Genomic DNA, 57,671 nt, shown 5'->3' with positions numbered 1-57,671 from the left:
AGGAGCGACCACACGTAGTAGCCGCGTACGTCGACACCGTCGGCGAGGGCGGCGGCCACGGCGCGCAGGTGGCCGTCGAGGTACGAGATCCGGTCGGTGTCGTGCACCGTTCCGTCGGGGGACGGCTCGTCGCGCTCGGCCGATCCGTTCTCCGTGACGACGATCGGCGGGAGCGCGTCACCGTAGCGGTCGCGCAGGGAGACCAGCAGCTCGTGCAGGGTGTGCGGGGCGACCGGCCAGCCCATCGCGGTGTGGCGGAGCTCCGGCCGGGGGACGGCGGCGTACCGGTTGTCGTCGGCGGTCCGCAGCTGCGGGTCCGGCTGCCGGTACGGGGCGTCCCGGATGGTGGAGGGCGTGTAGTAGTTCACGCCGAGGAAGTCCAGGGGCTGGGAGATCAGCGCGAGGTCGCCGGGGCGACGGAACGTCTGCCGGGTGATCAGCTCGCCCCAGGTGTCCTCCTCCGACCCGGGGTAGCGGCCCGCCAGCAACGGCTCGGTCCACATGAGGTTGCGCTGGGTCTCCGCGCGCAGGGCGGCGGCGGTGTCGTCCGGGCCGGGGGTCGCGGGGGTCACGTGGTCGGGGTTGAGGGTGATCCCTGCCTCGCGGACGCCGGCGCCGCGCAGGGCGCGCAGGGCGTGACCGTGGCCGATCAGGAGGTGGTGGGCCGCGGCCAGGGCGGGCGTGCCCTCGCGCGTGCCGGGGGCGTGCAGGCCGTTGGCGTGGCCGAGGAAGGCGCTGCACCAGGGTTCGTTGAGCGTGATCCACCGCGGGACGCGGTCGGCGAGGGCCTCGGCGACGTGTGCCGCGTACTCGGCGAAACGCAGGGCGGTGTCGCGGTTCCGCCAGCCCCCGTGGTCCTCCAGGGCCTGCGGCAGGTCCCAGTGGTAGAGGGTCACGGCCGGTTCGACACCGGCCTCCAGCAGCCGGTCGACGAGGCGCGCGTAGAAGTCGAGGCCCGCGCGGTTGACGGGGCCCGTGCCGGAGGGCTGGACGCGCGGCCAGCTGACGGAGAAGCGGTACGAGTCGACCCCCAGCTCCTTGAGCAGGGCGATGTCCTCGGGGTGGCGGTGGTAGTGGTCGCAGGCCACGTCACCGGTGTCGCCGTCGCGGACGCGGCCGGGGAGCCGCGTGAAGGTGTCCCAGACGGAGGTGCCGCGCCCGTCCTCGTGGACGGCGCCCTCGATCTGGTAGGCGGCGGTGGCGGCGCCGAAGACGAAGTGGCGGGGGAACGCGGGGAAGTCGGACAGGTCCGGTGGGGCAGGCGTGTCGGACGTGGCGGACGGGCCGCAGGAGGTGGGGAGGGAGGGGGAAGCGCTCATCGGGGGGTCTCGTCTCGGGGCGGCGGGCGACGGGGCGGAGGCGGTGGGCGGTGGGGCAGCCGGGCGGCGGGGTCGGCCTGACGGGGCACGGCGACGCGACGGCGAGGCGCGCGACCTGATACTTAACCGATTAAGGCCGCCGGTAAAGGGCCTATGCGCGACTGTCGTCGAGTTTTACTAAACGATCACTCAACACCACAGCCCGGCTAGACAACGTTGTCAGCTACCGTGCACAGTGATCCCTCGCGGGACGCCCGGTCCCGCGCTACCCGCGACGAAAGGCTGACGCGATGGTGTACGGGGCTCTGGACATCGGCGGTACGAAGATCGCCGGGGCGCTCGTCGACCCGGACGGCCGCCTGGTGGCCCGCGCGCAGCGGCCGACGCCCGCCCGCGGGTCGACGGAGGCACTGATGGGGGCCGTCACCGCCGTCCTGGACGAGCTGTCCGCGCACCCCGCGTGGACGGCGCTGGACCGTTTCGGGATCGCCAGCGCCGGGCCGGTCGACACGGCCGCCGGGACGGTCAGCCCCGTCAACATCCCCGCCTGGCGCGGATTTCCGCTGGTCGAGCGGGTGCGCGCCCATCCGCGGATGCCGGCGGGCACCGCCGCGCCGGTCCTCGTCGGCGACGCGGTCGCCATGACCGCCGCCGAACACTGGCTGGGGGCCGCGCGGGGCGTCGACAACGCGCTGTGCATGGTGGTGTCGACGGGCGTCGGCGGCGGCATGGTCCTCGGCGGACGGCTGCACACGGGCCCCTCCGGCAACGCCGGGCACATCGGTCACATCTCGGTGGACCTGGACGGCGAACCCTGCCCGTGCGGGGCGCGCGGATGCGTGGAGGGCCTGGCGAGCGGTACGGCCATCGCCGCCCGCGCGCTGGCCGCCGGGTGGACGCCGCCGCCCGGCACCCCGGCCACCGCCGCCGCCGTGGCGGAGGCCGCCCGTGCCGGGCACGGTACGGCGCGGGCCGCGTACGACCGGGCCGCCCAGGCCCTCGCGGCCGGCATCGCGGCGACCATCACCCTCGTCGAGCTGGACGTGGTGGTCGTCGGCGGCGGCGTGGCGCAGGCCGGTGACACGTTGTTCGCGCCGCTGCGGCGGTGGCTGGACGCGTACGCGGTGCTGGGGTTCGCCCGCGGTGTACCGGTCGTGCCCGCGAGGCTGGCCCTCGACGCCGGGCTGATCGGCGCCGCGGCCGCCGCGGGCGCCCACACCGGCGCCGCACCCGCCCCGCCCCGCCGGTCCGCCTCACCCGTGCCGAACGCCCCCTTTACCCCGTCCGCGCCGTCCGCACTTCCCGTGTCGCGCACCCCGTCCACCCAGCCCGACCCGGCCGCCCCCTCCGCCCCACCCGTGCCGGACACCCCGCCCACCCGGCCGACCCCGGACACCGCACCCACCCGGCCCGCCCCGGACACCACGTCCACCCCGCCGGTACCCACGGCCTGACCGGCGTTACGTCCCGCGTACATCCCCCGGCATACGGCCCGCTCCCCCGCACCCCGCCCCTTCCCACCCCGCCGCCCCGGGTGGCACGTCCCTCGGCCGGCCGGCCGAAAGGAACCCGCCCGTGGACCGCCTCGGCACCACCGTCCGCCCCTACGACTGGGGCTCCCCCACCGCGCTGCCCGAGCTGATGGGCACCGTCCCCGACGGCACGCCGCAGGCGGAGCTGTGGATGGGCGCCCACCCCGCGGCCCCCTCCCTCGTGGAGCGCGGGGGACGCCTCCGGCCGCTCGACGAGATCATCGCCGCCGACCCCGCAGGGGAGTTGGGGGAGGCCACCGCGCGCCGGTTCGGGCCGCGGCTGCCGTTCCTGCTCAAGCTCCTCGCGGCCGAGTCGCCGCTCTCCCTCCAGGTCCACCCCGACGCCGCGCAGGCGGCCGCCGGGTACGCGCGCGAGAACGCCGCCGGCATCCCCGTCGACGCGCCCCACCGGACCTACCGGGACGCCCACCACAAGCCCGAGATGCTCGTGGCGCTGAGCCCGTTCGAGGGCCTGTGCGGCTTCCGCCCCGCCCGCGAGTGCGCCCGGCTCCTCGACGCCCTGGAGGTGGACGGCCTCGCCCCGCACGCGGAGGTCCTGCGCTCCCGGCCGGAGGAGGACGCCCTGCGCGAGGTGTTCTCCGCCTTCCTCACCTCCCCCGCGCCGGACCTCGTCGCCGAGGTCACCCGGGCGCTGGCCCGCGTGGCGCGGAGCGGCGGCGCGTGGGGACGCGACTGCGCGGTGTACGCGGGGGTGGCGCGCGTACACCCCGGCGATCCGGGGCTGCTCGCCGCCCTGATGGTGCGACAGGTGCGACTCGCACCGGGTGAGGCGCTGTTCCTCGGGGCGGGGGTCCCACACGCGTACCTGCGGGGGCTCGGCGTGGAGGTGATGGCCGGTTCGGACAACGTGCTGCGCTGCGGGCTGACGACCAAGCACGTGGACGCGGCGGAGCTGCTGCGGGTCGTGCGGTTCGCCGCCGGTCCGGCCGGTGCCGTACGCCCCGAGGTCCTGGCGGGCGGCGAGGAGCTGTACCCGGCGCCGGTCGGCGACTTCCGGCTGTCCCGGCTGCGGCCGGGAGCGGTCCGTGCCGCCTACCGCCTCGACGGGTCCGGTCCGCAGGTCCTGGTGTGCACGGGCGGGCGCGCCCGGCTGGCCGGCCCGAGGGGCGAACTGGGCCTGCGACCCGGCCAGTCTGCGTACGTCCCGGCGGGCGAAGAGGTCGCCGTCACCGGAAGCGGGACGGTCTTCCGGGCCACCGTCGGGCGGGAAGAAGCGCACCGAACGGACATCGCGCACACCGGCACCCGATGAACTCCCACTAAACTTAACCGGTTTCGTCCGAACGGTTGTCTCGTTGGTGGTCTCGTTCTAGCCTCTCCTCAAGTCGCCGGACGGAATGTCGAACACCGCCGTACACGCGCTCCCCCACCAGGGAATGCGCGGTGCCGTCCCCCGGCGCCCGATCTCCCGCCGCCCGGTCCCGGAGCCGCAATCTCGGACCTGACAGCGGGAAAGCACCTCGGCACTGCCGGCGCGCCCGTCGATGAACGGCGCGGACCGGCGGAGAAAGCACACCCGGAGAAATCCCCCGGGAATTCTCCGCCGCACCGGGGCCGAGGGAACGACCCACGACACACACGGCACAGCCGTACCCCGGGACGCGCACACCCCGGCGTACGAGCGACCACGTTGGGAGCAGGAGATGCGAAAGAGACTGGCCACCGCTGCGGGAGCGCTGCTGGCCATGGCGGCCTCGACACTGGCCGCCCCGCACGCCGCCGCCCGGGAGGCCGACTCCGGAGCGACGGCGGCGCCATCGGCATCGGCGGCGACCGGGTTCCACGTCAGGGACGGCCGGCTGCTGGACGCGAACGGCGGGGACTTCGTCATGCGCGGCGTGAACCACGCCCACGCCTGGTACACGAGCACGACGCCGAAGGCGCTGAAGGACGTCAAGGCGCTCGGCGCGAACACGGTCCGCGTCGTGCTCGCCACCGGCGACCGCTGGACCAGGAACGACACCGCCGACGTGGCGGCCGTCGTCGACCAGTGCAAGCAGAACCGGCTCGTCTGCGTGCTGGAGGCGCACGACACCACCGGATACGGCGAGCAGGACGGCGCCGTGACCCTGGACCGCGCCGTCGACTACTGGATCGACGTGCAGAGCGCCCTCAAGGGCCAGGAGAAGTACGTCGTCCTCAACATCGGCAACGAGCCGCACGGGAACACCGGGTACCAGGCGTGGACCGCCGACACGTCCGCGGCGATCAACCGGCTCCGCACCGCCGGATTCACCCACACGCTGATGGCGGACGCCCCCAACTGGGGCCAGGACTGGTCCTTCACCATGCGGGACAACGCGCAGCGCGTGTTCTCCGCCGACCCGGCGCGCAACACGGTGTTCTCCATCCACATGTACGGCGTCTTCGACACGGCGGCCGAGGTACGGGACTACCTGAACCGGTTCGCCTCTGCCCGACTCCCGATCGTGGTCGGCGAATTCGGCCACGACCACTCCGACGGCAACCCCGACGAGGACGCCATCATGGCGACCGCCGAACAGCTCGGCCTCGGTTACCTGGGCTGGTCGTGGAGCGGCAACGGCGGCGGCGTCGAATACCTCGACATGGCCGTCGGCTTCGACCCGTCCCGGCTCTCCCCGTGGGGTGAGCGGATCTTCGACGGCGCGCACGGCATCAAGGCGACCTCCCGTGAGGCGAGCGTCTACTCCGGCGGCGGGGGCGACACCAGGCCCCCCACGGCACCGGGCACGCCGACCGCGTCCGACGTCCGGTCCGACCGCGTGACGCTCGGCTGGGCGGCCTCCACGGACGACACGGCGGTCACCGCCTACGACGTGGTGCGCCTCGACGGCACCACCGAGACCCGCGCCGCCACGTCGGCGACGAGCCGCGCGACCGTCACGGGCCTGACGCCGTCCACCGCGTACACCTTCGCCGTGTACGCCCGTGACGCCGCCGGCAACCGCTCGGCGCGCTCCGCCCCGGTCACCGTCACCACGGCACCGGCGCAGTCCACGGGCGCCTGCGCGGTCACCTACCGCGTCCACGAGTGGAACGGCGGCTTCAACGCCGACGTGACCGTCCGCAACACCGGCGCGGCGGCGGTGAGCGACTGGCGGCTGGACTTCGCGTTCCCCGGCGACCAGCGGGTGCACTCCGCCTGGAACGCCAAGGTGGTCCAGCAGGGTTCCCAGGTGCGGGCCACCCCCGAGCCGTGGACCCGGACCATCCCGGCGGGCGGCAGTGTGAGCTTCGGCCTCAGCGCCTCCTTCACCGGCACGAACGGCACCCCGTCCGCCTTCAGCCTCGACGGCGCCCCCTGCACCACGCTCTGACGGGCCGCCGCGGCTGCCGGGAGGCGCCAGGACCGACGCTCCGCGGCTCGCTTCCCCGCAGCGGACGGCGGAGCTGACGGCAGGCGGCCGGCCGGACCGGGCCCGGTCGGCCGCCTGCCGCAGCCCCCGGGCCCCCGGGCCCCCGGGCCCCGGGCCTCTCGGCGCCTCCCGGCCACTCCCGGCCTCTCCGGCGCCTCCCGGCCTCTCCCGGAGCCTCGTACGCCGAGGGGCCGCACCCCCGAGCGGGGCGCGGCCCTCCGGTGTGCCGGGTCAGCCCCGCGGGCCGTACACGGGTGCCGGGGCGGTGGAGCCGCGGGGGGTCAGCGTCGGGGTCGGCGCCTGGTACGGGCCGGTGTGCGTGCCGTCGATGACCTCGAACAGGATCCGCGCCACCTCCGCGCCGAAGTGGTGCACGTCGTGGCTCATCGCGGAGAGCGTCGGATGTGTGATCCGGCAGAGCTGCGAGTCGTCCCACGCCAGCAGCGACAGGTCGTCGGGGACGACGAGGCCCATCTCGGCGGCGACGCCCGCGCCCGCGACGGCCATGATGTCGTTGTCGTACACGATCGCCGTGGGGCGGTCGGCGGAGAGCAGCAGGGAGCGCGTGGCGCGGGCGCCCTCCTCCTCGTCGAAGCCCGTCGCGATCTGCCGGCCCTCGTCCAGGCCCAGCCCGCGGACCGTCGACCGGAACGCCTCCGCGCGGATCGCGCTGTGGCCGAGCTCCGCCGGGCCGCCGACGCGGGCGATCCGGCGGTGCCCGAGGGCCGCCAGGTAGCGCACGGCCTCGCCGACCGCGGTGGCGTCGTCCGTCCACACGGCCGGGAAGGCCCCGGTCAGCGACGGGTGGCCGACGGCGACGGCGGGCAGCCCGATGGCCTGGAGGGCCGGGACGCGCGGGTCGTCCCGGCGGAAGTCGACGAGCACCGCGCCGGCGACCATGCGGCCGCGCCACCAGTCGCGGTGGACGGCGATCTCCTCGTCGACGTCGCGCACCAGCCGCAGCAGCAGCGAGCAGGAACGCTCCACGAGGACGCTCTCGATGCCGGAGACGAAGTCCATGTAGAACGGCTCGATGCCCAGCAGCCGCGCGGGCCGGCACAGGGCCAGCCCGACGACGTCGACCCGCTGGTTGGAGAGGCTGCGCGCCGTCGCGCTGGGCGCCCAGCCCAGCTGCTGGGCGGCTTCGAAGATCCGCTCCCGGGTGGCCTCCGACACGCCCGGCTTGTGGTTGAAGGCGAGCGACACGGCGCCCTTGGACACGCCCGCCCTGGCGGCGACGTCCTTGATGGTGACGCGTGCGGGCGAGCCGCTCACACCACGTCCACGCAGAACAGGGCGGCCCGGACGTCCGCGGCGTCCGGGGTGCCGCAGCCGGTCAGCCGGATGCGCGTCACCTCGCCGGGCAGCAGGGTCTGCGGGCCGCGGTCGGCGGCGGCCGCCGCCCCGAGCCGGTCGGCCTGGAGCAGGAGGTCTCGGACAGGAGTGTGCGCGCTCACCACGACGTCGACTCTATCCCCCCGGCCCGGTACCGGCTCCACCGCGACGTCGAACCGGGGCGGCACGTACGCGAAGTCCTTGTCCGGCACCGGGAAGTGGACGGCGCGCAGGCCGTCCGCGTCGGCGACGAGGAACTCCTTCACGGTCCCCTCGGCCGGCGCGGCCGCCTCGGGGACGGGTACGCGGACGACGGAGCGCGGTTCCACGGCCACGTCCAGGGTGGTGCGGTGCAGGACGGTGCCGTCCGCGGCGAGACGGCGCAGGGTCACCGCGGCGTGCCACGGGTCGGCCGACTGGTTGATCACGGCCAGCGTCGGCCCCTCGCCGCCGCAGCCGGCGTCCGTGTCGTCGCCACCTGGGCCGGCGCCCGTGTCCGGGCCGGCCCCGGTGCCCGCCCCCTCCCCTGTGCCGGTACCCGCGTCCGCTCGCGCGCCGCCCGGCAGCAGGGTGAGGAGCCGGTCGGCGTAGACGCGGCGCAGCTCGTGGTGGAGCGGCTTCGGTCGGCCGTCGCCGTCGATCGCGGACCACGAACTGACCGGCCAGCAGTCGTTGAGCTGCCAGACGACGGTGCCGGCGCAGACCGGCCAGTGGGCCCGCCAGTGTTCGATGCCGGCGGCGACGGCGCGTGCCTGGACGAGCTGGGTGAGGTAGTGCCAGCGGTCGAAGTCGCCGTCGGGGAGCGGGAAGTGGCGGGCGACGCCCCGGTTCAGCTTGCCGTTGCCGTCCTCGGCCTTCTGGTGGTGCAGCATGCCGGGCGAGTCGGGCGCGAGCCGTTCGCCGGGCAGGGCCCGCCGGAGCGTGGCCAGCGCGGGCGGCGCCTGCCAGCCGAACTCGGCGACGAACCGGGGGACGCTCGCGCGGTACTCGGCGTAGTCCCGGCGGTTCCACACCTCCCACGAGTGGTGGGTGCCGTGCGCCGGGTCGTTGGGGTGGTGGTCCCACGAGCCGGACCAGGGGCTGCCGGCGGCGTACGGGCGGGTGGGGTCCAGCTCGGCGACGACGCGGGGCAGCAGGCCCAGGTAGTAGCCCTCGCCCCAGGAGTCGCCGGCCAGGTCGGGTTCCCAGCCCCAGTCGCGGAAGCCCCAGAGGTTCTCGTTGTTGCCGTTCCACAGGACGAGGCTGGGGTGCGGCATGAGCCGGACGACGTTGTCCCGCGCCTCGGCCTCGACCTCGCCGCGCAGGGGCTGCTCCTCCGGGTAGGCGGAGCAGGCGAAGAGGAAGTCCTGCCAGACCATGAGGCCCAGTTCGTCGCAGGCGTCGTAGAACGCCTCGTCCTCGTAGATGCCGCCGCCCCAGACCCGGACGAGGTCGACGTTGGCGTCGGCGGCCTGGGCGAGGCGGGTGCGGTACCGCTCGGGGGTGACGCGGGAGGGCAGTACGTCGTCGGGGATCCAGTTGACGCCCCGGGCGAAGACGCGGACGCCGTTGACGACGAGGGTGAAGCCGGTGCCGTGCGCGTCGGCGGAGCGGTCCAGCTCGACGGTGCGGAAGCCGATCCGGCGGTGCCAGGCGTCGAGCGGCCCGTCGTCGTCCGCGAGGGTGACCTCCAGGTCGTACAGGGGCTGGTCCCCGTAGCCGCGGGGCCACCACAGGCGCACGTCCGGCACCTCCAGCCGCAGGACCGCCTCGTCACCGGTGACGACGGCCTCCGCGAACGCCCCGCCACCCCCGCTGGCGGCCTCCGCCGCCACGGCCTTCGCCGCCACGGCCTTCGCGGCCACGCCGGCGCCGCCACCGCCACCGCCGACCCGGGCGCGGACGCGCAGGGGCCGTCCCTCGCCCCGCGCGGTCCGTTCCACGTCGATGCGCACCTCCACCCGGCCCGTGGTCCCCTCCACGGTGACCAGGGGACGGACCTCGGCGACGCGCGCGGTCGACCAGTGCTCCAGCCGGACCCCGCGCCAGATCCCGGCGGTCACCACGGTCGGGCCCCAGTCCCAGCCGAAGCTGCACGCCATCTTGCGCACGTACTGCGAGGGCTCCGGGTAGACGTTGGGCCGCTCGCCGGTCACGGCCCGGACGGCCGCCGCCTCGTCGTAGGCGGAGGCGAAGCGGACCTCCAGCTCGCCGGTGCGGCCGGTGACGTCGAAGCGGTAGCGGCGGTGCATGTTGCGGGTGGCGCCGACCGGTTCGCCGGCCAGGGTGACGCGGGCGGCGGTGTCGAGTCCGTCGAAGACGAGGTGGGTGCGCTCGTGGGCGCTGTCGTGGGCCAGGTGCGTCGTGTACGTCCACTCCCGCCGGCCGACCCAGGCGACCTCCTTCTCGTTGAGGCCGATGAAGGGGTCGGGGATGGCACCGGCGGCCAGCAGGTCGCTGTGGACGCAGCCGGGGACGCGGGCGTCGAGCAACGCGTCGCCGTGACGCAGGTGCCAGCCCTCCGTGAGCTGCGTGATGTCCTTCATGGGTGCGGCTCCAATCGCCTGGTTCAGGCCGGGGCGGATGTACGACGGCGCACAACGTAACCCGCCGATCAAGACGTGTCCATAAACCGGTCTAGTAGAAATTCCGGCCCACAGACCGGCGGCAGCGAGCAGTCAGCACCTGGCGCGACGCACACGGTCCGGTAACGATTGGGCATCACGCTGGAAATCGGAGCTTTACCGGTTCACCACCGACTGACATAGTGCCGACATCCCACCCGCAGAGCTGAGCCGCGATCCTGAAGGAGCTGGGCACATGGGGAAGAAGAAGACGCTCACGGGGGCGCTCCTCGCCACCGCGATGCTGACCGTCGCGGGGTGCGGCGGCGGTGGCACCGCCTCCGGCGAACCGGCGACCGCCCCCTCCGACCCGGGCGACGCCACCGGCGAGATCAAGGTCCTCACGCACCGGACCGACCTCGTCCAGGACGGGACGATGGCCCGGTACGCCGCCGAGTTCAACAAGACCCACCCGAAGGTCAAGGTGACCTTCGAGGCCCTGACCGACTACGAGGGCGAGGTGAGGATCCGGATGAACACCGACGACTACGGCGACGTCCTCATGATCCCGGCCGCCGTCGCCAAGAACGACTACCCGAAGTTCTTCGCCCCTCTGGGCAGCTCCGAGGAACTGGGCTCCAGGTACCGCTTCAGCGACAAGACGGACGTCGGCGGCAAGGTCTACGGCATCGCCCAGTTCGGCACCGCCAACGGCTTCCTCTACAACAAGGCCGTCTGGAAGAAGGCCGGCATCACCGACTGGCCCACCACCCCGCAGGAGTTCCTCGCCGACCTCCGGGCGATCGAGGCGAAGACGGACGCCGTCCCGTACTACACGAACTTCAAGGACGGCTGGCCGCTGACGGCCTGGAGCAACGACATCGGCTCCGTCAGCTGCGACGCGAAGGCCAACGACAAGCTGGCCGGCCCCGTCTCCCCCTGGAAGGAGGGGGGCGAGCTGCGTGTCATCGACTCACTGCTGCACGACATCGTGAAGGCCGGCCTGTCGGAGAAGGACCCCAACACCACCAACTGGGAAGCCTCCAAGGGCATGATCGCCGAGGGCCGGATCGCCACCATGCACCTCGGCTCGTGGGCGATCACGCAGATGCGGGACGCGGCGAAGAAGGCCGGTACCGACCCGGCGGACATCGGCTTCATGCCGTTCCCCGCCCAGAAGGACGGCACCTTCTGCGCGACCGCCACCACGGACTACCAGCAGGCGGTCAGCGCCCACTCGGAGCACAAGGCGGCGGCGCGCGCCTGGATCGACTGGTTCACCGAGAAGTCGGGATACGCGGCGAAGGAGGGCGCCATCTCCACGGTGAAGGCCGCCGCGATGCCCGACACCCTCGCCGACTACGGTGACAACGATGTCAAGCTCGTGGAGCGGTCGGAGGCCGAGACGGGCGAGGTCAACGCCATCGACAACGCCGCCGAGATCGGCCTCGACAAGCCCGACTACCGGCGGCAGCTGGTCGACATCGCCCGCGGGGCGCAGAAGGGCGACGCCCGGAGCTTCTTCGCCGACCTCGACAAGCGGTGGAACGAGGCGGCGAAGACCGCCGGATCCTGACCCCGGCGGAACGGGACCGCCGGCCCCTGATCCGGCGGCACAGGACCGCCGGCCGCTGCCCGGCGGAGCTGGACCGCCGGCCCCTGATCCGGCGGAACGGGGCCCCGGCCGTACGACAGCGGCCGGGGCCCTCCCTCCCGTCTCCCCGCCGCAGACGCGGACACGAAAGGCTGAGATGACCGACACGACCGACACCGCCTCCGGCCGCGCCGCCGCCACCGGACGGCCCGCCGCCTCCGCACGCCCCGCCCCCACCGCCTCCGCACGGCCCGCACGGCCCGCACGGCCCGCACCAGGGGAGACGGGTACGCCGGGTCGGGGGGCCCGTACCGGCGAGGCACCCGCGGACCGTCCCGTGGAGCGCTTCCCCAAGCGCCCCGGCCGGCGCTTGCGGCGCAGCGACGGCTCCGGCCCGCCCTCGGGTCCCCCCTCCGGCCCGCCTTCCGGGCGGCGGTCCTGGCGCGACAGCCCCGTGCGGCGGCTCACCCCGTGGCTCTTCCTGCTGCTGCCGCTCGCCCTGCTGATCACGTTCACGTACGTCCCCGTGGTCAACATGGTCTACTACGGCTTCACCGACTGGGACGGCATCAGCCCGGACCGGAACTTCACGGGCGTCGACAACTACGTGCAGATCTTCACCCGCCCCGAGCTCTTCCGCGTCTTCTTCGTCAGCGGCTACTACCTCGCGGCGTCCGCCGTCCAGATCGCCGTGGCGCTGTACTTCGCCACCGTCCTCAGCTTCGACCTGCGGTTCCGCAACCTGTTCAAGGGGATCCTCTTCTTCCCCTACCTGATCAACGGCGTCGCGATCGGCTTCGTCTTCCTCTACTTCTTCCAGGACGGCGGCACGCTCGACTCCGTCCTGTCCTGGCTGGGCGTCACCACCGACCACCCGTGGCTCGGTGACCCCACCTCCGCCAACGCCTCCCTCGCGGGCGTCTCCATGTGGCGCTTCACCGGGCTGAACTTCGTCCTCTTCCTCGGCGCGATCCAGTCCATCCCCGGCGAGCTGTACGAGGCCGCCCAGCTGGACGGCGCGAGCCGGTGGCAGCAGTTCCGGCACATCATCGCCCCCAGCATCAGGCCCGTCCTCAGCCTGAGCCTCATCCTGGCGATCTCGGGGTCGCTGTCCGTGTTCGAGATCCCGTACATCATGACCGGCGGCGCGACCGGCACGTCGACCTTCGTCATCCAGACGGTCAAGCTCGCCTTCCAGTTCAACAAGACCGGCCTCGCCTCCGCCGCCGCCGTGGTGCTGCTCGCGATCATCCTGTTGATCACGTGGATCCAGCGCCGGCTCGTGCCCGACGACAAGGTGGACCTCACGTGACGACCCCCGACCTCACCGCCGCACCGGCCGCCCGGCCCACGCAGCCCGCGCCGTCCACGCGGCCCGCACCGCGCCGTACCCCCCGCCGCCCGCGGATCGGCACCGCGCTGACCTACCTGTCGCTGGTCGCCGCCTCCGTGGTCGTGCTGCTGCCGCTCACCGTCGTGTTCCTGACGTCCCTCAAGACCTCGGAGGAGGTCGCGGACGGCAGCGCGCTCTCCCTGCCGGGGAACTGGCTCAACACCGACAACTACGTCACGGCCTTCACCGACGGCAAGATGCTGGCCGCCTTCGGCAACACGGCGTTCATCCTGCTCTTCTCCATCGGCGGGACCGTCCTGATCGGCTCGATGACCGCCTACGCCATCGACCGCTTCGACTTCCGCGCCAAGAAGACCGTCATGGCGCTGTTCCTCGTCGCCACCCTGGTGCCGGGCGTCACGACACAGGTCGCCACCTTCCAACTGATGAACGGCTTCGGCCTCGTGGACTCACGGTGGGCGCCGATCCTGCTCTACATGGGCACGGACATCGTGTCGATCTACATCTTCCTGCAGTTCATCCGCTCCATCCCGACCTCCCTGGACGAGGCGGCCCGACTGGACGGCGCGAACGCCTTCACGATCTACCGGAAGATCATCTTCCCGCTGCTGAAGCCGGCCATCGCCACCGTGGTCATCATCAAGGGCATCACGACGTACAACGACTTCTACATCCCCTTCCTCTACCTGCACTCCGAGGAGCTCGGCACCATCTCCACGGCCCTGTTCCGCTTCAAGGGCCCCTTCGGCGCGCACTGGGAGGCGATCTCGGCGGGCGCGATCCTCGTCATCGTGCCGACGCTCGTCGTCTTCCTGCTGCTCCAGCGGTGGATCTACAACGGCTTCGCCCAGGGCGCGACGAAGTGACCGGCGGGGCGGAGCCCTCCCGCCCCACCACTCCCCCTGCCTCACCGCCCCCGCGAGCGTCGCGGCTCGTGGCGCTGCTCCGCCACCGGATCCGGGTGGGCCGGTCGCCCGGCGGCGGTGGGGTGCTGTCGATGGGGGACGTCGTCGCGCGGGTTGCCGGGGTGGGGACTCCGGTGCGTCGTCGGGTGGTCGCCCGTCATTGGCCTTCCGTCAGGGACGCGTTCAGGCAGGCCATGGCCCCCTCGGTGGCGTCTTCGCGCCATCTTGGGCGGCCGGGTCGGCGGCCCCGCCCGTTCGACCAGGAGACCCGCGGCGCCGTCGCTTCCGGGGCGCCATCGCCTTTCGGCCCCGATCTTCGCAACACGTTAGTTCGAACCTCGCGCTGACCAAGCATCACCGTGCCCGCTCCTCACTCCTGCCTCATAGGTGATGCACCGTGCGCACACAGACGCGAAGACTGGTCACGGCCGTTCTGGCCCTCGTCCTCCTGACGACAGCCGGCGTCGCCCCCTCCGGGGCGTCGCCCCGGGACCGTCCCCCCTCCACGACCGCGGCGGCCCTCCCCCAGGCGCCGGCCCGGACGGCCGCGGACCTGCCCGCGCCACCCAGGGCCATGACGCTCGCCGAGCGGCGGGAGCAGGTCGCGAGGGACCGGCACCGGCTGTCGCCGATGCGCGACTACATGAACGCCCCCGACCAGCCGTCCGGAGGGAGGCCGTACAGCCCGCCCCCGGGCAAGGGCCTCGTCGAACGCGGTCCCGGCGCCGTGACGGACGGGGCGGTGTCGGGTGGAGCCGTGGCCGACGGGGCCGACAGGGCCGACAGGGCCGTCCAGCCCCGCACCGCCGCGGCCGAGAACCCGACCTGGGTGTCGTCCCGGGCGACCGTGTACCCGGGAGTGCTGTCGATCGGTGGGCAGGTGAAGCTGCCCAGGCGGGGGTCCTCCTACACGGGGGCGTGGCTGTACGTCATGGACGAGGCGGGCCGCCCCGTGGTCCAGCAGGAGATCAAGAGGGCCACGGACGATCCCCGGGGCGACACCCCGGACACCGGGGCCTGGTGCTACGACTGGTGGTCGAGCACGTCCTACCCCATCGACCAGTGCTTCTGGTGGGCGAGCAGTGAGCTGGGCGGGATCCTGCAGGACGGCAAGAAGTACTACGCCTGGGTCTTCCTGACCGCCGCCGACGGCACGTCCAGCCCGGGCGGTACGAAGTCCCCGCTGGTGGAGGCGTTCTACACACCGGTGATTCCCGGCGCGCAGGCGGGAATCTGCACCTGTTACGCGCAGGCGCACCGCGCCGACCCGGTCAACACGGCGACCGGCATGTTCTTCGAGCGGCTCACCGACGCCTCGCTCGTGGGCCCGGGCGTGCCGCTGACCCTGGAGCGCACCTACCGCTCGGACGCGAGTGCCGTGGGTCTGCTGGGGCGCGGCTGGGCGACGCCGTTCGACGCGCAGGTGACGGTCACGACGGGGAAGGCGACGTACCGGACCGGCGACGGGGCGTCGCTCGTGTTCACCCAGGCCGCCGACGGCACGTTCACCGCCCCCGCGGGCTCGGCCGCCAAGCTGGTCAAGGGCGCGAGCGGCCACACGGTCACCACGCCCGACCACACCAGGCGGACGTTCGACAGCTCCGGTCGGCTCACGGCCGTGGTGGGCGCGGCCGGCAAGGGGCTGAGCCTGACATACGCATCCGGCAGGCTCACCTCCGTCAAGGACGCCGCCGGCCGCACCACCACGTTCACGGTGGGCACCGACGGGCTGCTGTCCAAGGTGGGCCTGCCCGACGGCACGACGGTGTCGTACGGATACACCGACGGCCTGCTGACCTCGGTGACGGACCCGGCCGGCCGGAGGTCGTCGTACGCGTACGACGCGAACAAGCGGCTGTCCTCCTTCACCGATCCGGCGGGCGGCAAGGTCACCAACGTCTACGACGCCACCGGCCGCGTCACGTCCCAGACGGACCAGAACGGCAGGACCACCAGGTTCGCGTGGGACGGGCGCAGCGAGTCGCACACCACGGCGCCGGACGGCGGGGTGTGGACCGACGTGTACGCCGGCAACGTCCTGTTGGAGACGATCGACCCGTACGGCGCGCGCATCACCTACGACTACGACCGGCATCTGCGGCCCGTCGGCATCACCGACCAGCGGGGCAACAAGACGGAGATGACGTACGACGGCGCCGGGCGGATGCTCACCCGTAGCGCGCCCCCGGCCCTCGGCTACGCGGAGAGCTGGGGCTACGACGCGGCGGGGAACGTCACCAGTCACACCGACGGCCGTGGCAACAGGACGACGTACGCGTACGACACGTCGAACCAGCTGACGTCGACCACGGACCCGATGGGCGGCAGGACCGCCTACACGTACACCCCGCTCGGTGCCCTGGAGACCGTGACGACACCGCGCGGCAAGGTCACCCGGTACGGGTACGACGCGGCGGGCAACCGCACGTCGGTCACCACCCCGCTGGGCGAGAAGACGACGTTCACGTACGACGCGGCCGGCCGGATCCTCTCCAAGACGGACCCGCGCGGCAACGTCGCGGGCGCCGACCCGGCGGCGTACACCACCACGTACGCCTACGACGGGCGCGGCCTGCTCGGCTCGGCCACCGACCCGCTGGGCCGCACCACGGCCTACACGTACAACGGTGCCGAGCAGCTGACGTCCGCCAGGAACCCGGCGGGCGGCACGACCACGTTCGCCTACGACGACGCCGGGCACCCCACCCGGACCACCGACCCCGCCGGCAACTCCGTCACCCGCACCTACGACGCGAGCGGGCGCCTCGCCTCCGAGACCGACGCGGCCGGCGGCAGGACCACGTACACCTACGACAAGGTGGGGCGCCTGCTGAGCAGGGTCTCGCCCCGGGGCAACGTCCCCGGCGCCGACCCGGCCGCCCACACCACCAGCTACGCCTACGACGCGGCCGGCAACACCATCAAGGTCACCGGCCCGACCGGCGCGTCCACCACCACGACGTACGACGCGATCAACCGCCCGCTCGTGGTCACCGACCCGCTGGGCCACACCACCGGCCACACCTACGACGCCAACGACAACGTCACCAAGACCACCGACGCCGCGAACAAGACGGTCACCTCCGTCTACGACAAGAACGACCGGCTCACCAGCAGCACGGACCAGCTGGGCAAGACCACCTCCTACGCCTACGACGCCGACGGCAACCTGCTCAGCCGCACCTCCCCGCTCGGCCACAAGCAGAGCTGGACCTACGACGCCGACGGCCGCCGCGCCACCGCGGTCGACCCCCGCGGCAACGCCACCGGCGCCGACCCCGTCCCGTACACGACCACGTACGGCTACGACCCGGCGGGCAACCCCACCACGGTCACCGACCCGCTCGGCGGCGTGGCCACCACGGCCTACGACGCGGTGAACAACGTCGTCCGGCAGACGGACGCCGACGGGCGCGCCACCGGCTACGGCTACGACGCGCTGGACCGGCTGACCGGTGTCACCGCTCCCGGCGGCGCGGTCACCGCCTACGGCCACGACGAGACCGGGAACGTCACCCGGCGCACCGACGCCAACGGCCACGTCACCACGTACGGCTACGACGCGGCCCGCCGCCTCACCTCGGTCACCGACCCGCTGGAGCGGAAGACGACGTACGCCTACGACGCCGCCGGCAACCTCACGGAGAAGACCACGCCGCGGGGATCCACCGGGTACGCCTACGACCCCCGCGGCCTGCTCACCAAGGTCGACTACTCCGACTCCACCCCGGACGTGGCCTTCGGCTACGACGACGCCGGGCGGATGACCGCCCGCGCCAACTCCACGATCTCCGAGGACTTCGTCCACGACGCGGTCGGCAACCTCACCAAGACCCGCGGCTTCGCCTACACCTACGACGCCGCCGGACAGATGCTCACCCGCAAGTACTCCGACGGCGACACCCTCACCTACACCTACGACAGCGACGGCCGCACCTCCACGATGGTGGCCGACGGCAAGACCACGACGTACACCTGGGACCCGGCCGGCAACCTCGTCGGGTCCGCCCTGCCCAACACCGAGACCGAGGACCGGGCCTACGACCGGGCGGGCCGCCTCACGGCGGTGACCTCCTCCAAGGCGGGCGCCACCGTCACCAGGACAGCGCTCACCCTCTCCCCTTCGGGCCTGCCCTCCCGCGTGGACGTCACCCGGGCCGGTGTCGGCACCGGCGGGTACGACTTCACCTACGACGCGGCCGGCCGGCTCACGTCCGGGTGCCACCCCCAGCCCTGGGTCACCGGCTGCGCTCCCGGCCGCACCACGTCCTACACCTACGACAAGGTCGGCAACCGCCTGACCTCCACCCTGGGTACCGCCTCGACCGGTTACGCCTACGACGCGGCCGACCAGCTCACCTCGACCACCACGGGCACCACCACCACCGCCTACGGGTACGACGCCGAGGGCAACCAGACGAAGGCGGGCGCCGACACCTACACGTACGACCTGGCCGGTCGGATCTCGGCCACCACCGTGGCGGGCGTCTCCTACTCCTACGACCACGACGCCTCCGGCAACCAGGTTGCCACCCGCAAGGACGGCACGGTCACCCACCGCACCCAGTGGGACCCGCACGCCCCCCTGCCGCTCCTGGCCACCGAGTACGACGCCGACTGGAAGGTCAAGCAGTCCTTCCGCTACGACCCGCTCGGCCAGCCCACCGCCACCAAGACGGGCGCGGGGGCCCTCTTCTATTACCACCATGACACCCAGGGCTCCCCGGTCGACGTCACCGGCAGCACCGGGACCCTCCACCAGCGCTGGGCGTACGACCCGTTCGGCACCCGCGTCCTCAACACGACCACCGGTGGGGCCCCCGCGAGCACCCCGTCCTTCACCGGCGCCCGCCACGAGCCCACCACCGGCAACCTCGACCTGCACGCCCGCCGGTACGACACCGCGACCGGCCGCTTCACCCGGCCCGACCCGGCGGCCCGCGCCCAGTCGAACCCGCACGTCTCGCCGTACGCCTACGCCGACAACGTCCCGACCCTGCTCACCGACCCCAGCGGTCTGACCCCCGTCGACCCGAACGACGACCGGGTGGACGGCCCCGGCGAGGTTCTCGACATCTTCGGTGACGCCTTCGTGACCGTCTTCAAGTCCCCGTTCGTCTTCCTCGGGGACGCGCACGACGCGTTCACCGGCGAGAACGGCGGCGCCGGTGGCTTCGTCGACAAGTACCTCCCGGTCCGCCCCGCCTACCGGCTCTACCGCGCCGAGTACCTGCTCCGCCAGCAGGGCTGCGACGCGCTCGCCGACCTGTACGGAGAGGCCGCGGAGGAACTGGCCCAGCAGGTCGCCCTCGTCGGGATCGGCGGCCTCACGGGGTGGCGGCGCGCGGCCGTGTCCCCGGAGAAGGCGGCGTCCTCGATCGGTAACCTGCGGTTCGGCGCGGGCGGCGGCGGGACGGTGCACTACCTGAGGGGCAAGCTCTCCTACAAGACGCCCATCACGCCGGAGCTGACGAAGCTGGTCAACCCCCAGAAGGGCGGGACCAACTGCCGCGCCTGCGCCATCGCCGTCGACCGACTGCTGGCCGACGGCGCCCCGTCCTCCGCCCCGGCGAACCTCGGGCGGGGGGCCGACTCGGCGATCACCGGCCTCTACGGCGGCAAGCCGTTCCTGAGCACGACCCTGAGCGGCATCGTGCGTGATGTCCTGGCCGGTGGGGACGGTGCCCGCGGTATCGTGTGGGGGTTCGGGCCCGGCAAGGACGACTCCCACGTGTTCAACGTGGTGAACGTCAAGGGAGACGTGATCTTCCTCGACGGACAGTCCGGGCACGCCAAGCCGGGCGTCTACCGGAACTACGGATTCCTCAGGACCGACCAGTGATCAGTCTCGAACGAGCGGCGGAACTGGCCCAGCAGTACGTGACCGATGACCCGCTCAACGCGCAAGTGGACCTGGTGCCCGTCGAGGGTGCGGCGACCGTGGTCGGCGGAGCGGCCTACTTCGGGTTCCAGAACCGCGGCTACCTGGAGACCGGGGACCCGTCGCAGATGACCATCGGCATCGGCCCCGTCCGTGTCGACCTGGCGACGGGCGAGTGCAGGATGCTCGGCGCCGTCGAGGCCAAGGAGACGGACCTGTTCGACGTCGACGAGCTCGCCCTGCCGGGCCCGGGCGGCTGGCGGCTGGTGCCACCGGGACTGCTGGCCGCCTGGCGGGCCGCCTTCGACGCGGAACCGGCCGCCCCCGACCTCTCGGCGCCCTGTCCGCACTGCGGGGCGAGGGACCTCCACCGCTGGTACCGGGTGGACGGTCCGCTGGACGAGGAGTTCGACGGGGTCCGCGCCGTCGCCTACGGCTGGCGGACCGAGTGGTGCGCCTCGTGCCACCTCAGCCAGGAGGACGGCGACACCTTCGTGCCGGACTACTGGCGGTCCCCGTACGACGTGCCGGGCGCCCACGGGATGACGTTCTCCCCGCGGCTCGTCGAGGCCGCCCGCCAGGCGCACCTCGACCGCGGCACGGACACCGACGCCGGCACTGGCACCGACGCCGGCACCGAGCGGGACGGCTGAGGCCGGAGGAGACGGCGCCGTGCCTCCCGCCGGGTGACCGGCGGGAGGCACGGGCCGGCGGGAGGCACGGACGGGCGGCCGGTGCCGTGTGGCCGCCCCGGGGGCGCTTCGGGTCGTGGCGGGGTGCCCGGCCCCTGCCGTCACGGGCAGGTGACCACCTGGGCCGCGTAGCTGAGGCCCGCGCCGAAGCCCATCAGCAGGATCGGGTCCCCGGGCCGGACCTGCCCCAGATCGATCAGCCGGGACAGCGCCAAGGGCACGGAGGCCGCGGAGGTGTTGCCGGTCTCCACGACGTCCCGGGCGACGGCGGCGTTCGTGGCGCCGAGGCCCGTCGCCAGGCGCTCGATCATCCGCAGGTTCGCCTGGTGCGTCACGAAGCCCTTGAGGTCGGCGGGGGCGATCCCGGCGCGCGCGCAGGCCGCCGCCGCCACCGCGGTCAGCTCCGACGTCACCCAGCGGTAGACGGCCTGGCCCTGCATGGTGACGCTGCCGTGCCGGTCGGGAATGGCGACCAGCCCGGCCTTGTCGCCGTCCCCGCCCCACTCCACCGGGTGGATCCCCACCCGCTCGGCGGCGACGACGACCGCGGCACCGGCCCCGTCGGCGAAGACGGTGGCGGTGTCCACGTCGTCCCGGTCCACCCAGTCGGTCATCCGCTCGGCTCCGATGACCAGGGCCACGCGGCTGGTGCGGGCGCGGACGAGGCCGTCGGCGACGCCGAGGGCGTAACAGAATCCGGCGCAGGCCGCGTTGACGTCGAAGGCGGCGACGTGCGGGACCCCGAGCAGCGCCGCGACGGACGCCGCGCCGCTCGGCATGGGCGACGGCATGGAGCAGGTGGCCAGGACCAGCAGATCGACGTCGACGGGGGCGAGGCCCGCCGCCGACAGCGCCTTGGCCGCGGCGCCGGCGGCCATTCCCGTGACGGTCTCCTCCGCTCCGGCGAAGCGCCGCTCGCGGACGCCCACGCGGCGCTCGATCCACTCGGCCGTGACGCCGAGCCCCCTGCCCAGCTCGTCGTTGCCGACGACCCGTTGCGGGCGGACGCCGGCGACGGCCGCGATCCTGGAACCGGCCATGGCGTCGGTACCGGCCGGAGCGGATGAATGGGACGACATACGGTCACCTCGAACTGTCTGCGACGGTGGATGGTCGGGAGGGCAGCGAGGAATTCGCTCCTCCCGGGTGCCCCTGAACGCGGGGCGGAGTTGCGTACGGAGTCGTCGATTCCCCTTGAGGCGGTATTTCCCCGTGGCCGTAACCGGCTCCGTGCACGCCTGCGAACCGGAGAAGCCGGAAAAGGGCCGGATGGCGGCGGGGCCACCTTTCCGCGCCGGTGCGGGGAATTCCCCACGGGGAGCGGAAAACCGCACGTCCACGCCTTGGCGGCCGTCGCCACGGGACCCGGGCGAAACCCGGGTCAGCGGTGAATCCCCTTGCCGGCGCGGGGAGTTGAGCGATCAACCAATCGCGAAGACGATCTTCGAGTTCATCCGTATCGGCTTGAACGGAACCACCGCCTCGCCCTACGCTCCCTGGACGGTCCGACGTACAGGCGAATCGAACCCGGTTTCGACCGGCGACTCCTCGCCATACGGGTACAGTGCGAGTGACGTACGTCACAGTGGCGGCGGGCTGTTCGGGCGCCGCCTTGTTCACGGTCGGGCCGAAGGGGGAATTCCGGTTGGGTGCGACGCAACGATCCGAATCCTCCCGTGGTGACGACTTCCTCAAGGAGTGGGAGAACGCATGCACGGGGAGAAGCTTCAGGTCGGTGGAGACGTCGACAGACGCATAGGGGTCGGTGGCGGCCGGCTGGCGTCGGTGGAACGGTCGGCTCTGCGGGTGCTGACGCCACGGGAGCTCGAAGTGTTCAGCGTGCTGCCGGACGGCGAGGGGAACCGGGAGCTCGCCCGCCGGCTCGGCATCGCGGAGCGGACGGTCAAGGCCCATCTGACCAGCATCACGAGGAAGTTGGGGCTGCGGTCCCGGGTGGAGGCCGCGCTCCTCTCGGCGGAGTGGGCGGACGACCTCCGACGCGAACCGCAGGGCCTCGACAGGCCGTGACGGCACCTTCATGACACAGTCCCTTCCGGTCGGGGCGGCGGGCGGACCGCCCGGCCCCCACGACACCGACGCGGGCGGTACGGGCGGCGTCGGTACGGACGGCCCGCTCCACCGGCAGGGCCGGCGCGACCCGGCCCGCCCGGTCGGCCCGACCCGCCCGGTCGACGCGGTCGACGTGTGGACGCTGTGGATCCCGGACCACGCCGCGGCGGCCGCCGCGCGCGCCGGGATCCTCGACGCCGAAGAGACGCGGCGTGCCGCCGGGTTCCAGGACCCGGCGGCGCGCACGCGCTTCGTCACGTCGCACGTGGGGTTGCGGGTACTGCTCGGCGACCGTCTCGGGACCGCTCCCCAGGACGTCGTCCTCGTCCGCGAGCGGTGCGGGATGCCCGGCTGCGAGGAACCGCACGGGCGTCCCGCCGTCGCCGACCACCCCGGTGTGCACTTCTCCCTCTCGCACGCCGGGGACGTCGCGCTCTACGCGCTGGCCGCCTCGCCGGTCGGGGCGGACGTCGAGTCCCGGGACCTGGTCGGCGACGGCCTGGAACGGCTGGCCCGACGCCTGCACCCCGACGAGCGGCGCGCCCTCGACGCCCTGCCCCCGGCGGCCCGCCGGGACGCGCTGCTCGGCTGCTGGGTGCGCAAGGAAGCCTTCCTCAAGGGCATCGGCACCGGCCTGCCCGGCGGGGTCGGCGCCCATCACGTCGGCCTCGCCGCGGCGCTGGCCCCGCCCTGGGCGCCGTCCGGGCCCGACGGCTGGGCCCTGCTGGACGTGCCCGCGCCCGCCGGCTGCCAGGCGGCCGTCGCCCTGCGCCGCGAAGGGACCGCGGGACGCCTCCCCACCATGCGTACCTCCCGACTGCTGCTCGCCCCGCCGCCGGACTGACCGGCCTACTGCTCCGCCACCGACGTGACCACCTTGTTCAACCGGTGCATCCGGGTCGCCAGACTCATCCGGCCCTCCAGACGGAACGCCGGCGGCTGCCGGCCGTCCACGTCGGCGAAGCCGTACGCGACCGCCAGGTCGCCCGTGCTCAGCACCTCGCCCGTGCGTTCCATCACCGCGGGGTCCGCGAGCAGGGCGACGATCGCCCGCCCCACGTACTCCGGGGAGTGGACCACCGACGCGGGACCGTCGCCCATCGCCTCCCAGGCGGCCTGCACCCGCTCCGTGCGGACGAAGCCGGGGTGCAGGGAGAGCGCCGCGACGCCCTTCTTGCGCAGGTCGAGAGCGAAGCCCCGGCACATGCGGTCGGAGGCGGACTTGAAGACGTCGTAGCCGACCTGGCCGAGGTAGATGTCGCCGTCGGAGAAGCTGATGCCGACGACCAGGCCGCTGCGCTGCGGCAGCATCAGCGGGACGAGCATGCGGGTGACGTCGTACTGCGCGCGCAGCGACGTCGCGAACAGGTCGTAGCGCCACATCGGTTGGTCCCAGAACGGCGCGTCGAAGCGGACCTCGAAGGAGCGTTCGTAGCCGCCCCAGGCGTTGTTGACCAGCAGGTCCAGCCGGCCGTGGTCGGCCCGGACGCGGGCGGCGAGCGCCTCGTTGTCCGCGGCCGACCCGTGGTCGCAGCGCACGGCGACGCCCTTGCCGCCCCGCTCGGTGACCTCCTCGGCGGTGTCGTCCACCGTGCCGGGCAGCCCTTCGGTACGCGCGCCGTCCCGCGTGCTGCGGCCCGTGACGTACACGGTGGCGCCGGCGGCGCCGAGCGCGAGGGCGATGCCGCGGCCCACGCCGCGGCTGGCCCCGGTGACCACGGCGACCTTGCCGCCCAGGTCCGGCGCGTTCCAGTCCTCGTTCTCGTTCACAGCACTGTCCTTTCCCTCGGTCCGGTCGTCCGGGCCGGGCCCTCCCCGGACCGTGTGGTCCGGCGGTTCCCCCAGGACCGCGCCGTCCGGCCGTCCGGTCTAGCCCAGGTGGTCGGCGGCGTACTCCAGGCTCGCCAGGTACGCCGCGGTGTCGTCGATCCGCGGAACGCCGTAGCGCTCGCGCAGCTCGGGCATGGAGGTGGGCAGCACGCCGCCGCTGCACCGGGTGACCTCGCTGACGTCGCGCAGCACGGACAGGTAGGAGCGGGCCCGCGGGGAGGCGTTCGCGATGGCGTCCGCGGCGAGCTCGTCGGCGTTCACCACCGGCGGTGGTGTCAGGGTCCGTCCGCGGCCGGCGGCGTGCTTGACCAGCACCCGCAGGCAGTCCTCGACGTCCATGGCCTCCGGACCGTACGTCACCCAGAACTCGCCGCCGTCGTCGCCCCGTTCGACGGCGCCGAGCACCGCCCTGGACAGCAGGTCCTGGGAGACGAAGTCCATGCGGATGCCCGGGTGCGCCGGGAGGAAGGGCGCCCTGCCGCGGCCCAGCCAGTCCGACATCAGCTGCACGATCTGGCCCTGGGAGGTCCAGCCCGTGGTCGAGTCGCCGATGAGGTTGGTGGGGCGGAAGACGGTGTGCGGCACCCCGCTGTCGCGCAGGACGTGCTCCGCCTCCCGCTTGGAGCTGATGTAGTTGCGGCAGACGTTGTCCGGGCCGAGCGGCACCGGCGCGGTGTCCGCGAGCGCGGCGACGAACGCCGTGCTGATGAAGTGGACGGTGGCGTCGGCCCGTTCGGCGAACTCGGCGACCCGCCGGGTGCCCTCGACGTTGATCCGGCGGTAGTCCCCCGCGGGCAGGCCCCACTCGGTCAGGCCCGCGGAGTGGATGACGACGTCGACCTCGGCGGCGAGGGCGGCGTAGGCGTCCTCCTCGAGGCCGAAGCGCTCCGCGGTCATGTCCAGGCGGACCGACCGCGCGTCCCCGGCTTCGGGCACCGGCGTGCTGTGGGTGGCGACGACGAACCGCGGGCCGTCCTGCTCCCGCAGGAGGGAGCGTCCGACGACTCCGGACGCGCCGGTGAGCAGGACGGTGGGGCGGGCACCCGGGGCACCCTCGCCCCTCCCGCCGTTCCGGCCTGCCCCGCCGTTCCCGCCGTTCCCGCTGCTCATGGTGCGGCTCATGCGCGGGAGTCCTTCCAGTCCATCAGCCGGGCCGCGGCCCGGGCGCCGGCGAACAGGATCGGGTCGGGCGGGAAGGAGGCGGGCGGCTTGCGCCGCTCGTCGTCCACGAAGAGCAGCCGCGAGTAGTCCGTGTCCTTGCCCAGCGTGAGGTCCCGCAGGACCTTGCCGCCGGTGTGGGTGGCGGCGATGCCGTTGCCGCAGTAGCCGTACCCGTAGAGGATGTTGCCGCCGCCGAGCCTGCCGAAGTGCGGGGCGTAGTCGCGGACGACGTCGGCGGTGCCGCCGTACGCGTAGGTGAACTCCACGTCGTCCCACATCGGGAAGAACCGCAGGAACTCCCGGTGGATCTCCCGGTAGACCTCGGGCCGGTTCATGTTCCGCTGCCGCTTGTCCCGGCCGTAGTAGTACGGGGCCGGCCCGCCGGCGAACATGATGCGGTTGTCGTGCGTGAAGCGGGCGCAGGTCAGCAGGGACTTGGCCTCGACCAGGCCCTCGCGGCCCGCCCAGTTCACGCGCCCCAGCTGCGCGTCGGTGAGCGGCTCGCTGACCATCGCGTACGTCCAGATGGGGATGACCTTCCTGCGGAACGGCGGGAAGGCGTCCATGTGGACGTTGGTGGCCAGGACGACCTTGTCGGCCGTGACCCGCCCGCCGGCCGTCACGACGGTCGGCCGCACCCCCGGCTCCACGCGCAGGCAGGGCGAGTCGTCGTGGATCGTCACGCCCTTCTCGCGGACCACGCGGGCGATGCCGCGGGAGAGCCGGAAGGGGTTCACGAGTGCGCCGCCCGTGCGCATGCTGCCGAGCACCGCGGGCGAGCCGATGACGGCCCGCGACTCCTCGCGCGGGAGGATCTCCGCCTGTGCGGCGCCCATCCGCTCGGCGAGCGCGCGGTCGTGCTCCAGCCGTCTGAGCTGGGCGGCGTCGGTGGCCACCATCAGGTAGTCGTTGGCCTCGTACTGCGCGTCGACGCGGTTCCTGCGGGCGAACCTGCCGATTTCCAGGATCGACCGGCCCACCGCCTGCGACGCCTCGAGTGCGCGCTGGAGCCCGAATTCCTTCACCAGGGCCTGGATGTCCTTGCCGATGGTGGGCGTGACGAATCCGTCGGCGCGGCCGGAGGCGCCGTAGCCGGAGTGGTGGGCCTCGACGATGCGGATGTCGAGCGCCGGCTCGGCCTGGTTGAGGAAGTAGGCGGTCCAAAGGCCCGTGAAACCACCACCGACGATGCAGACGTCGCAGTCGACGGATTCCCGGAGGGGCGCCTCGACGGTGACCTTTTCGGTGTCGTGCCAGTAGACGACGTGCTTGTACGCGTTCAAGTGAGTGCTCCCAGGGAGGGCCCGCCGGTGGAGCTTTCGTCCGAGCTGTGGTCGGGGCTGTGGTCGGAGCTGTCGTGAGGAATTCCGGTCACCCGTTCACACGGCTTCGAGGACGATCCTCGACAGCCCCAGGTGACGGTTCCGGAAGTGGCCGACCGTGGAACTCAGATACCTCTCGTAGTCGGCGACCGTCTTCTCGCCGGCCACTTCCACGGCCTGGTCGCGGTGGGCCCGCAGCCGGTCGAACCATTCCTGGCAGGTGCGGCTGTAGTGATCCGGGTCGTTGCGCAGACGGACGACGTCGAAGCGCTTCTCGCTCGATTCGAGGACCTCGGAGAGTGCCGGGATCTCGGATTCCGGGAAAATGGTGTCGATGATGAACTGCAGGTCCCGCACGGTCTGCTTGTCCATCCGGACGTTGTTCCCCTTGACGTTCGTCTGGAGCGCGATCCTGCCGCCCTTGGGCAGCCAGGCGCGGCAGCGCTCGAAGAACGCGCGGTACGCGGCGACCCGCTCGGCGCGGGAGAGGCCCGTGCGCGCGAAGTGCTCGAAGGCGCCGATGGAGATGATCGCGTCGTACTGCTCGGCGGGCTCGTGGTCGAGCCAGTTCTCCACCCGCACCTCGGTGCGTTCGAGCGCCAGTCCCCGCAGGTGCCGCGCCTGGTTGTCGCTGAGCGTGAGGCCGACGGCCCGCTGCACGCCGTGCGTGCGGACCAGCCGTTCGAGCAGGCTTCCCCAACCGCAGCCGACATCGAGGACGCGGCGCGCGCCGGCCGCCCGCGCGCCCTCGATCAGGTGGTCGAGCTTGCGCTTCTGCGCGCTTTCGAGGGTGTCGCCCTCGTCCCACAGCGCACACGTGTACGTGAGGTCCGGGTCCAGCCACAGCGCGAAGAAGTCGTCGGAGACGTCGTAGTGATGTCTGATGGACTCCGCGGTGGCGCCCTGGTAGACGTCGGCCGTCACGCGGCGGCGCTGCCCTGCTGGGTCTCCTCGGCGAGCTTCACCAGGTCCGCGACCGTCTTCACGCTCGCGGCCCTGCTCTCGTCGAATTCGATCTCGAGGTCGTCCTCGATGGAGTAGACGATGTCGGCTATCTGCAGACTCGACAGGCCCACGGAGTCGAAGGCGGTTTCCTCGTTCAGGGTGTACGCCTGCGCCTTGCCGCCGAGCTTCTTGGCGATGCGGGCACATACGTCTTCGGCAGTGATCACGGGACAGCCTTTCCGATGCGCGGTGATGGGATGACCGAGGTGTGAAATGAGTCCGCGATCCGGCCGCTGCGCCAGGGGACGAGGGCGGAAATCCGGAGTGGTGACCTCTGGGGTGCGGGCGGAAGCCGCACGGCATACCTCGTCCGTGTACGCGCCCTTCACCTTGCGGCGGACGGCTTCGGTACGGGAGTCGCCACTGTACCCAGGCACCGGTCGGCCGACCATTGCCCTAAAGGGCAATGATCGTTCCTGGTCGGGTTGTTGCTGGCGAAAAGCAGCCCGAGGTGTTTTGCTTACCCCGACTCACCCGTCCGGGTGGCCGCCACGCCGCCCAACTGGGCGTCGAGCGTTGCGTCCGGTGCGAGCATCCCTTCGCGACCTCCCGAACCCGTACAGCTCCGAGGAGATGTGAAATGGCTGAGGTAGACCTTTCGGCTGGCACGGTGGAGTATCAGGACACCGGGGGTGAGAAGCCGGTCGTGGTCCTGCTGCACGGGGTCGCGATGGACGGATCCCTGTGGCGGAACGTGGTGGCGTCCCTGCGTTCCGACTTCCGGTGCGTGGTGCCGACGTTGCCGCTGGGCGGTCACCGCCGGCCGATGAAGCCGGACGCGGACCTGTCGATCGCGGGTGTGGCCCGGTTGGTCGCGGAGTTCCTCGACCGGCTCGACCTGCGCGACGTCACGCTGGTGATGAACGACTGGGGCGGTGCGCAGGCCCTGGTCTCCGCGGGCAGGGACGAGCGCGTCGGCCGCCTGGTCATCACCTCGTGCGAGGCGTTCGACAACTTCCCGCCGGGTCTGCCCGGGAGCAACCTCTTCACCTCGGCGAAGCTGCCGGGCGGCATCAACGTCGCCTTCAAGCTCCTGAAGTGGAAGCCGATGCGCCGACTGCCCATGACCTGGGGCTGGATGAGCAAGCGACCGGTCCCGCACGAGGTGATGGACGCCTGGTTCACCCCGCTGTGGAGCTCCGAGGAGATCCGCCGCGACCTGCGCAAGTACGTGCTCGGCGTCCCTCCGAAGAGTGAACTCCTCGACTGGGCCGCCAAGTTGCGCGACTTCGACCGGCCCGCCCTCGTGGTGTGGGCCGCCGAGGACAAGGTCATGCCGCCCGAGCACGGGCGCAAGCTCGCCGAACTGCTGCCCCAGGGCCGGCTCGTCGAGATCGAAGACAGCTACACCCTCATTCCCGAGGACCAGCCGGAACAGCTCAGCGCGCACATCCGGTCCTTCCTCCTGACGGGCGGGGCCACCTCCGCGTAGGAGGCTCCCCCGAGGAGTGCCCTCCCCCACCGGAGGAGGGCACTCCCACCAGGGCGGACGACGGAACTCTGTGGCCGCATCCCGTGCGCGGGGGCGGCGGCGAGGCGCGGGGGCGCAGGGAGACGACGTGGAGGACGGCATGGCTGACCCGATGGACGGGCGGACCCGGCGAACGGGGCCGGCCGAGGACGTACGGGCCGGGGAGCCCGGACCGACCGAGGACCTGGCGGGACGCCTGGCCGGGCTGCCGGTCGACCGCCGCCGGGCGGCCCTGCTCGACCTGGTGCGCGGGGAGACCGCGGGCCTCGCGGGCGGGGACCCGCTCGACATCGACCCGGAGAAGGCCTACCGCGACTACGGCTACCACTCCCTCGCGGCCGTGGAGCTGACCGGTCGGCTGGGCCGGGCCACCGGCCTCGACCTGCCGCTCACCCTGCTCTTCGACCATCCGACGGCCGCCGCCGTGGCGGAGCACCTGCTCGACCTGCTCGGCCTCGCCGCCCCAAAGGACGACGTCCCCGCCCCGGAAGCGGCGGGCGAGGGCCGGGACGGGAGCCGGGTCCGGGGCGAGTGCCTCGACGGCGATCCCATCGCCGTCGTGGGCATGGCCTGCCGTTACCCGGGCGGCGTGACCTCCCCCGCCGGCCTGTGGGACCTGGTGGCCGCCGGACGCGACGTCGTCTCCGACTTCCCCCGCGACCGGGGCTGGGACCTCGACGGCCTCTTCTCCCCCGACCCCGAGCAGCCCGGCACCAGTTACGCCCGGGCCGGCGGGTTCCTCGACCCGGTCGCCGACTTCGACGCGGAGTTCTTCGGCATCGCCCGCCGCGAGGCCCTGGCGATGGACCCCCAGCAGCGGCTGCTCCTGCAGACCGTCTGGGAGGCCCTGGAGGACGCGGGCATCGACCCCGGCCGGCTGCGGAAGTCGCCGACCGGCGTGTACGTGGGCAGCAGCGGCCAGGACTACGAGGGTGTGGCGCGGTCCGGCCCCGGCGAGCTGGAGGGCTACTGGGGCATCGGCTCCGCGGGCAGCGTCCTGTCGGGCCGGGTCGCCTACGCCTTCGGTTTCGAGGGCCCGGCCCTCACCGTCGACACGGCCTGTTCGTCGTCCCTGGTGGGCGTGCACCTGGCGGTACAGGCCCTGCGGCGGGGCGAGTGCGCCCTCGCCGTGGCGGGCGGCGCCACCGTGATGGCCACGCCGAAGGTCTTCACCGAGTTCAGCAGGCAGCGCGCGCTCTCCCCGGACGGCAGGTGCCGCTCGTACGCGGAGGCCGCCGACGGCACCGGCTGGGCCGAGGGCATCGGCGTGCTCCTTTTGGAGCGCCTCAGCGAGGCCCGACGCCGCCACCACCGTGTCCTCGCCCTCATCCCGGGCACGGCGGTCAACCAGGACGGCGCCAGCAACGGCCTGACCGCTCCGAACGGCCCCTCGCAGCAGCGCGTCATCACCCAGGCGCTCGCCGACGCCGGCCTGCGCCCCCACGACGTCGACGCGATCGAGGGACACGGCACGGGCACCACGCTCGGCGACCCCATCGAGATCGATGCTCTCGCGGCCGTCTTCGGCCGCGACCGCCCCTCCGGACGGCCCCTGCGGCTGGGCTCGCTGAAGTCCAACATCGGGCACAGCCAGGCCGCGGCGGGCGTCGGCGGGCTCATCAAGATGATCCAGGCGCTGCGCCACGAAACGCTCCCCCGGACCCTGCACGTCGACCGGCCCACGCCCAAGGCCGACTGGTCCGGCGGCGGCGTCTCCCTGCTGACCGAGGCCGTCCCGTGGCCGCGCGGCGAACGGGTCCGCCGGGCGGGGGTGTCGGCCTTCGGCGTGGGCGGGACCAACGCGCACGTCCTCGTGGAGGAGGCGCCCGCCGTACGGACGCGGACGCCCGGGGCCGGGGCGCCGCGGCCCCCCGCCTTCTCGTCGGCGACGCCCCCTGTGGCGCCGTGGGTGCTGTCCGCCAGGACGCCGGCCGCCCTGCGCGCCCAGGCCGGCCGCCTGCACACCCACCTCACCACCGCACGCCCCGACGCCACCCCCCTCCAGGTCGGCGCCGCCCTCGCCCACACCCGCGCCCGCTTCGACCACCGGGCCGCCCTCACCGGCACCACCCGTACCGAACTCCTCGACGCGGTCGCCGCGCTCGCCCGGGGCGAGGAGACGGACCAGGTGACCCGGGCCCACGCCCGGACCGGCAAGACCGTCTTCGTCTTCCCCGGCCAGGGCTCCCAGTGGGTCGGCATGGGCCGGGAACTCGCCGCCGCGCACCCCGCGTTCGCCGACGAGCTCGACGCCTGTGCCGCCGCGCTCGCGCCCCACACCGGCTTCGCGCTCGACGAGGTCCTGCGCGGGGCGCCCGGCGCTCCCCCACTGGACCGGGTGGACGTCGTACAGCCCGCGCTGTTCGCGGTGATGGCGGCGCTCGCCGCGCTCTGGCGCCACCACGGCGTGCACCCGGACGCCGTCGTCGGACACTCGCAGGGCGAGATGGCCGCCGCGTACGTCGCCGGGGGCCTCTCCCTCCAGGACGCCGCCCGCGTCGTGGCGCTGCGCAGCAAGGCCATCGCGGGGATGGCCGGGCGGGGCGGCATGGCCTCGGTGACGGCGTCGCCCGAGCGGCTGCTGCCGCTCCTGGCGGAGTGGGACGGGCTCATATCCGTCGCCGCCGTCAACGGCCCGTCGTCCGCCACTCTTTCGGGGGACCCCGACGCCTTGGACGGGCTGCTCGCCCGCTGTGCCGCCGAGGGCGTCTGGGCCCGGCGGATCCCCGTCGACTACGCCTCGCACTCCCCCCAGGTCGAGCCGCTCCGGGAGCGCCTGGCCGAGGTCCTGGCACCGATCGCGCCGCGCTCGGCAAAGGTGCCCTTCCACTCCACGGTCACCGGCGGCGCGTTCGACACCCGTGGTCTCGACGCCGACTACTGGTACCGGAACCTGCGTCGCACCGTGCGGTTCGAGGAGACCGTCCGGGCGCTGCTCGACGGGGGACACACCACGTTCGTCGAGATCAGTCCGCACCCCGTCCTCACCTTCGCGGTGGAGCAGACGGCGGAGCGGGCGGCGGAGCAGACGGTCGAGCGGGCGGGGGGACGGCGGGAAGGGGGGTCCGGTCGGGCCGCCGTGACCGTCCTCGGCTCGGCCCGCCGCGAGCGGGAACAGGCGCAGTTCACCGCCTCGCTGGCCGCCGCCCACGCCCACGGAGTACCGGTGGACTGGGCCGTGGTGTTCGACCCGGCCGACGCGCGCGACGTCGAACTCCCCACGTACGCCTTCGCGTCGACGCGCTACTGGGCGGCGCCCCGGCCCGCCGCGGGCGATGTCGGGGACGCGGGACTGCGCTCCACCGGCCACCGGCTCCTGACCGCCGGGGCCGAGCGCGCCGACGGCGGCGGATGGCTGTTCACCGGCCGGGTCTCGCCGGGCACGCACGGCTGGTCGGCCGACCACGCGGTCCACGGCACGGTCCTGCTGCCGGGCACCGCCTTCGTGGACATGGCCGTCCTCGCCGCCGGGCACGTCGGCTGCGACGTGGTCGAGGAGCTGACGCTGGAGGAGCCGCTGCCGCTCCCCGCCGAGGGCGCCGTCGACCTGCAGGCGTCGGTCGGCGCCCCGGACGCCCGGGGACGGCGACCGGTGACGATCCACTCCCGGCCGGCCGACGCGACCGGCGGCGACGACTGGACGCGGCACGCCACCGGCTTCCTCGCGCCCGCCCCGGCGCACGTCGACGCCTCCCCCGCCACCGCCGCCTGGCCCCCGTCGGGCGCCGATCCGCTGGACGTCGACGGCCTCTACGACCGGCTCGCCGACCGCGGCTTCGGTTACGGGCCCGCCTTCCGCGGGCTGCGCGCCGCCTGGCGGCGTGACGGTGCGCTCCTCGCCGAGGTGGACGCCCCGACGGCCGCTGACGGCGGGGGCGCCGAGGGGTACGGGGTGCACCCGGCCCTGCTCGACGCCGCGTTCCACGCCCAGCTCACCGAACTGGCCGACGCCGACGGAGGGTCCGGGCAGGCGTGGCTGCCGTTCACCTGGTCCGGGGTGCGCGTCAGCCGGCCGGGCGCCACGCACCTGCGGGTGTCGCTCACCCCGCTCGGCGAGGGGACGGTACGGATGTCCGCGGTCGACGCGGCCGGCGACCCGGTGGTCACCGTCGACTCGGTCGTGGCCCGTCCCGTGGCCGCGGACCGCCTGACCGGCGCACGCGGCCCGGCCGATCGCCTCTTCCGCGTGGACTGGCAGGCGATACCGGCCCCGGACCCCGCCCTCGGCCCAGCGCCCGGGCGCTGGGCGGTCCTGGCCGAGGACGGGACGACCCTGCCGCACCCGGGCACCGGCGCCGGCACGCCCGCCGGTCCCGGCAGGCCCGCCGGGACCGGCGGGACCGGTGCGGACGCCGGGACCGGTGCGGACACCCCAGCCGGCTCCCTCGCCCCGCCCCTCCCCACCTACCGCTCCCTCCCCCACCTCACCGCAGCGCTCGACGTGGGCGGACCCGTACCGGACACCGTCGTCGCGCTCGTCCCGGCGGCCCACGGCACACCCACCGCGGAGGCGGCCCGCGCCCGCGCCCACCACACCCTGGCGCTGCTGCGCGGCTGGCTGGCCGACGAACGGTTCGCCGCCGCGCGGCTGGTGCTGGTCACCCGGGGCGCCGTGGCCACCGCTCCCGGGGCGGCCGTCGCTCCCGACCTCGCGCCCCTGTGGGGGCTGGTGCGGACCGCGCAGTCCGAGCACCCCGGCCGCTTCACGCTCGTCGACCTGGCCGGTGACGCCTCCGACGATCCGGCGCGCGTCCTGCCCGGGGCGCTCGCCGCCGACGAGCCCCAGGTCGCCGTACGGGACGGCGTCCTCCACGTCCCCCGTGCCGTCCGGGTCCGCGGCGCCCGCGGCGGGCCGCTCCCCTTCGACCCGGACGGCACGGTCCTGATCACCGGCGGCACCGGAGGACTCGGCGCCCGGGTGGCCCGGCACCTCGCCGCCGAGCGGGGCGCGCGCCACCTGCTCCTGGCCGGCCGCCGCGGCCCGGACGCCGAGGGCGTGGCGGAGCTGACGGCCGAACTGACCGGCCTCGGCGCCCGGGTCACCGTCGCGGCCTGCGACGTCACCGACCGGTCGGCGACGGCGGCGCTCCTCGCGTCGGTCGACGCCGCGCATCCGCTGACCGCCGTCGTCCACTCCGCGGGGACGCTCGACGACGGCCTCCTGGAGGCGCTGACGCCCGAGCGGCTGGACCGCGTACTGGCGCCCAAGGTGGACGCGGCGCTGCACCTGCACGAGCTGACCGCGTCCGTGCCGCTCGCCGCGTTCGTCCTGTTCTCCTCCGTCGCGGGCACCATCGGCGGGCCGGGCCAGGGCAACTACGCGGCCGCCAACACGTTCCTCGACTCCTTCGCGCAGTGGCGGCGCGCCCAGGGACTGCCGGCGCTCTCGCTGGCCTGGGGCCTGTGGGAGGAGACGAGCGGCATGACCCGGCACCTCGGTGACGCGGGGGTCGCCCGGCTGGGCAGGTCGGGGCTGGCGCCGCTGACCACCGACGAGGGGCTGCGCCTGTTCGACGCCGTGCACGGCACGGACGACGCGCTGCTGCTGCCCGCCCGGCTCGACCCGGGCGCCCTGCGCGCCCAGGCCCGGGAGGGCTCGCTGCCCGCCGTGCTGCGGGCCCTGGTGCCGGCCGCGCACGTCCCCGCGGGCCGGTCCGGTCCGGCGCTGCCCGCGCGCCTCGCGGCCGCCGCGCCCGAGGAGCGGTACGCGCTCGTGCTGGCGGCGGTCGCGGCGGAGGTCGCCGTGGTCCTCGGACACGAGGACGCGGGCGCGGTCGACCCGGAGCGCCCCTTCAAGGACCTGGGTCTGGACTCGCTGGGCGCGGTGCGGCTGCGCAACCGGCTGGGCCAGGTGACCGGTCTCGCCCTGCCGTCCACCCTGGTGTTCGGCCACCCGACGGTCTCCGCGCTCACCGCGCACCTGCGCACGCTGCTCGACGAGCACGCCGCCGGGGCCCGGGAGGCGGCGGCGCCCGGCGTCCACGCGGACCTGGACCGGCTCGCCGGGCTGCTCCCGTCGGTCGCCGCGTCCGACGTGCCGGCCGTGCGCACGCGGTTGCGGTCCCTGCTCACGGCACTCGACGGCAGGGGCGGCGGGGACGGCGAGGACGGCGGCGGCCTGCGCCGGGAGCGCATCGACGAAGCGTCCGCCGACGACCTGTTCGACCTGATCGACAACGACTTGGGGGTGGGCTGAACCATGCCGGACGACGACAGGACACTGCGGTACCTCAAGCGTGTCACCGCCGAGCTGCAGGACACGCGCGAGCGGTTGCGGCAGGCCGAGCAGCGGGCGTACGAGCCGATCGCGGTGGTGGGCATGGCCTGCCGCTACCCGGGTGGCGTGACCTCACCCGACGGCCTGTGGGACCTGGTGGCCGCCGGGCGCGACGCGGTCGCGGACTTCCCCGCGGACCGGGGCTGGGACCTGGAGCGGCTCTTCCACGACGACCCGGACCACCCGGGCACGACGTACGCCAGGGCCGGCGGGTTCCTGGAGGGGGCGACGGAGTTCGACGCGGAGTTCTTCGGCATCGGCCGGACCGAGGCCCTGGCGATGGACCCGCAGCAGCGGCTGCTCCTGCAGACCGTCTGGGAGTCGCTGGAGGACGCGGGCATCGACCCGGGGAGCCTGCGCGGCTCGCCGACGGGTGTGTTCGTGGGGACGACGGGCCAGGACTACGCCCAGCTGGCGCGGTCGGGCCCAAAGGAGCTGGAGGGCTACTGGGGCATCGGCTCGGCGGGCAGCGTGCTCTCCGGCCGCGTCTCGTACGTGCTCGGGTTCGAGGGTCCGGCCCTCACCGTCGACACGGCATGTTCGTCGTCGCTGGTGAGCGTGCACATGGCCGTGCAGGCGCTCCGTCAGGGCGAGTGCGCGCTGGCCGTCGCGGGCGGGGTGACGGTGATGTCGACACCGGGCGTCTTCACCGAGTTCAGCAGACAGCGCGCCCTCTCGCCGGACGGCAGGTGCCGCTCGTACGCGGAGGCCGCCGAGGGCACCGGCTGGGGCGAGGGGGTCGGGATCGTCCTGCTGGAGCGCCTGAGCGAGGCGCGCCGCAACGACCACCGCGTCCTGGCGGTCGTCGCGGGTTCCGCGGTCAACCAGGACGGCGCCAGCAACGGCCTGACCGCCCCGAACGGCCGCTCCCAGCAGCGCGTCATCACGCAGGCGCTCGCCGCGGCCCGGTTACGCCCCGACGACGTCGACGCGGTCGAGGGGCACGGCACGGGCACCACGCTCGGCGACCCCATCGAGGTCGACGCCCTCGCGGCGGTCTACGGCCGGGGGCGGACCGCCGCGCGGCCGCTGCGGCTGGGCTCGCTGAAGTCCAACATCGGGCACAGCCAGGCCGCCGCGGGCGTCGGCGGACTGATCAAGATGGTGCAGGCGCTCCGTCACGGCGTACTGCCCCGGACCCTGCACGTCGACCGGCCCACGTCCAAGGCCGACTGGTCCGGTGGTGGCGTCTCCCTGCTGACCGAGGCCGTCCCGTGGCCGCGCGGCGAGCGGGTCCGGCGGGCGGGGGTGTCCTCGTTCGGCATCAGCGGCAGCAACGCGCACGTCGTGGTCGAGGAGGCGCCGCCCGACGCGCCCGCCGGGGCCGGGGAGGGGCCGGAGCCGGTGACCCTGCCGGTGGTGCCGTGGGTGCTGTCCGCCAGGACGCCGACCGCCCTGCGCGCCCAGGCCGGCCGCCTGCACACCCACCTCACCACCGCACGCCCCGACGCCACCCCCCTCCAGGTCGGCGCCGCCCTCGCCCACACCCGCGCCCGCTTCGACCACCGGGCGGTCCTCACCGGCGCCACCCGTACCGAACTCCTCGCCGGGCTGGCGGCGTTCGGCGCGGGGGACCTGCCGGGCAACGCCGTCCTCGGGGTGGCGGCACGGGCGCGGAAGACCGCGTTCCTGTTCTCCGGGCAGGGGTCGCAGCAGGCCGGCGCGGGCCGTGGACTCGCCGCCGCCCACCCGGTCTTCGCCGACGCCCTGGACGCGGCCCGCGCCGAGCTCGACCGGCATCTGGACCTTCCCCTGCGCCGGGTGATGGACGCCCCCGAGGGCAGTCCCGAGGCGGAGCTGCTGCACCGCACGGGCTGGACGCAGCCGGCGCTGTTCGCGCTGGAGGTGGCCCTGTACCGGCTCGTCGAGTCCTGGGGCTTCACCCCGGACTTCCTGATGGGCCACTCGATCGGCGAGCTGTCCGCCGCGCACGTCGCCGGGGTGCTGTCCCTGGCCGACGCGAGCGCCCTGGTCGCCGCGCGCGGCAGGCTGATGCAGGCCCTGCCGGAGGGCGGCGCGATGGTCGCCGTGGAGGCGACGGAGGACGAGGTCCTGCGGAGCCTGCGCGGCGACGACCGGCTGGCCGTGGCCGCCGTGAACGGGCCCCGTTCGGTCGTCGTGTCCGGCGCCGCCGAGCCCCTCGCGGCCTGGCAGCGGGCGTGGCGGGAGCGGGGCCGCCGCACCCGCCGGCTGCGCGTCAGCCACGCCTTCCACTCGCCTCTGATGCGGCCGGCGCTCGATGAACTCGCTTCCGTCGCGCGGAGCTTGAGCTACCACGCGCCGGCCGTGCCGATCGTCTCCGACGTGACGGGGAACTTCGCCGAGGCGACCGACCTGACCACGCCCGAGTACTGGGTCCGTCACGCCGAGCGCCCCGTCCGCTTCCACGACGGGGTGCGCCGCCTGGAGGGCGCGGGCGTGACGGCGTTCCTGGAGCTCGGGCCGAGCGGGGTGCTGACCGCGATGACCCGTCCGTGCCTGCGCGACCCGGACGCCGCGGTGGTCGCCCCCGCCCTCGACGGGCACGCGCCCGAGCCCGCCGCGCTCATGGCCGCGCTCGCCGAGCTGCACGCGCACGGCGCGTGCGGCGACCTCGCGGCCCTCCTCCCCCGGGACGCGGCCCGCCGGGTGCCGCTCCCGACGTACGCCTTCCAGGCGCGCCGCCACTGGATCGACGTGCCGCAGACCGTACGGGGCACGAGCCCCGCGCCGTCCGCGGACGGGGCGGCTCCGGCACCGGGCGGGCAGGGGCGGCCGTGTGGTGACGCGCCGGGGCGGGCGGACCGGGGCGAGCCGGAGGGGGCGGGCGGGGAGCGGGACGTCCTCGGCCTGGTCCGCACCCAGATGGCCCTCGTCCTCGGCTACGAGGACGGCGCGCGGATCGACCCCGACCTGACGCTGCCGGAGCTCGGCATCGACTCGCTCGGCGCCGTCCGCTTCCAGCGGCGCCTGGCCACGGTCACCGGCCTGACCCTGCCGGCCACCCTCCTCGTCGACCACCCCACCCCGGCGGCCCTCGCGGAGCACCTGCGCCCGCTGCTCACCCCGAGCGACCCGAGCGTCACGCCCACACCCGACGCCACACCCACACCCGCACTCGACGCCGCACCCGCCCCCGGCGCCGCAGCCCCGCCCAGGGCCGTCCCCGCATCCGGCGCCGCAGCGCCACCCAGCTCCACGCCCGCCCCCGGCGCCACGCCCGCACCCAGCGCCCCGAACGCGCCCGGCCTCCCGAGCGGCACCGGCACCTCCGGCCACCCGAGCACCCCGAACGCCGCCCGCACCCCCAGTGACCCCGGCCCTCCCGGCGCCCCCGGCGCACCCGGTGCCGGGGGCGGCCCCGCCGTCCTGCTGCGGGACCTGCACCGGCGCGGGCGACTCGGTGACGCCGTGCCGCTGCTGCGGGCCGCCGCGGCGGACCTCCCCACCTTCACCGCCGCCGACCGACCCCAGGGACCGCCGGAGTCTGTGCTCGTCTCCGACGGGCCCGCCGCGCCCGCCGTCGTGTGCGTGCCGTCCTTCCTGGCCGGCTCGGGCCCGCACCAGTTCGCGCGGTTCGCCGCCGGATTCGCCCACCGGCCGCGGATGTCCGCGCTCACCCTGCCCGGGTTCGGCACCTCACCGCTGGTGCCCGGCTCGTGGCGGGCGGCGGTCGACAGCCTGGCCGCGGCCGCGCTGCACACCGCGGGCGGCGCCCCGCTGGTCCTCGCGGGGCACTCCATCGGCGGCGTCCTCGCGCACGCCGCCGCCGCGTCGCTGGAGCGCGCCGGGCACCGCGTCGAAGGGGTCGTGCTGATCGACACCTACGAGCCCGAACCGGCCCAGCAGCAGGCGGTGTTCGCCTGGGCGATGGGCCGCGTCCTCGCCCGGGACGGCGCGCCCGCGGGCCTCGACGACGACGTGCCGGCCATGGGCGGCTACCTGCGGCTGTTCGACGACTGGACGGCCGACCCGCTGACGGCGCCCGCGCTGCTCCTCACCGCCGAGCGGGGTCCCGACGCGCCGGACGGCGCCGACTGGCGGCTCTGGCGGGCCGCGGACACCGTCGCGCCCGTCACCGGCGACCACTTCTCGCTCCTCGAGGAACACGCCGCTCACACGGCACACGCCGTCGAGGAATGGCTTCGAAAGGAACTGTCATGCAGCCGGTCGGCATAGTCGACTTCGGGAGCTACCTGCCCGAGAACGTCGTGGGGCCCGAGTTCTTCCTGGACGAGGACGCCCCGGTGGACCCGCTCGCCCACACCCCGCTGTTCCGCGTGCCCCCGACCCGGCACCACGTCGCCCCCGGCGAACGGGCCGCCGACATGATCGCCGCGGCGGCCCGGCCGCTCTTCGAGCGCCTCGGCAGGGGCCCCGCCGGCCGGGTCGACGTGCTGCTGACGAACGTGCTGCTGCCGGACGAGCCGTTCATGGGCGTCGGCGCCCAGGCGGCGCACGCCCTCGGCATCGACCCCGAGTGGATCGTGGACCTGCACAACGGCGGCTGCGCCTCCTTCCCCTACATGCTCGCGCTGGCTCGGAAGATCATGGCCGACGGAGCGGCGCGCACCGCGCTGGTCGCCAACGTGCAGAACACCGCGGGGCGGATGTTCGCCCAGTCCGAGGTGCGCAAGCGGTCGCACGCGCCGATCCCCGGCGACGGCTGCGGCGTGGCCTACCTGGAGACCGGCGCGGGCTCGCCGCTCCTCGGGATACGGACCCGCAGCGTCCCCGCGCACTCCGTGGACCTCGGCATCAAGACCCCGGACGGGCGCAGGTACTGGGAGCCGGGCGAGGGCCAGATGGACATCGCCTTCGACCCCGGCAAGGCGGCGGAGATCCTCCAGCGCGGCAACACCCTCGTGCCCGAGCTCGTCGGGGAGCTGTGCGCGGACCTCGGGGAGCAGCCGTCCGACATCGACGTGCTCGTCACCAACCAGCCGAACCGGATCTTCCTGCAGAACTGGCGCCAGGCCCTGAAGCTGGACGCCGCACGGCACCTGGACACCTTCGACCGCTACGGGAACCTGTACGGGGCCGCCGTGCCCGTCACCCTCGACCGGGCGGCCCGCGCCGGTGAGCTGCGCGACGGCGACCTCGTGGTGATGTCGGGGTTCGCGCACGCCGGTGACTTCGCGGCCGCCGCGGCGGTGCGCTGGAACGGCGCCTCGTGAGCGGGCCGACCGGGGCGCCCGGGCAGCCCGCGACCACGGAGTACGACGTCGTCGTCGTCGGCGCGCGCTGCGCCGGGGCCACGCTCGGCGCGCTCCTCGCGCGCCGCGGCCTGCGGGTCGCCGTGCTCGACCAGGCCACCGAGATCCGTTCGACGCTCTCCTCGAACATCCTGCAGGCCGACTCCCTGGCGTTCCTGAACCGCCTCGGTGTGATGGAGCGGCTGCGCGCGGCCGGGGTCACCACCATGAGCCACGTCGACATGCGCCTGGAGGGGTTCCGCTGCCGGGAGGCGTTCCCGCAGGAGCCCGGTGACGTGGGCGGCGCGGCCTGCGTACGCCGCGAGGTCCTCGACCCGGTCCTGGTGGACGCGGCCCGCGCGTCCGGCGCCGAGGTGCGGCTGGGCACCCGGGTCGTCGGGGTGATCCGTGAGGGCGGGCGGGTCACGGGGGTCCGGGCGGTGGCGGGCGGCGTCGAGGCGCGGCTGCGGGCCCGCCTGGTGGTCGGCGCGGACGGACGGAACTCGAAGGTCGCCGAGGCGTGCGGGTCGCGCATGTACCACGTGAGTCCCGGCGAACGCAGCTACTACTGGACGTACTTCGAGGGCGCGGACACCGGTCCGCGGCCGACGTTCGTCTTCCACCGCTGGGGCGACCGGCACATGCTGGGCGGCCCCGCCGACAACGGCCTGTACATCGTGGGCGTCTCCCCGCAGCGGCACGAGCGGGAGAGCTTCCGCGCCGACCTCGACGGTTCCCTGCGCGCCCACGCGCTGCGCTGCGCGCCGATCGCCGAGGCCCTCGCGGGCGCCACCCGGGCGAGCAGGATCTACGGCATCCGGCGCTTCTTCGGCTACTTCCGCGAGGCGGCGGGCGCCGGCTGGGTGCTGCTCGGTGACGCCGGGCACTTCAAGGACCCGGCGGGCGGGCGCGGCATCGGCGACGCCTTCCACCAGGCGGAACGGCTCGCCGACGCGGTCGGTGACGCCATCGGGTCGGGCGTCCGGCTCGACCGCGCCGTCACGGAGTTCGGCCGCTGGCGGGACCGTACGTACGCCGAGTACTACGGCCTGGCGGCGGACCTGGGCGTGGCCGGCCCCATCGCGGGCGTCGTCCCGCGGGTCGTGCGCGCACTGCACGCGCGCGGCCGGGTCGACGGCGTCCTGAACCTGCTGAGCCACCGGGCCTCCGTCCTGGAGGTCCTCACCCCGGCGCGGGTGCTCGGCGCGACGGGCGGGCAGCTGCTGGGCGCCCCCGGCCGGCGCCGCGCAGCCCTCGGCGAGCTGCGGCGGCTCGCGACCACCGAGCTCCGGCGCAGGAACGCGATGCGCCGGCCCGTCTTCCAGAGCGGCCTGGCGCCGCGCCCCGTACTGCAGGACACGTCCGAACCGGAGCTGAGCCGATGACCAGCACGTACCCGCACACCGCCGCGCGCGGCCACCTGCCGCCCCCGGGCATCGACCTGGGCTTCGAGCGGACGGTGCCGCGCGCCCTCGCCCACCGCAGGCAGGTCGGCGAGGTGTTCGTCACCGACTCCGCGCAGGGGTCCGACGACGACTTCCACCTCTCCTTCCAGATCCCGCGCGCCCACAGCCTGTGGTCGGACCGGAGGGCGGGCTTCCATGACCCGCTGGCGTCCGCGGAGGCGGCGCGGCAGTCCATCTTCGTGCTGCTGCACCGCCACGTCGGGGTGCCGGTCGGGCTGCCCTTCAGCCTCCAGCGGATCTCGCTGCGGGTGACGGACCCCCAGGCGTACGCCCACGACGGCACGTCGGCGCTGCAGGGGTACGTGCACTACCGGGTCGCCGAGCGCCAGGGCAAGGGCTCCGACGTGGTGGGCATGGTGCTCGACGGCGTGATGGAGGTCGGCGGGCGCCCGGCGATGACCCTGAACGCGGTCCTCGCCTTCATGTCGCAGGAGGACTACGACGTGTTCCGGGCCTTCCAGCGAGGGCGGAAGCCCGTGGCCGAGGCCCGCCCGACCCCGGCACGGCGGCTCGACGCCGGCCTGGTGGGGCGTGAGAACCCGCGGAACGTCGTCGTCGGCCTGCCGGAACGGGGGGCGTGGCCGGACGCCGGGTCCGGCGGGGGCGCGTTCCGCTGCCTGCTGACGGCGGACCCGCACCACCCGGCCTTCTTCGACCACGAGTACGACCACGTGCCGGGGCCCCTGATGGTCGAGGGCATGCGCCAGGCCGCCCTGGCCGCGGCCGGCCGGGCCGGGGTGCCGGCCGCCCCGGACGCCCTCACCGTCGGCTGCGAGGCGGCCTTCCTGGACTTCGCCGAGTTCGAGGCCGACCTGGTCCACGAGGCGGAGGTCGGCGCCCCCGCAGCGGACGGCCGCGTCCCGGTGTCCGTGGTCCTGCGGCAGTTCGGCAGACCGGTCGTCGAGGGCCGCATCGACCTGCTTCCCGACGCGGCACCGCGTCCCCGATCGACCGCGCGAGCGTAGGAGTCCGAGCCATGGCAGTGACACACACGGGTGACAGCGCAGGGGACCGGCGGCGCGTGGCGGTGGTGGGGGCGGGCGTCTCCGGCCTCACCGCGGCGCTCCGCCTCGACCTCCTCGGATACGACGTCGAGCTCATCGAGGCGGCCGGGATACTCGGCGGCCGCTTCGGCCTCGACAAGCTCGGCGACCGGCAGGTCATGACGGGCGGGAAGAACATCGGCCGCCGCTACCACACGTTCCGCTGGTTCACCTCGGAGCTCGGCGCGGACGCGTATGAGTCCTTCGGCTACAACGCCTCCCGCATCAAGGACGGCGAGGTCCTCACCCTCGACAGCGAGCGGCGGGGCCGGACGCTGAGGAACATCCGGCGGATGGGCTCGGCCCGCGACGTCGCGCGGATGGCGGCGATGGCGGCGCGGATCCGCGCCGACGACCGCAACCGCTTCCTCGGCTCGCGCTACTTCAGCGGCGTCTCGCGGCGCCACGACCACTCCCCGCTCAGCTCGTTCTTCGGGCGCGAGATGACGGACACGCTGGTGCGGCCCATGGTCATCCGCAACAACGGGGCGGAGCCCGACGAGGTCCACCCCGGCACGTTCGGCACCAACCTGGCCATGCTGATGGACCACTACGACCAGCTGAGCGGCGGCATCCAGCCCGTACTGGACGCGTTCGCCAAGCGGGTCCCGGTACGGCTCGGCGCCACCGTGGAGGACCTGGTGGTCCGCGACGGGAGGGTCACGGGGCTGCGCGTCTCCGAGGGCGGGGCGCCCGCGCGGACCAGCGACTACGACGGCGTGGTGCTGGCCACCCCGGCCCACGCGACCGCCGGGATCGTCCGCTCCGCGCGGCCCGCGCTCGCCCGGCGGCTGTCGGACGTGCGGTACTTCCCGTCCACCGTGGTCCTCGTCGAGTACGACCGGCCCGTCTTCGGCCCGGACGTGCGCGCGCTCGCCATGGACGACGGGCCGTGCAGCAACGCCGGTTCGTACGGCATGGAGGAGCGGCACATCGTCCGCTACACCTACAGCGGCCGCGAGGGGCGCCTGACCGACCTCAGCCCGGAGAACATCGACCGGCTGACCGGGGAGACCGAGGAGCGCCTCGTGAGGTACCTGGGGGCACCGCGCGCCGAGCGCGTCAACCTCCTGGTCAAGCACTGGGACGCGGCCTACAGCGGCTACCTCCCCTACCACGCCGACTTCCTCGCCGAGGTCCGGGAGGGCGTCGCGGACGTGCCCGGCCTGGAGCTCGCGGGCGACTACATCCAGGGCGTGTCCATCGAGGCGTGCGCCCGGACGGGCCGCGCCGCGGCGGGCCGGCTCGCCGCGCACCTCACCTCCCCCTCGGCGCCCGCGCGGGCGGCGGCGTGAGCGGCGGCGCGAACCGCGAACCGAGCGGCGGCCCGGGTGGCGGCGCGAGCGGGGACACGGGCCCCGGGAGCGCGGACGGCGGCGCGGGCGCCCCGGTCGACTGGGCGGTGGTCACCGGCGCCTCCTCCGGCATCGGCGAGCACCTCGCCCGGGGCCTGGCCGCACGCGGGTACGGGCTGTGGCTCGTCGCCCGCTCCACCGACGCCCTCGAACGGCTCGCCGGGGAACTGCGCGGCCGGCACGGCGTACCCGTGCGCGTACGGACCTGCGACCTCGCGGACCCGGCCGCGCGTCGGACGCTCGTGGCGGAACTGGGCGGGCAGCCGGTCTCCGTGCTCTGCGCCAACGCGGGCTTCCCGACCTGCGGGCCGTTCCACGAGAACGACCCCGCCCAGGAGAGCGCCCAGGTCCAGGTCAACGTCGTCGCGCTGCACGCGCTGACGCAGGCCCTGCTCCCGGGCATGCTGGCGCGGCGGCGCGGCGGGATCCTGATCACCGGCTCCACCGCCGGCTGCCAGCCCGTACCGACCGCGGCCACCTACGCGGCCGGCAAGGCGTTCGCCAACGCCTTCGCCGAGTCGCTCCACGTCGAACTGCGCGGCAGCGGGGTGCGCTGCACCCTGCTCGCCCCGGGCCCCGTCCGCACCGGCTTCTACGCGGTGGGCGGCATGGCACGGCTCCAGGAGCGGCGGTTCCTGGCGTGGCTGACGCCCGAGCGCGTCGCCGAGGCGGGCCTGCGCGGCCTGGCACGGGGACGCCGCGTGGTGGTCCCGGGCCCGGTCGCCAAGGCCCAGTACCTCGCGGGCCGCCACACGCCGCGCGCCCTGCTCTTCCCCGTGCTGCGCGCCGTGGTGCTGCCCGTCTTCCGCACCGCGCGGACCGGCTCCCGCACCCGCCCGCCGGCCGGCACTCCCGACTCCCGACTCCCGCATGTGAGAGGCACAGGACAATGGACGGCAGAAAACACCGGTGGTTCATCCTCGGGGCGTCGCTGATACCGCTGATCGCGGTGGCCGGCGCCATGGCCCTGCTGTGGAACGAGATCTTCGGCTGGTCGGACGTGGTGGTCCTCGTCCTCATGTACGCGGTCTCCGGCTTCGGCATCTCGACCGGCTACCACCGGATGCTCACCCACCGCTCGTTCGAGACGTACAAGCCCATCCGCGTCGCCCTGGCCACCGCCGGGGTGATGGCCGGCCAGGGTCCGCCGCTGATCTGGGCGGCCCACCACCGCAAGCACCACCGCGTCGCCGACAAGCCCGGTGACCCGCACAGCCCCCACCTGGACTTCGAGCCCGGCTTCAAGGGCACGATGGCCGGTCTCTGGCACGCCCACCTCGGCTGGCTCTTCGACGTCAACCTCACCTCCGACCCGATGCGCTACTGCCCGGACCTGGTGCGCGAGAAGCCGCTGCGCTGGCTCAGCGAGCACCTCCTGCTGGTCACCGCCGCCGGTGTCGTGCTGCCCGGCCTCCTCGCCTACGCCCTCACCGGCGGCGACTGGCGAGCCGGCCTGACCGGCATGCTCTGGGGCGGCCTGGTCCGCATCTTCCTGATCAACCACATGACCTACGCGGTCAACTCCGTCGGGCACGTCTTCGGCCGCCGCCGCTTCGACACCACCGACCAGTCCCGCAACGTCGCCTGGCTCTCCCTCCCCTCCTTCGGCGAGGCCTGGCACAACAACCACCACGCCTTCCCCCGCTCCGCCCGCCACGGCATGAAGTGGTACGAGGTCGACCTCTCCGCGATCCTCATCTGGAGCCTGGAGAAGACCCGCCTCGCCTGGAAGGTCGTGCGCATCGACCCCGACCGCATGGAGATGCGCGAGGCGGGGGTCAGCCGGGTCAACGCGGCCTCCATGGACAAGAGGGAACTCCTGGAGACCCAGCAGAACATCGCGCCCCTCGCGGAGCGCCGCCGCGATGCCCGTGAGGCCGACGCCTCGCTGGTGGACGTCGAGTAGCGCGGCCACCGGACGAGCAGACGAGTAGACGGGGATCACGTACATGGAGTTCTTCAGGGCCCTGACCGACGGGGCGACGCACGGCGTACTGCACGAGTGGACGGGCGAGGGCTTCGCGCACACCCCCTGGCGGGACGTCGTCAGGGACGCCCACGGCATGGCCGCCGAGCTCCGCGGCCTCGGCGTCGGGCCGGGCACCCGCGTCGCCGCCGTCCTCACCAACACGCCCGACACGGTCCGCGGACTGCTGGCGATCTGGCTGGCCGGCGGCGCGGTCGCCTCGCTGCCGCTGCCGACCCGCGGCCAGGGCCGGGAGGCGTACGGCGAGCAGCTGGTGGCGCTCTCCGCGCGGCTGGACCCGACGCTGCTCCTGGTCGACGAGGAGCTGACCGACATGGTCCCGCCGGAGCTCGGCAAGGAACTGCCGGTCCGCGGCTGGTCGTCGCTGCGCGGCGGGGGACGCGTCGAGCCGAGCCCACCGGGCCGGGACGACGTGGCCTTCGTCCAGTACTCGTCCGGGTCCACCAGCACCCCCAAGGGATGCGCGCTGACCACCCGGGCCATCGAGCAGCAGCTGCAGATCATCCTGCACCTGACGGGCGGCTGGCCCGGCGCCGACACCGTGGCCTCCTGGCTGCCGCTCTCGCACGACATGGGCATGTTCGGCTGCCTGCTGTACTCGTGGGCGTACGACTTCGACTTCGTGCTGTCGTCGCCCGACCGGTTCGGGATGGCGCCGCGCACGTGGTTCCGCGACATGGCCGAGTACGGGGCGACGATGACGGCGGGCACGAGCACCGCCGTGTACCTCGCGGCGCGGGCGCAGGGCCGGGGGGCGCTGCCCAGGGAGCTGAAGCTGCGGGCCGCCGTGATCGGGGCGGAGCGCGTCGACTGGGACACGCTGGCGGCGGCGACGGAGAAGTTCCGGCCGTTCGGCCTGTCCGACACCGCGTTCCAGCCCGCGTACGGCATGGCCGAGGCGACGCTCGCGGTGACCGGGAAGCCGTGGGACCGGGCACCCAGGGCACTCGCGTTCGACGGTCCCGCGCTGGTCGAGGGCACGGTGATCGAGGTGGCTCCCGACCACCCGAAGGCGGCCCGGCTGGTCTCCAACGGCGTGACGCTGCCCGGAGTGTCGGTCCGGGCGGGCAGTGGGGGCGGCATCGCGGAGATCCAGGTGTCGTCACCGAGCCTCGCCGTCGGCTACCACGCCGACCCCGAACGCACCGCCGCGCGGTTCCGGGACGGCTGGCTGCGCACCGGCGACCTCGGCTTCGTGCGCGACGACGAGCTGTACGTCCTCGGCCGGGCCGACGACATGCTGTCGGTGGGCGGGCGGAAGGTCTACGCCTCCGAGATCGAGTCGGCGGTCGACTCCCTGAGGAACGTCCGCAAGGGCTGCGCCGCCCTCGTCGACGCGGGCGGCTCGGGGACGTCCCGGCTCGTGCTGATGGTGGAACCCCAGGGCAACCCGAAGGACTTCCGGCCGATCGCCGAGGAGGCCGCCTCGCTGGCCATGGAGAAGGCCGGCGTCGCGCTCGCGGAGTGCCTGTTCCTGGCGCGCGGGGTGCTCCCGAAGACGCCCAGCGGAAAGATCCAGCGCTTCCGCTGCCGCGCCCTGCTCGACGAGGGCCGGCTCGCCCCCGTGGCACGGGTGGCGTTCGCCTGACCGGGCCGAGGGGCCCACCCACCCGGGCCCCTCGCCCCACCACCCCACCCTCTCCCCCCTTTCTCGCCGCCTCCGCGCCCGCCCCTCCCCGCGCGGCCGTCAGTGGAACCGCGACGGGAGGGCTTGCGAGAATCAGCGGGCGCGCCACCCGGACACGGCCGCGCGGAGCCGGACAGGGGGGACATGGGGCGGACATGGGGGGAGGTTCCGTGACGCGGGAGGAGCTGCTGGACGCGCTGTCGGCACTGCGGCGGGCCCAGGTGGGCGGGCGACGGGCCCCGCACAAGCCGTTGCTCGTGCTGTGGCTGCTGGGGAGGTTCGCCGGTTCCGGCAGCACCGCCGTCTCGTACGACGAGGCGGAGGAGCCGGTCAGCCGGCTGATCAACGACTTCGGGCCCGCCGTGACCAGCCCCGCGCGGGCGCGGGAGCGGGCGGCCATGCCGTTCGTGCACCTGGAGCGCGAGCTGTGGGAGCTGCGCGACCGGGACGGACGCGCGATCAGCCGGGACGCGCCGGAGCGGGGCGGCGCCCTGCGGGCCCGCGGGGCGCACGGCCGCCTCCACCCGCACGTCGAGGCGCTGCTGGCGGAGCCGGGCACGCTGGCCGCGGCGGTACGCCTCCTGCTGGAACAGCACTTCACCCCCGCGCTGGAGGCACCCGTCTGCGACGCCGTCGGGCTCGACCTCACCGAAGACCTCGGCACGGGCCTCACCGGAGACCCCGGCGCGGGCCTCGCCGCCGACCTCACCGCCGACGTCGGCTCCGCCCTCGCCGGCACCGCGCCGCACACCCTCGCCGGACGGAAGCGACGCCGGCGCCGGGCCGGTTTCACCGAGGAGGTGCTGCACGCCTACGCGTACGCCTGCGCCTTCTGCGGGTTCGACGGGGCCCTCGGCCGCCACCCCGTCGGCCTGGAGGCCGCGCACGTGCGCTGGCACAGCCAGGACGGCCCGGACGAGGTGAACAACGGCCTGTCCCTGTGCTCCCTGCACCACACCCTCTTCGACCTCGGCGTCCTCGGGCTCCTCCCCGACCTGCGCATCCAGGTCTCCGAGCTGTACGTCGCCCGCGGACCGGCCGGCCGCGCCGTCGACGACCTCCACGGCCGCCCCGTCGCGGCGCCCCGCCCCGGCCGCCCCACCGTCGACCCGCGGTTCGTCCTCTGGCACGGCCGCCAGGTCTTCAAACGCCCCGGGACCCAGGCCGCGTAGCCCTCAGCGAGCGCGTCCACCCGCGCGCCGGCGCGGTGGGCGGCACGGTCACGACGGTGGCCGCCAGCACCCCGTCCACCGCCCACCGCCCGGTGAAGCCCTCCGCCGGAACGGCCGGGTCGCGCAAAAGGACGCGCGCCGTGAACGTCCCGTCCACCGCGAAGGCCAGCTCGGCCTCCTCGTGTCCGAGCCACCGGCGGGTCAGCGGGAACCACGCCTTGTACACCGACTCCTTCGCGCTGAACAGCAGCCGGTCCCAGTGCACGTCCGGACGCGGACGGGCCAGCTCCGCGAGGTGCGCCCGCTCGCCCTCCGACGCGACCAGCCCCAGCACTCCGTCCGGGAGCGGCAGGTGCTCCTCGGCGTCGATCCCGAGGGCGCGCAGGTCCGTGTCGCGCGCCACGGCCGCCGCCCGGTAGCCCTGACAGTGCGTCATGCTGCCGACGATCCGGTCCGGCCACTGGGGCGCCCCGCGCTCACCGCGCGGTATCGGCACGGGCCCGACGCCCAACCCGGCGAGGGCCCGCCGCGCACACCAGCGGACGGTGGTGTACTCCCGGCGCCGCTTGTCGACCGCACGACGCACCTGCTCCGCCTCCGCACCGAGCAACGGCAGCCCCGGCGGATCGTGGAAGACCTCGACGACGCGCACCTCGGCCGGCAACAACCCGTCCATCACGGCCGTCCCCTCCCCCTCGACGACGACACCCCGACGGAAGACACCCTCGCACACGGACACACGGTCCGATCATCGCCCGCTCGCGCGACGCTGCGCGCTTCACCGCCATGCGCGCTCCGCCGCCATGCGCGCTCCGCCGCCGAGGCGCCGGCCGGCCCCGCCGGTCCGGCGGGTACGCACTACCGTCCGAAAGAAGCACCGGGGTGGTGTCGAGGTCGCACGACCCGGTGCCAGGCCGAACAGGAAGGGCGACCCCGGGACATCGCGCAGCACGGCCGGGTCCCGCGGCACGACGTCACACCAGTGGTGCAGGAGAAACGATAATCTGAGCCGCATCAGCGCATCGGCCGGGAGCGAAGTTGAAGCGAGCGAGCAGACCGGTCTGCGCCGCGGGAGCACTCATACTGCTCCTCGGAGGCTGTGACGCCCTGTCCACCGACAGGACGCCCGAGCGGGTCAGGAACGGAATATCCCAGCTCGACCTGACCGTCACCGGGCGCCCGACGCCAGGCAGCCTCTCCGTGACGGAACACGTTCTGGCCAGACTCAGGGCGCGCGACGCCGAGGGCTTGGCCGAGCTCGCCGCGGAGGGCGACGGAGCGGACGAGGACGCGAAGCGCTGGCTGGCGCGCTGGGGTGACGCGGCCCAACGCCCGGCCACGGCAGACTTCGGCCCCGGGGAGAAGGACGCCTCCGTCGAGGTCCGCTTCGACGGAGACCGCTCCACGCTGTCGCTCCTGCTGATGCCGGAGGACCAGGACGATCCCTACGGCGACAGGTACGTGGTCGCCCTCCACGAGGACCCGGTGACGTGATGGCCCGGCACCCCGAGGGGCGCCCGTACGGTACGGCCCCGGCGTGTCCGGCCCGCCACCGAAACCCGCCGGCCGACCCGGGACGCTGACTCCCACCGGTGGCACACGGGGACGGAGCCGTACGGGCCGGAGGCCGACGGACAGGTGCCTCTCGACGACCTCGGACAGCTCCGCGAGAAGACCGCGCGCCGCCTTTGACTCCTCCGCCCGCTCTTCCGTCGGCAGCCGGCGGACTCGCGGCGCACACCGCTGCTCCGCATCGCCGTGCGGCGTCCGGGCGCCGGTGCGCGCCCTGGAGCGTGACACCGGGGCGGCGTGGGCCGGCTGCCCGCCGGTGTGGGTCGGGCGGCGAACGGTCGGCTGAGAGGTACGTCCCTTCGGGGGCGCTGTGGTGCAATGACATCTGCCCGGCACCGGGCTTGCGCCGGCCCCTCGCACACCTGGGTCGGAGCCCGGGGCACCAGCGAGCGAGGAGTCATCGTGACCGTAGGCGGGCCTGACGGGGAGGGTGAGCCGAGCTTTCGTGCTCCCGGGAACGGGTGGGGCCGGGGCAAGGCGATGACCTTGGCGGGGACGCTGGCCGCGGCGGAGAGCTCGGCGCCCGTGGAGTCGCTCGACGTGGTCGCGCGCATGCTGAGGGAACACCTCGGGGCCGCGTCGGTGTCGTTCCTGATCACCGACTTCACCGGCGGCTCGGTCGTACGGCTGGGGGCCGCGGGCAGCGTCGAGACCGACGAGCCCGCGCGGCGCATCACGCTGCGGGGCACCCTGTACGACGACGTGATCCGCACCCAGCGACCGCGCGTGGAGGACCGGGGCGAGGGCACGCTGGTGCGGATCGTCGCCCCGGTGACCAACCGCGGGGACGCCATCGGGCTCCTGGAACTGTTCCTGCCGTCGGCGCCCGACGCGGAGGTGATGCGGGAGATCGGCGAGACCGCGCACGCCCTGGCGTACATCGTCATCGCGAACCGGTCCTACACGGACGTGTACCAGTGGGGCCGCCGCACCACCCCGCTGAGCCTGGCGGCGGAGATCCAGCACCGGTTGCTCCCGGCGTCGCTGGCGTGCGAGGCGGCGCAGTTCGCGGTCGCCGGGGCGCTGGAGCCCGCCGACCACGTCGGGGGCGACACCTTCGACTACGTGATCGACCGGGACACGGTCCAGCTCTCCGTCACCGACGCCATGGGGCACGACGTGGACGCCGCGCTGCTGGCCACCCTGCTGGTGGGCGCCCTGCGCCGGGCACGACGGGCCGGCGCCGACCTCGCCGAGCAGGCCCGCCAGGCCGACCGGGCCATGCGCGAGCACGGCCGCCACTGCTACGTCACCGGTCAGCTGCTGCGCATCAGCCTGATCGACGGCGGGGCCGAGTTCATCAACGCCGGGCACCCCTGGCCGCTGCGGATGCGGGACGGGCAGGTGCAGGAGATCACTCCGGAGATCGACATGCCGTTCGGCTTCGACGCCCCGCACACCTACCGGGTCCAGTCGCTGGACCTGCGGCCGGGTGACCGGTTGGTGATGTTGACCGACGGCATGCTGGAGCGCAACGCCATCAGCTCCGACCTGTCCGACCTGGTCGTCCGCACCCGCGCGCTGCATCCCCGCGAGGCCGCCCGCACCCTCGTCGCGGCGGTCGTCGACGCGAACGACGGCCACCTGCAGGACGACGCGACCGTCATGTGCCTGGACTGGCACGGCGTCGGCCACTCCCGGCGGGACGCCGACACCGGTGCCGACCTCGCCGACGCCTCCGCCCCCTCGTGGACGGGGCGGACGGGGCGGACGGGGCGGACGGGGCGGACGCCTCCCGGGCGGTGACGCGGCCGCCCCGGTGACCGCCGTCGACGCGGGCCACCGGGACGGCCGCCGTCGGCTCGGGGCGCGGGCCGGGCGGGTCAGTAGGTGGCCAGGGCGATGGCGGCGTAGTGCGCGGTGAAGGCCGCCACCGTCAGCGCGTGGAAGACCTCGTGGAAGCCGAACCAGCGGGGCGAGGGGTCGGGCCGCTGGAGGGCGTAGACGACCGCGCCCGCGCTGTAGAGGAGACCGCCGACCACGATCAGGACGAGTACGGCCACTCCGCCGGCGTGCAGGAAGTCGGGCAGGTAGCTCACCGGTGCCCACCCCAGGGCCAGGTAACAGGGGGTGTACAGCCAGCGCGGGGCACCGACCCACAGGACCCGGAACGCGATGCCGACCGCCGCGCCCACCCACACGATCCACAGCAGCAGGGACCGCTGGTCCGGCGGGAGGAGGAGCACGGCCAGTGGGGTGCAGGTGCCGGCGATGATCAGGAAGATGTTGGCGTGGTCGAGACGGCGCAGGATGGCCTCGCCGAGCGGCCCCCAGGTACCGCGGTGGTAGACGGCGCTCGTGGCGAACAGCAGCCAGGCGGTCACCGCGTAGACGGCGCAGGCCAGGACCGCCTGCGGGGTACGGGCCAGGCAGATGAGCACGATGCCCGCGATCAGCGCGGCGGGGACCATTCCGACGTGGAGCCAGCCACGCAGCCTCGGCTTGATCGGTTCGGCCAGGTCGGCCGCCCGCTCCACCAGGGCGGCGACCGGACCGGTCCTCTCCTCCGTGTCGCCTGTGTCGCTTGTGCAGCCTGTGCCGCCTGTGCCGCCGGCTCGTGGTTCGCGGGTCGGCCCGCCTTCACAGTGTTCTGCACGCGCTGAGGCGACGTGACCACTCTCGACTTCAGCGGTGTGGCGGGACACGGCTTCCCGTCCTCCTTCGGACTCCTGGGCGTCACTGGCAACCATGCGGTCATGCTAGGAGGCACCACCCGGCAGGGATGAGAGGAGGCCGGTCCGGAACCCCGGGGCGCGTTGCCGGGCATGGGCCGGTCCGGAACCCGAGGTCGCGTTGCCGGGCATGGGCCGTTTCGTCACCGTGTGGGCTGCGGCCCCGTTGCCGTCGCCGCCGATCGGGCCTGCCGAAGCCGAGTAGATCGCCCGGTCATGGGAACGATCAGGGCTTCCGAACGGGCTTCTCCGCTCGCCTACCGCAAGGATCGCCGATGCTTCCTGAGGTCCGCCCCCACGTGTCCGCCCCCCTCGCACTCCAGCTGGAGCGCCAGTTGGGCCTGGCTTCGCACCTGGAAGTCGGCCACCTCGATGTGGAGTGCGTCGCCGGCATCGCCGTCGTCGCGGCCGCCCACTCCGACGGCTATGCGGCCACCGGCCACCTCCTCGGGCTGCTGGCCGCGCTGCCCGCCCCCACCGAGGCAGGAGAGCGCTTCTGGTCGGACCTGTGGAGGGCCTCGGGCACCGCGTACCTGCTGCCCGTCAACATGAAGGCGCTGGTGCAGCGTTCCCTGGCGGGAGAAGGAATCGACCTGGCCCGACAGATCCTCTCGGCCGTCGACGAGATGACCCCTCCCCAGCGCGTCGCCGCCGGGGAGGTGATCGGTGAGGCCCTCGCCGAGTCCGACCACCTCCCCGACCTCAAGACGCAGGTCATCGGAGAGCTGTGGCTCCGCGATCTGGAGCTGACCGCCTGGCGCGTCCTGCACGCGGACCGCGGCTCGGACGATCCGGCCGGCCGGAAGGCCTTCGTCGACGCCTGGACCGGCGTCTGAGCGTCCGCTCTCCGGGCGGCCGCGCAGGGCACGCGGCGCCCGGGCCGCGTGTCCACCTCGACGGCTCAGGGCCGCGCAGCCATGGCTGCGCGGCCCTGAGATCGTGCTTCACCCATCTGGTCGACCCGCCCCCGGCACGGGAGCGGGCTCCCACGGCCCGGCTGGAGCACGGCGCGCACCACCCGCATGGCCCGTACGGGCCGCGGCGGTCACCGGACGCAGGGTGCGCGAGCCCTCGGGAGGGCTGGAGGGTCAGGCCGGGGTGATGTTCTCGGCCTGCGGGCCCTTCTGGCCCTGGGTGACGTCGAACGTCACGGTCTGCCCCTCCTGGAGCTCACGGAAGCCCGAGGAGTTGATGGCGGAGTAGTGCGCGAAGACGTCCGGGCCGCCCCCGTCCTGGGCGATGAAGCCGAAGCCCTTCTCCGCGTTGAACCACTTCACAGTGCCCGTAGCCATGATCATGCCTTCCAGTCGATGACGCCTACCACTGCATGTGGGAGGCAGAGGTGATCGCCCTGGTTCGTGCGGCACAACACAGCACAGCAAGATGCCCACACCAAGGGCGTGGGCAAAGGGAACTCCGAACCACGACAGCTGGAGCAGACGCTACACGCCCACCCACCGCGTCGCCACAGGAACGATCACAACGGCGCCGCGCGTGGCGCCCGCCGGCAGCGGCGGGCGCGCCCGTCTCATGCCGCGGCCGGAGGGGTGGGTGGTTCCGCGGCGCGGCGGTCGCCGGCGGCGCGGCGGTACTCGGCGTTGATGCGCTGGGCTTCTTCGAGCTGGTCTTCGAGGATCACGATGCGGCAGGCGGCTTCGATGGGGGTGCCCTGGTCGACCAGTTCCCGGGCGCGGGCGGCGACGCGCAGCTGGTAGCGGGAGTAGCGGCGGTGGCCCCCCTTCGAGCGGAGCGGGGTGATCAGCCGGGCCTCTCCGATGGCACGGAGGAAGTTGGGGGTGGTACCGAGCATCTCGGCCGCTCGCCCCATGGTGTAGGCGGGGTAATCGTCGTCGTCGAGACGGCCGAAGGAATCGTCTGCTGTCATCTCACCTCTCTGTGTCACGCGTGGAGGGGCCCTGGTGCCGTACTGGCACCAGGGCCCCGAAGGAACTGCTACACCATCTGCCGGCCCTAGTGCTGCACCGGCCTACTCGTTCCGCAGACCCACCCGACAGAGGGCGGGACGTGCGGGGATCGCGGATGCGTGACCGGAGACCACCTACCTATCGATGTCCTGCGGTACCCGGGCTCAAGCTGCTACCCGGGCGATCCTGATGGCGCTGAAGTCCTCCGTTCTTCCCTCTGGACCGATCACTTACCAAACGGGTACTGCGTACTGCTCGTGGCGGCCCCTGATCACTGCGGGCCACCCGGTCCGGTCGTCAGCTCCGTCACCGTCCTACGACAACCCTGGCTCCGGAACTCCACCACCGCACCGTGCTGCGAACTGCGTGTACCACTGCCCGGCAGTTCGTCTCTGCCGGGCCTTGCTCGATCTCGGCTACAAGAGAAACCATAGCCACACCACCATGCAATGTCTACTCCAGCGGGCATAGATTTTTGACCGCTCGAAGAGGAGGTAACCTGCCTCGCCCACTCAGGGCGGGCCGGCCTACGGAGCGGGTCGGCCTACAGGGCGGGGCGGGCCGGCCTACGGGGCGGACCGGAGCAGCCAGGACGCCCGACTCCGACGCCCGGAGCGCCTCCGGGGCCATGGCCCGTCGCGACCCCGGGGGGCGACCTGCTTGCCCGCGGTCGCCGGCTGCCGGCCGCCAAGGGGAAAGCCCCTCCGACCGACGGCGACTCGACCCGACGGGCGGGAGGGCGGGCGGGCGGAGGGTCGAGGCGCCGCGACCGGGCAGGCGAAGGCCGCACACGGAAGCTCGGGGGACCAGATGGCCGGGCGTGCACCGGCTGGGCCGCGTGGCGATCCACGGCGAAGAGCGGCATGGAAAACGACACGCAGGGCCGAGGCAGAAGAAGACGGATGCGGGCGGCGAAAATGTGCACGCACGCAGAGCGGGCGCCGAAACGGACAACGCGACGGAGGCGTGAAATCCGACCATCAACCGACGTGCGGCCCTGCGGGAAGCGCCCGCGACTCGCCGTCTCGGGAGGAGCAGCCGCCTTGCGCCGGGGCCGCGTCTCTCTCCGCGTCACCCCGCAGGTCGAACCACTGCGGGGCGGACATGCAACCGGGGCCCGCATCCCGAAGGATGCGGGCCCCGACTACGGAGTGTGTGTCAGCGTCAGGCCGGAACGATGTTCTCGGCCGTCGGGCCCTTCTGGCCCTGCGCGATGTCGAACTTCACCTTCTGGCCCTCGAGGAGCTCGCGGAAGCCCTGAGCAGCGATGTTCGAGTAGTGGGCGAACACGTCGGGGCCGCCGCCGTCCTGCTCGATGAAGCCGAAGCCCTTTTCAGCGTTGAACCACTTCACGGTGCCAGTAGCCATGTCATATCTCCTTTGGGGCAGTACACCGGAATCCACACTGCGCGGATCCCGTGTCGCCGCGATGATTACCCCGCCCGGAAATGACCGGAAATACAAAAGTGCTCCCACCCGAAGAACCGAGAGGGGGCACTTGAAGTTTGGGAACCACAACTGCAACTGATATCGACACTAGCACGCCTGAGGGACCCGCGCACACTACGCGATTCCCCTTCGCCCGTCGCGACAAAAACCCTGACCGCCCGAACCGTGAAACTCTCCCTTCACGGATACAGATATCGAGACACGAAAAACCCACGAAGAGAACCCACCACGGCCCGGTCGCGCGACGCCCCCACCCGATCGTGCGGCCCAGGCGGGCCGCGGGGCCGCAACGGGCCGGGCGGAGCGGCCGGACGGACGACTCCCTCTCCTCCGGCAGCGAGCGTCTCACTGTGAGCTCGGCGAGGGCGGCCGGCCCCACGGCGCCTCCAGGGCCGCCCGCAGGGCGTCGACCGCCTCACGGCCGATCCGCTCGGCGAGCTGCTCTTCCAGCCGTTCAAGGACGATGCCGGCCTGCCGGTGCGCCCGCACACCCTCCTCGGTGCGCCGAATCAACCGCTGCCGGGCGGAGGCGGGGTCCTGCACCTGCTCGACCAGTCCGGCGGCGAGCAGGCTGTGCAC

General features: G+C 73.8%; 37 protein-coding genes and 2 pseudogenes (2 of these 39 running past the window's edge). 24 read left to right on the top strand and 15 right to left on the bottom strand.

Going from position 1 to position 57,671, the window contains the following annotated elements; all coding sequences use genetic code 11:
• Positions 1–1,247 carry the 5' portion of a GH1 family beta-glucosidase gene (locus tag NRO40_RS23060; protein ID WP_058943603.1) on the bottom strand. It extends 139 nt beyond the left edge of the window, so the window shows 1,247 of its 1,386 coding nt (coding positions 1–1,247); it begins with the start codon at positions 1,245–1,247; its stop codon lies off the left edge, out of view.
• Between the two features lie 362 nt (positions 1,248–1,609).
• Here NRO40_RS23060 and NRO40_RS23055 point away from each other — a divergent pair.
• From NRO40_RS23055 to NRO40_RS23045, 3 genes and pseudogenes are all read left to right on the top strand, one after another.
• Positions 1,610–2,527: pseudogene (locus NRO40_RS23055) on the top strand (ROK family protein); the annotation flags it as partial.
• 367 nt (positions 2,528–2,894) lie between these two features.
• On the top strand, positions 2,895–4,124 hold the full coding sequence (gene manA / locus NRO40_RS23050) for a mannose-6-phosphate isomerase, class I (protein WP_058943590.1): 1,230 nt from the start codon (positions 2,895–2,897) through the stop codon (positions 4,122–4,124).
• Between the two features lie 391 nt (positions 4,125–4,515).
• Positions 4,516–6,171, top strand: a complete 1,656-nt coding sequence (locus NRO40_RS23045) for a cellulase family glycosylhydrolase (RefSeq protein ID WP_058943591.1) — start codon at positions 4,516–4,518, stop codon at positions 6,169–6,171.
• Positions 6,172–6,441: 270 nt separating this feature from the next.
• On the opposite strand, the gene NRO40_RS23040 is transcribed toward NRO40_RS23045, so the two are convergent.
• Both NRO40_RS23040 and NRO40_RS23035 read right to left on the bottom strand, forming a co-directional pair.
• Positions 6,442–7,485, bottom strand: a complete 1,044-nt coding sequence (locus tag NRO40_RS23040) for a LacI family DNA-binding transcriptional regulator (RefSeq protein WP_058943592.1) — start codon at positions 7,483–7,485, stop codon at positions 6,442–6,444.
• Positions 7,482–10,070 (bottom strand): glycoside hydrolase family 2 protein, encoded by a 2,589-nt coding sequence (locus NRO40_RS23035; RefSeq protein WP_058943593.1) that lies wholly within the window; start codon positions 10,068–10,070, stop codon positions 7,482–7,484. The genes NRO40_RS23040 and NRO40_RS23035 overlap by 4 nt, the downstream gene beginning before the upstream one ends.
• Before the next feature lie 274 nt (positions 10,071–10,344).
• Here NRO40_RS23035 and NRO40_RS23030 point away from each other — a divergent pair, with 274 nt between their 5' ends.
• From NRO40_RS23030 to NRO40_RS23010, 5 genes are all read left to right on the top strand, one after another.
• The gene (locus NRO40_RS23030) at positions 10,345–11,664 is read left to right on the top strand and encodes an ABC transporter substrate-binding protein (protein ID WP_058943594.1); all 1,320 of its coding nucleotides are present in this window, start codon (positions 10,345–10,347) and stop codon (positions 11,662–11,664) included.
• Between the two features lie 388 nt (positions 11,665–12,052).
• Positions 12,053–12,994 (top strand): carbohydrate ABC transporter permease, encoded by a 942-nt coding sequence (locus NRO40_RS23025; RefSeq protein ID WP_058943604.1) that lies wholly within the window; start codon positions 12,053–12,055, stop codon positions 12,992–12,994.
• Entirely contained in the window at positions 12,991–13,902 is a 912-nt protein-coding gene (locus NRO40_RS23020) for a carbohydrate ABC transporter permease (protein ID WP_079047277.1), read from the top strand. Before NRO40_RS23025 ends, NRO40_RS23020 begins: the two co-directional genes overlap by 4 nt.
• Positions 13,903–14,515: 613 nt before the next feature.
• Complete coding sequence (locus NRO40_RS23015) at positions 14,516–19,783, top strand: DUF6531 domain-containing protein (protein WP_058943595.1); 5,268 nt, start codon at positions 14,516–14,518, stop codon at positions 19,781–19,783.
• Positions 19,780–20,475 (top strand): hypothetical protein, encoded by a 696-nt coding sequence (locus NRO40_RS23010; RefSeq protein WP_198549405.1) that lies wholly within the window; start codon positions 19,780–19,782, stop codon positions 20,473–20,475. Before NRO40_RS23015 ends, NRO40_RS23010 begins: the two co-directional genes overlap by 4 nt.
• Before the next feature lie 140 nt (positions 20,476–20,615).
• On the opposite strand, the gene NRO40_RS23005 is transcribed toward NRO40_RS23010, so the two are convergent.
• Entirely contained in the window at positions 20,616–21,554 is a 939-nt protein-coding gene (locus NRO40_RS23005; protein ID WP_058943596.1) for a beta-ketoacyl-ACP synthase 3, read from the bottom strand.
• A 670-nt stretch (positions 21,555–22,224) separates the two neighbouring features.
• Here NRO40_RS23005 and NRO40_RS23000 point away from each other — a divergent pair.
• Complete coding sequence (locus NRO40_RS23000; protein ID WP_079047278.1) at positions 22,225–22,542, top strand: helix-turn-helix domain-containing protein; 318 nt, start codon at positions 22,225–22,227, stop codon at positions 22,540–22,542.
• Positions 22,543–22,552: 10 nt separating this feature from the next.
• Positions 22,553–23,428, top strand: coding sequence for a 4'-phosphopantetheinyl transferase family protein (locus NRO40_RS22995; protein WP_079047279.1), 876 nt, complete (start codon positions 22,553–22,555; stop codon positions 23,426–23,428).
• Positions 23,429–23,433: 5 nt separating this feature from the next.
• Here NRO40_RS22995 and NRO40_RS22990 read toward each other — a convergent pair whose 3' ends face one another.
• From NRO40_RS22990 to NRO40_RS22970, 5 genes are all read right to left on the bottom strand, one after another.
• Positions 23,434–24,354, bottom strand: coding sequence for an SDR family NAD(P)-dependent oxidoreductase (locus NRO40_RS22990; protein ID WP_058943597.1), 921 nt, complete (start codon positions 24,352–24,354; stop codon positions 23,434–23,436).
• Positions 24,355–24,453: 99 nt separating this feature from the next.
• Positions 24,454–25,536 (bottom strand): SDR family oxidoreductase, encoded by a 1,083-nt coding sequence (locus NRO40_RS22985; protein ID WP_232791171.1) that lies wholly within the window; start codon positions 25,534–25,536, stop codon positions 24,454–24,456.
• A complete protein-coding gene (locus tag NRO40_RS22980; RefSeq protein ID WP_058943598.1) occupies positions 25,533–26,858 on the bottom strand; it encodes an NAD(P)/FAD-dependent oxidoreductase in 1,326 nt (441 codons plus the stop codon). Before NRO40_RS22980 ends, NRO40_RS22985 begins: the two co-directional genes overlap by 4 nt.
• Before the next feature lie 96 nt (positions 26,859–26,954).
• Positions 26,955–27,821, bottom strand: a complete 867-nt coding sequence (locus NRO40_RS22975; RefSeq protein WP_257375491.1) for an SAM-dependent methyltransferase — start codon at positions 27,819–27,821, stop codon at positions 26,955–26,957.
• A complete protein-coding gene (locus NRO40_RS22970; protein ID WP_058943053.1) occupies positions 27,818–28,069 on the bottom strand; it encodes a phosphopantetheine-binding protein in 252 nt (83 codons plus the stop codon). The genes NRO40_RS22975 and NRO40_RS22970 overlap by 4 nt, the downstream gene beginning before the upstream one ends.
• Before the next feature lie 413 nt (positions 28,070–28,482).
• Here NRO40_RS22970 and NRO40_RS22965 point away from each other — a divergent pair, with 413 nt between their 5' ends.
• The 11 genes and pseudogenes from NRO40_RS22965 (at position 28,483) to NRO40_RS22915 (ending at position 49,474) form a co-directional block, all read left to right on the top strand.
• Complete coding sequence (locus tag NRO40_RS22965) at positions 28,483–29,334, top strand: alpha/beta fold hydrolase (protein WP_058943054.1); 852 nt, start codon at positions 28,483–28,485, stop codon at positions 29,332–29,334.
• 190 nt (positions 29,335–29,524) lie between these two features.
• Positions 29,525–35,569: pseudogene (locus NRO40_RS22960) on the top strand (SDR family NAD(P)-dependent oxidoreductase); the annotation flags it as partial.
• Positions 35,570–35,572: 3 nt separating this feature from the next.
• The gene (locus tag NRO40_RS22955) at positions 35,573–39,808 is read left to right on the top strand and encodes a type I polyketide synthase (protein WP_107115129.1); all 4,236 of its coding nucleotides are present in this window, start codon (positions 35,573–35,575) and stop codon (positions 39,806–39,808) included.
• Positions 39,790–40,806: a 3-oxoacyl-ACP synthase III family protein gene (locus tag NRO40_RS22950; protein ID WP_058943057.1), complete on the top strand. Its 1,017-nt coding sequence runs from the start codon at positions 39,790–39,792 to the stop codon at positions 40,804–40,806. The genes NRO40_RS22955 and NRO40_RS22950 overlap by 19 nt, the downstream gene beginning before the upstream one ends.
• Entirely contained in the window at positions 40,803–42,209 is a 1,407-nt protein-coding gene (locus NRO40_RS22945) for an NAD(P)/FAD-dependent oxidoreductase (RefSeq protein WP_058943058.1), read from the top strand. The genes NRO40_RS22950 and NRO40_RS22945 overlap by 4 nt, the downstream gene beginning before the upstream one ends.
• A complete protein-coding gene (locus tag NRO40_RS22940) occupies positions 42,206–43,255 on the top strand; it encodes an AfsA-related hotdog domain-containing protein (RefSeq protein WP_058943059.1) in 1,050 nt (349 codons plus the stop codon). The genes NRO40_RS22945 and NRO40_RS22940 overlap by 4 nt, the downstream gene beginning before the upstream one ends.
• Positions 43,256–43,266: 11 nt before the next feature.
• Complete coding sequence (locus NRO40_RS22935; RefSeq protein ID WP_257375489.1) at positions 43,267–44,628, top strand: protoporphyrinogen/coproporphyrinogen oxidase; 1,362 nt, start codon at positions 43,267–43,269, stop codon at positions 44,626–44,628.
• Positions 44,625–45,623: an SDR family NAD(P)-dependent oxidoreductase gene (locus tag NRO40_RS22930; protein WP_269803096.1), complete on the top strand. Its 999-nt coding sequence runs from the start codon at positions 44,625–44,627 to the stop codon at positions 45,621–45,623. The genes NRO40_RS22935 and NRO40_RS22930 overlap by 4 nt, the downstream gene beginning before the upstream one ends.
• On the top strand, positions 45,578–46,594 hold the full coding sequence (locus NRO40_RS22925; RefSeq protein WP_058943062.1) for an acyl-CoA desaturase: 1,017 nt from the start codon (positions 45,578–45,580) through the stop codon (positions 46,592–46,594). Before NRO40_RS22930 ends, NRO40_RS22925 begins: the two co-directional genes overlap by 46 nt.
• 43 nt (positions 46,595–46,637) lie before the next feature.
• On the top strand, positions 46,638–48,263 hold the full coding sequence (locus NRO40_RS22920; RefSeq protein WP_058943063.1) for an AMP-binding protein: 1,626 nt from the start codon (positions 46,638–46,640) through the stop codon (positions 48,261–48,263).
• 209 nt (positions 48,264–48,472) lie between these two features.
• A complete protein-coding gene (locus NRO40_RS22915; RefSeq protein WP_232791123.1) occupies positions 48,473–49,474 on the top strand; it encodes a phosphorothioated DNA-binding restriction endonuclease in 1,002 nt (333 codons plus the stop codon).
• Here NRO40_RS22915 and NRO40_RS22910 read toward each other — a convergent pair.
• On the bottom strand, positions 49,446–50,153 hold the full coding sequence (locus NRO40_RS22910) for a 4'-phosphopantetheinyl transferase family protein (protein WP_198549377.1): 708 nt from the start codon (positions 50,151–50,153) through the stop codon (positions 49,446–49,448). The genes NRO40_RS22915 and NRO40_RS22910 overlap by 29 nt on opposite strands.
• 521 nt (positions 50,154–50,674) lie before the next feature.
• Here NRO40_RS22910 and NRO40_RS22905 point away from each other — a divergent pair.
• Both NRO40_RS22905 and NRO40_RS22900 read left to right on the top strand, forming a co-directional pair.
• Positions 50,675–50,968 carry a hypothetical protein gene (locus NRO40_RS22905; RefSeq protein ID WP_157901892.1) on the top strand — a complete coding sequence of 98 codons (294 nt, stop codon included), beginning with the start codon at positions 50,675–50,677 and terminating at the stop codon, positions 50,966–50,968.
• 558 nt (positions 50,969–51,526) lie between these two features.
• Positions 51,527–52,792 carry a PP2C family protein-serine/threonine phosphatase gene (locus tag NRO40_RS22900; protein WP_058943066.1) on the top strand — a complete coding sequence of 422 codons (1,266 nt, stop codon included), beginning with the start codon at positions 51,527–51,529 and terminating at the stop codon, positions 52,790–52,792.
• Between the two features lie 77 nt (positions 52,793–52,869).
• On the opposite strand, the gene trhA is transcribed toward NRO40_RS22900, so the two are convergent.
• A complete protein-coding gene (gene trhA / locus NRO40_RS22895) occupies positions 52,870–53,736 on the bottom strand; it encodes a PAQR family membrane homeostasis protein TrhA (RefSeq protein ID WP_408057045.1) in 867 nt (288 codons plus the stop codon).
• 257 nt (positions 53,737–53,993) lie between these two features.
• Between trhA and NRO40_RS22890 the strand changes: the two genes are divergently transcribed.
• Positions 53,994–54,554 carry a hypothetical protein gene (locus NRO40_RS22890; protein ID WP_198549376.1) on the top strand — a complete coding sequence of 187 codons (561 nt, stop codon included), beginning with the start codon at positions 53,994–53,996 and terminating at the stop codon, positions 54,552–54,554.
• A gap of 252 nt (positions 54,555–54,806) precedes the next feature.
• Here the strand turns inward: NRO40_RS22890 and NRO40_RS22885 are convergent, their stop codons facing one another.
• The 4 genes from NRO40_RS22885 to NRO40_RS22870 all read right to left on the bottom strand — a co-directional run.
• Complete coding sequence (locus NRO40_RS22885) at positions 54,807–55,010, bottom strand: cold-shock protein (protein WP_048475199.1); 204 nt, start codon at positions 55,008–55,010, stop codon at positions 54,807–54,809.
• Positions 55,011–55,246: 236 nt separating this feature from the next.
• Complete coding sequence (locus tag NRO40_RS22880; protein ID WP_058943068.1) at positions 55,247–55,603, bottom strand: MerR family transcriptional regulator; 357 nt, start codon at positions 55,601–55,603, stop codon at positions 55,247–55,249.
• A 1,204-nt stretch (positions 55,604–56,807) separates the two neighbouring features.
• Entirely contained in the window at positions 56,808–57,011 is a 204-nt protein-coding gene (locus NRO40_RS22875) for a cold-shock protein (protein WP_058943069.1), read from the bottom strand.
• 426 nt (positions 57,012–57,437) lie between these two features.
• On the bottom strand, positions 57,438–57,671 hold the 3' portion of the coding sequence (locus tag NRO40_RS22870) for a MarR family winged helix-turn-helix transcriptional regulator (protein ID WP_058943070.1). The gene runs 210 nt beyond the window's last position; the window shows 234 of its 444 coding nt (coding positions 211–444); the start codon falls outside the window, past its right edge; its stop codon occupies positions 57,438–57,440.

Origin of the sequence: Streptomyces changanensis (assembly GCF_024600715.1) — a bacterium.
GTDB classification, from domain to species: domain Bacteria; phylum Actinomycetota; class Actinomycetes; order Streptomycetales; family Streptomycetaceae; genus Streptomyces; species Streptomyces changanensis.
This window is presented reverse-complemented; position numbering and strand designations above follow the sequence as displayed.

Excerpts from the sequence above, each read along its gene's own strand:
- NRO40_RS23045 (WP_058943591.1), top strand. The coding sequence starts at position 4,516 with ATGCGAAAGAGACTGGCCACCGCTGCGGGAGCGCTGCTGGCCATGGCG.
- NRO40_RS23035 (WP_058943593.1), bottom strand. The coding sequence starts at position 10,070 with ATGAAGGACATCACGCAGCTCACGGAGGGCTGGCACCTGCGTCACGGC.
- NRO40_RS23030 (WP_058943594.1), top strand. The coding sequence starts at position 10,345 with ATGGGGAAGAAGAAGACGCTCACGGGGGCGCTCCTCGCCACCGCGATG.
- NRO40_RS23015 (WP_058943595.1), top strand. The coding sequence starts at position 14,516 with ATGACGCTCGCCGAGCGGCGGGAGCAGGTCGCGAGGGACCGGCACCGG.
- NRO40_RS23005 (WP_058943596.1), bottom strand. The coding sequence starts at position 21,554 with ATGGCCGGTTCCAGGATCGCGGCCGTCGCCGGCGTCCGCCCGCAACGG.
- NRO40_RS23000 (WP_079047278.1), top strand. The coding sequence starts at position 22,225 with ATGCACGGGGAGAAGCTTCAGGTCGGTGGAGACGTCGACAGACGCATA.
- NRO40_RS22995 (WP_079047279.1), top strand. The coding sequence starts at position 22,553 with ATGACACAGTCCCTTCCGGTCGGGGCGGCGGGCGGACCGCCCGGCCCC.
- NRO40_RS22985 (WP_232791171.1), bottom strand. The coding sequence starts at position 25,536 with ATGAGCCGCACCATGAGCAGCGGGAACGGCGGGAACGGCGGGGCAGGC.
- NRO40_RS22965 (WP_058943054.1), top strand. The coding sequence starts at position 28,483 with ATGGCTGAGGTAGACCTTTCGGCTGGCACGGTGGAGTATCAGGACACC.
- NRO40_RS22955 (WP_107115129.1), top strand. The coding sequence starts at position 35,573 with ATGCCGGACGACGACAGGACACTGCGGTACCTCAAGCGTGTCACCGCC.
- NRO40_RS22950 (WP_058943057.1), top strand. The coding sequence starts at position 39,790 with ATGCAGCCGGTCGGCATAGTCGACTTCGGGAGCTACCTGCCCGAGAAC.
- NRO40_RS22940 (WP_058943059.1), top strand. The coding sequence starts at position 42,206 with ATGACCAGCACGTACCCGCACACCGCCGCGCGCGGCCACCTGCCGCCC.
- NRO40_RS22935 (WP_257375489.1), top strand. The coding sequence starts at position 43,267 with ATGGCAGTGACACACACGGGTGACAGCGCAGGGGACCGGCGGCGCGTG.
- NRO40_RS22925 (WP_058943062.1), top strand. The coding sequence starts at position 45,578 with ATGGACGGCAGAAAACACCGGTGGTTCATCCTCGGGGCGTCGCTGATA.
- NRO40_RS22920 (WP_058943063.1), top strand. The coding sequence starts at position 46,638 with ATGGAGTTCTTCAGGGCCCTGACCGACGGGGCGACGCACGGCGTACTG.
- NRO40_RS22900 (WP_058943066.1), top strand. The coding sequence starts at position 51,527 with ATGACCTTGGCGGGGACGCTGGCCGCGGCGGAGAGCTCGGCGCCCGTG.
- trhA (WP_408057045.1), bottom strand. The coding sequence starts at position 53,736 with ATGGTTGCCAGTGACGCCCAGGAGTCCGAAGGAGGACGGGAAGCCGTG.
- NRO40_RS22890 (WP_198549376.1), top strand. The coding sequence starts at position 53,994 with ATGCTTCCTGAGGTCCGCCCCCACGTGTCCGCCCCCCTCGCACTCCAG.
- NRO40_RS22885 (WP_048475199.1), bottom strand. The coding sequence starts at position 55,010 with ATGGCTACGGGCACTGTGAAGTGGTTCAACGCGGAGAAGGGCTTCGGC.
- NRO40_RS22880 (WP_058943068.1), bottom strand. The coding sequence starts at position 55,603 with ATGACAGCAGACGATTCCTTCGGCCGTCTCGACGACGACGATTACCCC.
- NRO40_RS22875 (WP_058943069.1), bottom strand. The coding sequence starts at position 57,011 with ATGGCTACTGGCACCGTGAAGTGGTTCAACGCTGAAAAGGGCTTCGGC.